The 57,671-nt window shown below is 44.8% G+C and carries 51 protein-coding genes and 2 pseudogenes (1 of these 53 only partly in view); 15 read left to right on the forward strand and 38 right to left on the reverse strand.

Annotation, left to right across the window (positions count from 1 at the left end; genetic code table 11):
* Nucleotides 1–30: 30 nt before the first annotated feature.
* The 5 genes from serS to lrp form a co-directional block, all read right to left on the reverse strand.
* Complete coding sequence (gene serS / locus AB6D93_RS11190) at nt 31–1,338, reverse strand: serine--tRNA ligase (protein ID WP_017060250.1); 1,308 nt, start codon at nt 1,336–1,338, stop codon at nt 31–33.
* A 142-nt stretch (nt 1,339–1,480) separates the two neighbouring features.
* Nucleotides 1,481–2,836, reverse strand: a complete 1,356-nt coding sequence (locus AB6D93_RS11195) for a replication-associated recombination protein A (RefSeq protein WP_017060249.1) — start codon at nt 2,834–2,836, stop codon at nt 1,481–1,483.
* 64 nt (nt 2,837–2,900) lie between these two features.
* Nucleotides 2,901–3,497, reverse strand: coding sequence for an outer membrane lipoprotein chaperone LolA (gene lolA / locus AB6D93_RS11200; RefSeq protein ID WP_017060248.1), 597 nt, complete (start codon nt 3,495–3,497; stop codon nt 2,901–2,903).
* Between the two features lie 75 nt (nt 3,498–3,572).
* Nucleotides 3,573–6,749 carry a DNA translocase FtsK gene (locus tag AB6D93_RS11205; RefSeq protein ID WP_102332951.1) on the reverse strand — a complete coding sequence of 1,059 codons (3,177 nt, stop codon included), beginning with the start codon at nt 6,747–6,749 and terminating at the stop codon, nt 3,573–3,575.
* Between the two features lie 163 nt (nt 6,750–6,912).
* The gene (lrp, locus tag AB6D93_RS11210; protein WP_004734558.1) at nt 6,913–7,407 is read right to left on the reverse strand and encodes a leucine-responsive transcriptional regulator Lrp; all 495 of its coding nucleotides are present in this window, start codon (nt 7,405–7,407) and stop codon (nt 6,913–6,915) included.
* 156 nt (nt 7,408–7,563) lie between these two features.
* On the opposite strand from lrp, the gene ald reads away from it, so the two are divergent.
* Nucleotides 7,564–8,688 carry an alanine dehydrogenase gene (gene ald / locus AB6D93_RS11215; RefSeq protein WP_102332952.1) on the forward strand — a complete coding sequence of 375 codons (1,125 nt, stop codon included), beginning with the start codon at nt 7,564–7,566 and terminating at the stop codon, nt 8,686–8,688.
* A gap of 155 nt (nt 8,689–8,843) precedes the next feature.
* On the opposite strand, the gene AB6D93_RS11220 is transcribed toward ald, so the two are convergent.
* Together AB6D93_RS11220 and cysB are read right to left on the reverse strand one after the other, a co-directional pair.
* Complete coding sequence (locus AB6D93_RS11220; protein ID WP_102332953.1) at nt 8,844–10,046, reverse strand: methyltransferase; 1,203 nt, start codon at nt 10,044–10,046, stop codon at nt 8,844–8,846.
* A gap of 140 nt (nt 10,047–10,186) precedes the next feature.
* Complete coding sequence (gene cysB, locus AB6D93_RS11225; RefSeq protein ID WP_017060244.1) at nt 10,187–11,161, reverse strand: HTH-type transcriptional regulator CysB; 975 nt, start codon at nt 11,159–11,161, stop codon at nt 10,187–10,189.
* A gap of 322 nt (nt 11,162–11,483) precedes the next feature.
* On the opposite strand from cysB, the gene AB6D93_RS11230 reads away from it, so the two are divergent.
* Both AB6D93_RS11230 and miaE read left to right on the forward strand, forming a co-directional pair.
* Entirely contained in the window at nt 11,484–12,248 is a 765-nt protein-coding gene (locus AB6D93_RS11230) for a DNA repair protein (protein ID WP_102332954.1), read from the forward strand.
* Between the two features lie 143 nt (nt 12,249–12,391).
* Nucleotides 12,392–13,147 (forward strand): tRNA isopentenyl-2-thiomethyl-A-37 hydroxylase MiaE, encoded by a 756-nt coding sequence (miaE, locus tag AB6D93_RS11235; protein WP_017060242.1) that lies wholly within the window; start codon nt 12,392–12,394, stop codon nt 13,145–13,147.
* A gap of 104 nt (nt 13,148–13,251) precedes the next feature.
* Here the strand turns inward: miaE and pyrF are convergent, their stop codons facing one another.
* The 11 genes from pyrF to AB6D93_RS11290 form a co-directional block, all read right to left on the reverse strand.
* Nucleotides 13,252–13,947 carry an orotidine-5'-phosphate decarboxylase gene (gene pyrF, locus AB6D93_RS11240; protein ID WP_017060241.1) on the reverse strand — a complete coding sequence of 232 codons (696 nt, stop codon included), beginning with the start codon at nt 13,945–13,947 and terminating at the stop codon, nt 13,252–13,254.
* A 124-nt stretch (nt 13,948–14,071) separates the two neighbouring features.
* The gene (gene lapB, locus AB6D93_RS11245; protein WP_017060240.1) at nt 14,072–15,247 is read right to left on the reverse strand and encodes a lipopolysaccharide assembly protein LapB; all 1,176 of its coding nucleotides are present in this window, start codon (nt 15,245–15,247) and stop codon (nt 14,072–14,074) included.
* A gap of 12 nt (nt 15,248–15,259) precedes the next feature.
* Nucleotides 15,260–15,532, reverse strand: a complete 273-nt coding sequence (locus AB6D93_RS11250) for a LapA family protein (protein ID WP_017060239.1) — start codon at nt 15,530–15,532, stop codon at nt 15,260–15,262.
* Between the two features lie 129 nt (nt 15,533–15,661).
* A complete protein-coding gene (gene ihfB, locus AB6D93_RS11255) occupies nt 15,662–15,946 on the reverse strand; it encodes an integration host factor subunit beta (protein WP_017060238.1) in 285 nt (94 codons plus the stop codon).
* A 121-nt stretch (nt 15,947–16,067) separates the two neighbouring features.
* Nucleotides 16,068–17,738 carry a 30S ribosomal protein S1 gene (gene rpsA / locus AB6D93_RS11260; protein ID WP_010439921.1) on the reverse strand — a complete coding sequence of 557 codons (1,671 nt, stop codon included), beginning with the start codon at nt 17,736–17,738 and terminating at the stop codon, nt 16,068–16,070.
* Nucleotides 17,739–17,844: 106 nt separating this feature from the next.
* The gene (cmk, locus tag AB6D93_RS11265; RefSeq protein ID WP_017060237.1) at nt 17,845–18,525 is read right to left on the reverse strand and encodes a (d)CMP kinase; all 681 of its coding nucleotides are present in this window, start codon (nt 18,523–18,525) and stop codon (nt 17,845–17,847) included.
* A gap of 279 nt (nt 18,526–18,804) precedes the next feature.
* The gene (gene kdsB / locus AB6D93_RS11270; protein ID WP_102332955.1) at nt 18,805–19,551 is read right to left on the reverse strand and encodes a 3-deoxy-manno-octulosonate cytidylyltransferase; all 747 of its coding nucleotides are present in this window, start codon (nt 19,549–19,551) and stop codon (nt 18,805–18,807) included.
* A complete protein-coding gene (locus AB6D93_RS11275) occupies nt 19,551–19,730 on the reverse strand; it encodes a Trm112 family protein (RefSeq protein WP_004736429.1) in 180 nt (59 codons plus the stop codon). The genes kdsB and AB6D93_RS11275 overlap by 1 nt, the downstream gene beginning before the upstream one ends.
* On the reverse strand, nt 19,711–20,718 hold the full coding sequence (gene lpxK, locus AB6D93_RS11280) for a tetraacyldisaccharide 4'-kinase (RefSeq protein WP_029235494.1): 1,008 nt from the start codon (nt 20,716–20,718) through the stop codon (nt 19,711–19,713). The genes AB6D93_RS11275 and lpxK overlap by 20 nt, the downstream gene beginning before the upstream one ends.
* A gap of 13 nt (nt 20,719–20,731) precedes the next feature.
* The gene (msbA, locus tag AB6D93_RS11285; RefSeq protein WP_017060234.1) at nt 20,732–22,480 is read right to left on the reverse strand and encodes a lipid A ABC transporter ATP-binding protein/permease MsbA; all 1,749 of its coding nucleotides are present in this window, start codon (nt 22,478–22,480) and stop codon (nt 20,732–20,734) included.
* Nucleotides 22,481–22,511: 31 nt separating this feature from the next.
* On the reverse strand, nt 22,512–24,842 hold the full coding sequence (locus tag AB6D93_RS11290) for a DNA internalization-related competence protein ComEC/Rec2 (RefSeq protein ID WP_102332956.1): 2,331 nt from the start codon (nt 24,840–24,842) through the stop codon (nt 22,512–22,514).
* A 17-nt stretch (nt 24,843–24,859) separates the two neighbouring features.
* On the opposite strand from AB6D93_RS11290, the gene AB6D93_RS11295 reads away from it, so the two are divergent.
* Nucleotides 24,860–25,372 carry a DUF2062 domain-containing protein gene (locus AB6D93_RS11295; RefSeq protein ID WP_102332957.1) on the forward strand — a complete coding sequence of 171 codons (513 nt, stop codon included), beginning with the start codon at nt 24,860–24,862 and terminating at the stop codon, nt 25,370–25,372.
* Nucleotides 25,373–25,586: 214 nt separating this feature from the next.
* Here the strand turns inward: AB6D93_RS11295 and lolE are convergent, their stop codons facing one another.
* Genes lolE through lolC form a run of 3 tightly spaced genes read right to left on the reverse strand, consistent with a single transcriptional unit; the run spans nt 25,587 to nt 28,725 of the window.
* Nucleotides 25,587–26,831, reverse strand: coding sequence for a lipoprotein-releasing ABC transporter permease subunit LolE (lolE, locus tag AB6D93_RS11300; RefSeq protein WP_102332958.1), 1,245 nt, complete (start codon nt 26,829–26,831; stop codon nt 25,587–25,589).
* Nucleotides 26,832–27,524, reverse strand: a complete 693-nt coding sequence (gene lolD / locus AB6D93_RS11305) for a lipoprotein-releasing ABC transporter ATP-binding protein LolD (protein WP_017083246.1) — start codon at nt 27,522–27,524, stop codon at nt 26,832–26,834.
* The gene (gene lolC, locus AB6D93_RS11310) at nt 27,517–28,725 is read right to left on the reverse strand and encodes a lipoprotein-releasing ABC transporter permease subunit LolC (protein WP_102332959.1); all 1,209 of its coding nucleotides are present in this window, start codon (nt 28,723–28,725) and stop codon (nt 27,517–27,519) included. The genes lolD and lolC overlap by 8 nt, the downstream gene beginning before the upstream one ends.
* Nucleotides 28,726–28,952: 227 nt before the next feature.
* On the opposite strand from lolC, the gene AB6D93_RS11315 reads away from it, so the two are divergent.
* The 4 genes from AB6D93_RS11315 (at nt 28,953) to AB6D93_RS11330 (ending at nt 34,504) form a co-directional block, all read left to right on the forward strand.
* A complete protein-coding gene (locus AB6D93_RS11315; RefSeq protein WP_004736257.1) occupies nt 28,953–29,522 on the forward strand; it encodes a hypothetical protein in 570 nt (189 codons plus the stop codon).
* A gap of 6 nt (nt 29,523–29,528) precedes the next feature.
* Complete coding sequence (gene mfd / locus AB6D93_RS11320; protein WP_102332960.1) at nt 29,529–32,990, forward strand: transcription-repair coupling factor; 3,462 nt, start codon at nt 29,529–29,531, stop codon at nt 32,988–32,990.
* Between the two features lie 63 nt (nt 32,991–33,053).
* Nucleotides 33,054–33,821, forward strand: coding sequence for a peptidoglycan binding protein CsiV (locus AB6D93_RS11325; RefSeq protein ID WP_017065298.1), 768 nt, complete (start codon nt 33,054–33,056; stop codon nt 33,819–33,821).
* Nucleotides 33,822–33,958: 137 nt separating this feature from the next.
* Complete coding sequence (locus AB6D93_RS11330) at nt 33,959–34,504, forward strand: GNAT family N-acetyltransferase (RefSeq protein ID WP_017060225.1); 546 nt, start codon at nt 33,959–33,961, stop codon at nt 34,502–34,504.
* Between the two features lie 111 nt (nt 34,505–34,615).
* Here the strand turns inward: AB6D93_RS11330 and AB6D93_RS11335 are convergent, their stop codons facing one another.
* The 7 genes from AB6D93_RS11335 to hinT form a co-directional block, all read right to left on the reverse strand.
* On the reverse strand, nt 34,616–35,905 hold the full coding sequence (locus tag AB6D93_RS11335) for an NAD(P)/FAD-dependent oxidoreductase (RefSeq protein ID WP_009847154.1): 1,290 nt from the start codon (nt 35,903–35,905) through the stop codon (nt 34,616–34,618).
* A gap of 512 nt (nt 35,906–36,417) precedes the next feature.
* Nucleotides 36,418–36,957, reverse strand: a complete 540-nt coding sequence (gene ycfP, locus AB6D93_RS11340) for an alpha/beta hydrolase YcfP (protein WP_009847155.1) — start codon at nt 36,955–36,957, stop codon at nt 36,418–36,420.
* 108 nt (nt 36,958–37,065) lie between these two features.
* Nucleotides 37,066–37,920 carry a phosphotransferase gene (locus AB6D93_RS11345; RefSeq protein WP_017060224.1) on the reverse strand — a complete coding sequence of 285 codons (855 nt, stop codon included), beginning with the start codon at nt 37,918–37,920 and terminating at the stop codon, nt 37,066–37,068.
* A gap of 205 nt (nt 37,921–38,125) precedes the next feature.
* Entirely contained in the window at nt 38,126–38,716 is a 591-nt protein-coding gene (gene lpoB / locus AB6D93_RS11350) for a penicillin-binding protein activator LpoB (protein WP_102332961.1), read from the reverse strand.
* A gap of 86 nt (nt 38,717–38,802) precedes the next feature.
* Nucleotides 38,803–39,186 (reverse strand): YcfL family protein, encoded by a 384-nt coding sequence (locus AB6D93_RS11355; RefSeq protein WP_017060222.1) that lies wholly within the window; start codon nt 39,184–39,186, stop codon nt 38,803–38,805.
* Entirely contained in the window at nt 39,186–40,577 is a 1,392-nt protein-coding gene (locus tag AB6D93_RS11360) for a COG3014 family protein (protein WP_017065296.1), read from the reverse strand. Before AB6D93_RS11360 ends, AB6D93_RS11355 begins: the two co-directional genes overlap by 1 nt.
* 277 nt (nt 40,578–40,854) lie before the next feature.
* Complete coding sequence (gene hinT / locus AB6D93_RS11365) at nt 40,855–41,205, reverse strand: purine nucleoside phosphoramidase (RefSeq protein ID WP_017065295.1); 351 nt, start codon at nt 41,203–41,205, stop codon at nt 40,855–40,857.
* A 277-nt stretch (nt 41,206–41,482) separates the two neighbouring features.
* On the opposite strand from hinT, the gene AB6D93_RS11370 reads away from it, so the two are divergent.
* Nucleotides 41,483–43,474, forward strand: coding sequence for a methyl-accepting chemotaxis protein (locus AB6D93_RS11370; RefSeq protein ID WP_017060219.1), 1,992 nt, complete (start codon nt 41,483–41,485; stop codon nt 43,472–43,474).
* A gap of 197 nt (nt 43,475–43,671) precedes the next feature.
* On the forward strand, nt 43,672–44,838 hold the full coding sequence (locus AB6D93_RS11375) for a DUF1887 family protein (protein WP_017065293.1): 1,167 nt from the start codon (nt 43,672–43,674) through the stop codon (nt 44,836–44,838).
* A gap of 213 nt (nt 44,839–45,051) precedes the next feature.
* Here the strand turns inward: AB6D93_RS11375 and udp are convergent, their stop codons facing one another.
* From udp to AB6D93_RS11395, 4 genes are all read right to left on the reverse strand, one after another.
* Nucleotides 45,052–45,810: a uridine phosphorylase gene (udp, locus tag AB6D93_RS11380; RefSeq protein ID WP_017065292.1), complete on the reverse strand. Its 759-nt coding sequence runs from the start codon at nt 45,808–45,810 to the stop codon at nt 45,052–45,054.
* A 282-nt stretch (nt 45,811–46,092) separates the two neighbouring features.
* Complete coding sequence (locus tag AB6D93_RS11385) at nt 46,093–48,450, reverse strand: zinc/cadmium/mercury/lead-transporting ATPase (RefSeq protein WP_102332962.1); 2,358 nt, start codon at nt 48,448–48,450, stop codon at nt 46,093–46,095.
* Nucleotides 48,451–48,603: 153 nt separating this feature from the next.
* Complete coding sequence (locus tag AB6D93_RS11390) at nt 48,604–50,067, reverse strand: MATE family efflux transporter (RefSeq protein WP_017065289.1); 1,464 nt, start codon at nt 50,065–50,067, stop codon at nt 48,604–48,606.
* 187 nt (nt 50,068–50,254) lie between these two features.
* Nucleotides 50,255–50,671 carry a CBS domain-containing protein gene (locus tag AB6D93_RS11395; RefSeq protein WP_017060213.1) on the reverse strand — a complete coding sequence of 139 codons (417 nt, stop codon included), beginning with the start codon at nt 50,669–50,671 and terminating at the stop codon, nt 50,255–50,257.
* Between the two features lie 302 nt (nt 50,672–50,973).
* Between AB6D93_RS11395 and AB6D93_RS11400 the strand changes: the two genes are divergently transcribed.
* Both AB6D93_RS11400 and AB6D93_RS11405 read left to right on the forward strand, forming a co-directional pair.
* On the forward strand, nt 50,974–51,207 hold the full coding sequence (locus AB6D93_RS11400) for a hypothetical protein (RefSeq protein WP_017060212.1): 234 nt from the start codon (nt 50,974–50,976) through the stop codon (nt 51,205–51,207).
* Between the two features lie 167 nt (nt 51,208–51,374).
* A complete protein-coding gene (locus tag AB6D93_RS11405) occupies nt 51,375–51,671 on the forward strand; it encodes a hypothetical protein (protein WP_102333011.1) in 297 nt (98 codons plus the stop codon).
* Nucleotides 51,672–51,767: 96 nt separating this feature from the next.
* Here AB6D93_RS11405 and AB6D93_RS11410 read toward each other — a convergent pair whose 3' ends face one another.
* The gene (locus tag AB6D93_RS11410; protein ID WP_102332963.1) at nt 51,768–52,754 is read right to left on the reverse strand and encodes a glycosyl transferase family protein; all 987 of its coding nucleotides are present in this window, start codon (nt 52,752–52,754) and stop codon (nt 51,768–51,770) included.
* A gap of 167 nt (nt 52,755–52,921) precedes the next feature.
* Between AB6D93_RS11410 and AB6D93_RS11415 the strand changes: the two genes are divergently transcribed.
* On the forward strand, nt 52,922–53,530 hold the full coding sequence (locus AB6D93_RS11415) for a TetR/AcrR family transcriptional regulator (RefSeq protein WP_017065287.1): 609 nt from the start codon (nt 52,922–52,924) through the stop codon (nt 53,528–53,530).
* 123 nt (nt 53,531–53,653) lie between these two features.
* Nucleotides 53,654–54,148 carry a peptidylprolyl isomerase gene (locus AB6D93_RS11420; protein WP_017060208.1) on the forward strand — a complete coding sequence of 165 codons (495 nt, stop codon included), beginning with the start codon at nt 53,654–53,656 and terminating at the stop codon, nt 54,146–54,148.
* 130 nt (nt 54,149–54,278) lie between these two features.
* Here AB6D93_RS11420 and AB6D93_RS11425 read toward each other — a convergent pair.
* Nucleotides 54,279–54,395: pseudogene (locus AB6D93_RS11425) on the reverse strand (cytochrome c); the annotation flags it as partial.
* Between AB6D93_RS11425 and AB6D93_RS11430 the strand changes: the two are divergent.
* A pseudogene (locus tag AB6D93_RS11430) lies at nt 54,393–54,518 on the forward strand (MarR family transcriptional regulator); the annotation flags it as partial. The pseudogenes AB6D93_RS11425 and AB6D93_RS11430 sit on opposite strands and share 3 nt — an antisense overlap.
* Nucleotides 54,519–54,618: 100 nt before the next feature.
* Here AB6D93_RS11430 and AB6D93_RS11435 read toward each other — a convergent pair.
* The 4 genes from AB6D93_RS11435 to AB6D93_RS11450 form a co-directional block, all read right to left on the reverse strand.
* Nucleotides 54,619–55,485 carry a DMT family transporter gene (locus AB6D93_RS11435; RefSeq protein WP_017060207.1) on the reverse strand — a complete coding sequence of 289 codons (867 nt, stop codon included), beginning with the start codon at nt 55,483–55,485 and terminating at the stop codon, nt 54,619–54,621.
* Between the two features lie 110 nt (nt 55,486–55,595).
* Entirely contained in the window at nt 55,596–56,693 is a 1,098-nt protein-coding gene (locus AB6D93_RS11440) for an alkene reductase (protein WP_017065285.1), read from the reverse strand.
* Between the two features lie 14 nt (nt 56,694–56,707).
* A complete protein-coding gene (gloA, locus tag AB6D93_RS11445; RefSeq protein ID WP_017066787.1) occupies nt 56,708–57,085 on the reverse strand; it encodes a lactoylglutathione lyase in 378 nt (125 codons plus the stop codon).
* 203 nt (nt 57,086–57,288) lie between these two features.
* On the reverse strand, nt 57,289–57,671 hold the final stretch of the coding sequence (locus AB6D93_RS11450; RefSeq protein WP_017068098.1) for a LysR family transcriptional regulator. 553 nt of this gene lie beyond the right edge of the window; 383 of the gene's 936 nt are visible here — the last part of the coding sequence; its start codon lies beyond the right edge, outside the window; it ends in the stop codon at nt 57,289–57,291.

Here is a 57,671-nt window from a genome sequence, read left to right on the forward strand (position 1 = left end):
TATAAGTAACCTAATGCTTAATCAATCTAATTAACCGATGTGCGTTACGCCGCCCATGTATGGTTGAAGTACTTCTGGGATAGCAATACGGCCATCTGCTTCTTGGTTGTTCTCAAGGATAGCAACCATAGTACGACCAACAGCAAGACCAGAACCGTTTAGTGTGTGTACAAGTTCAGGTTTTTTCTCGCCTTTACGACGGAAACGAGCTTGCATACGACGCGCTTGGAAATCCCACATGTTTGAACAAGAAGAAATCTCACGGTAAGTCTCTTGTGCTGGAACCCATACTTCTAAGTCGTAAGTTTTCGCAGAACCGAAGCCCATGTCACCTGTACATAGAATCACTTTACGGTAAGGAAGCTCTAGAAGTTGAAGTACTTTCTCAGCGTGGCCAGTTAGCTCTTCAAGCGCTGCCATTGAGTCTTCTGGCTTAGTGATTTGTACTAATTCAACTTTGTCGAATTGGTGCATACGGATAAGACCACGAGTGTCACGACCGTAAGAACCCGCTTCAGAACGGAAACACGGCGTGTGAGCTGTCATCTTAAGTGGCAGTTCAGCTTCATCAGTGATCGTGTCACGAACCATGTTCGTTACCGGTACTTCCGCAGTAGGGATAAGCGATAGAGTCTTAAGAGGTACGTCACTTACTTGCTCAGTTAGCGGGCTTGTGTGGAACAAGTCTTCGCCGAACTTAGGAAGTTGACCAGTACCGTAAAGGCTATCGTGGTTCACTAGATACGGTACGTACATTTCTGTGTAGCCGTGCTCATCAGTGTGAAGGTCCAGCATGAACTGAGCAATAGCACGGTGTAGACGTGCAAATTTGCCTTTCATCACGATGAAACGAGAACCCGAGATTTTAACTGCGCTAGCAAAATCAAGACCGCCAGACATTTCGCCAAGATCGACGTGATCTTTCACTTCAAAGTCGTAAGTCTTAGGTTGACCCCAACGAGAAACTTCTACGTTATCGTCTTCATCTTTACCATCTGGCACTTCTGCATCAGGTAGGTTAGGAATAGACATTGTGATCGTTTCTAGCTCAGATTGAAGATCAGCCAATGCTACTTTAGCTTGGTCTAGTTCTGCGCCTAAGTTGCCTACTTCTGCAAGGATACGCTCAGCTTCTTCATGGTCGCCTTTTGCTTTCGCTTGACCAATGGACTTCGATCGAGAGTTACGTAACGCTTGTAGCTCTTCAGTTTTCATCTGAAGGGACTTACGTTTTTCTTCAAGTTCACGAATTGTCTCTACATCAAGGGTGAAGCCTCGACGTGCTAATTTTGCCGCTGTTTCATCCAGCTCAGCTCGAAGTAATTTAGAATCCAGCATTGCTAATCCTATGCTTTAGTTATTTGAATATTCAGTAGCTTGCTACTGAATCACTGCTAAACCCCTAAAACTGGTGTTATTTCGACCAATTTATAACGATTTAATTGAAATTTTATGACTAGGTAACGATATCCAAAAAAGACTACTTTTCATAGCGTTTTTGTGGGCTTTTTGCGTCCAAATCCGCCAGATAATCTAGCTTCTCGCCAATTTTGGTCTCTAAGCCTCGTTTTGTTGGGAAATAGTATTGCTTCTCTCCCATTTCAGGAGGCAGATACTTTTCACCAGCGGCGTAGGCTCCTGGTTCGTCATGAGCATAACGGTATTCTTGCCCGTAGCCCATGTCCTTCATCAAAGTTGTCGGTGCATTTCGCAAATGATGCGGCACTTCATATTCAGGAAGATTGTGAGCATCTGTTAACGCTTGCTTCCACGCGGTGTAAACGGCGTTACTCTTTGGTGCACATGCGAGATAAACAACCGCCTGCGCAATCGCACGCTCCCCTTCAGCAGGGCCAATGCGCGTGAAGCAATCCCAAGCCGACATCGCTACCTGCATGGCGCGAGGATCAGCGTTACCGATATCTTCAGAAGCAATCGCCAGCAAGCGTCTAACGATATACAGAGGATCACACCCCGCAGCAATCATTCGTGCTGACCAGTACAAGGCCGCATCAGGGTTTGAGCCACGAATTGACTTATGAACCGCGGAGATTAGGTCGTACCAAATATCACCCTTGTTATCGAAACGAGCGACTTTCTCACCAGCCACTTCAGCCAACAACTGCAAGGTTATCGCTTTCTCGCCTTTATCGTTGTCTTCTGCCATGTCATACAGCAGTTCAAGGTAGTTAAGCGACATACGCGCGTCGCCGTTAACCAGTTCTGCAAGGCGATCTAAAACATTATCAGCAAAATCAACAGGCACATCACCTAACCCACGTTGCTTATCTTCAATCGCTTGGCGAATGACAAGAGAAATATCATCTGTGTTCAGGGACGTCAGTTTGTAGACACGCGCACGTGACAACAAAGCGTTGTTCAGTTCAAAAGATGGGTTTTCTGTCGTCGCACCAATAAAGGTCACGGTGCCATCTTCGATATGAGGCAGAAAAGCATCTTGCTGACTTTTGTTAAAGCGATGGACTTCGTCCACAAACAGGATGGTTCTGCGCCCTGCTTGCTTGTTCTCGCGCGCTTTTTCAATTGCAATACGAATGTCTTTTACGCCCGAGGTTACCGCCGATACGCGTTCCACTTCAGCATTCGCATAGTTTGCTGCAACTTCGGCTAACGTCGTTTTACCGGTGCCCGGAGGCCCCCACAAAATCATCGAGTGGATATGGCCCGCTTCCAACGCTCTGCGAAGTGGTTTACCTGGGCCTAATATATGCTGCTGACCGATGTACTGTTCGACAGTTTCCGGTCTCATACGAGCAGCAAGGGGACGAAAATCTTCGTCCCCCGCAAAATCTAAGCTGTAATTACTCAATTGCAATCTCTTGATTCGTTGATGGCATTAATGCCTATCGACGTACTACCAAACGATCTGCTTGTTTAGATCAGTTTCTTTGGTCGTCGACCTCGACACCTTCCGGTGCCACAAAAGTAAAGCGGTCTGCTGCAGGTTTACCCAAATCAACATTGCTAAAGGTAAACTCACCTTTTTGACCGTCTTGTTCAATCACATTAAAGCCCTGAACAATGCCCTTTTCGGTGATATTAATCTGGAAGTCACCCTGATTAGAATCGACAGCAGTTGGCGTTAGCGTGAATTGGTTACCCGTTTGCGCCACATTATAATTATCCCAATCACTTTCTTGGTTACGTGTAAGCAGGACAAAAGGTGTCTGTGATGTCGCTTGCTCTTGCCAATAAATGCTCACTTGCTCAATGAACGGGCTGTAGTACCACAAGCTTTGGCCATCAGATACCAACAAGTTTTCATCAGGGAACGTGGTCTCCCAGCGGAACAGGCTTGGGCGTGCAATCTCTACCGTGCCCTCACCTTCCATAACAACATCACCATCAGGGCTGGTCACGACTTGTTTAAAGTCAGCGCTGAAGCCTGCGTTTAATGCCAAGCGGCTACTCAACTCTTCTTTCGGAGAAGCAAACACTGAGAAGCTCATAAATAAAAGTGCGAATACTTTTTTCATCAATAATCCTGTTAGAACATAAGTCGGTCATATTTTCGATTTGACCGACTGAATAGTTATGAGTTCCTACCGGAACTAATCTTTTGGTGGCGCTGGTGCTAAGACTTCTCGGTTACCGTTATGACCTGGAGCACTTACGATACCTTGAGCTTCAAGTTGCTCGACAATACGTGCAGCACGGTTGTAGCCAATCTTGAATCGACGCTGTACGCCTGAAACTGAGCCACGACGTGAATGAACAACGTGTTCTACCACTTGATCAAACAGAGGATCGACCTCTTCATCACCTTCCATCTTCTCACCCGGAAGCAAGGTTTCTGGGGTTTGTTCGCCGTTGGTGATTTCATCAATATAGTTTGGCTTACCACGCGCTTTCCAGTTATTCACGACTGCGTGTACATCGTCATCAGATGCAAAGGCACCGTGAACACGAGTTGTATGGCTAGAACCAGGAGGCAAGTAAAGCATATCACCCATGCCCAATAGTGATTCCGCACCACCTTGGTCAAGGATAGTTCGTGAATCCGTTTTAGTTGATACCGTAAAGGCCACACGGGTTGGAATGTTCGCTTTAATAAGACCAGTAATAACATCCACTGATGGACGTTGCGTCGCTAGAATCAAGTGAACACCCGCCGCACGTGCTTTTTGTGCCAAACGTGCAATCAGTTCTTCAACCTTCTTACCAACCACCATGATTAGGTCGGCAAATTCATCAACGATAACCACAATGTAAGGCAGTTTCTCAAGCAATGGCGCTTCTGGGTCCATGCTGTCGCCCGGCTTCCACAGTGGATCGTGAATTGGGTGACCCGCTTCCGCTGCCATCTTAAGCTTATCGTTGTAACCTTTAATGTTACGAACGCCTAATGCTGACATCAGCTTATAACGTCGTTCCATCTCGCCAACACACCAACGAAGGGCGTTCGACGCATCTTTCATGTCGGTTACCACTTCAGACAATAGATGAGGAATACCCTCATAAACCGATAGCTCAAGCATTTTCGGGTCGATCATGATGAAGCGAACATCTTCCGGTGATGCTTTGTAAAGCATACTCAGAATCATTACGTTCACACCTACCGACTTACCAGAACCGGTTGTACCTGCAACCAGAACGTGAGGCATTTTCGATAGATCAGCAATAACGGCTTCACCAGCGATGTCTTGTCCTAGAACCACTGTCGTTGGCGATTTCGCTTCTTGGAACTGAGGGCTAGCAACCACGTCTGAGAAGAATACCGTTTGGCGACTCATATTCGGCAGTTCTAAGCCAACATAAGGTTTACCCGGAATCACTTCTACGACACGTACTGCCAATGCAGAGAGCGAACGCGCTAAGTCCATAGAAAGGCCAGAAATACGGCTTACTTTCACGCCCGGAGCCAGATCGAGTTCAAATCGAGTGATTACTGGGCCAGGGAAAATATCAACCACATCGGCTTTGATCTTGTAGTCCGCTAGCTTAGATTCAACAAGACGAGCAATTGCCTCTAGCGCATCACGGTCAATAAAGGTTTCACGCTTTTCAGGGTGGAATAACAATTCAAGCGTGGGTAATGGCTCAGCAGGCTTAGGTAAATTAACGTCTTGTTGAACCAAGAACGGGTTCTGCGCCGCTGCCATATTCGCTTGTGCTTCAGAAACAATGCTTTGGAATGCGGCGACATCTTGATCTTGATCTTGATGCGCAGGTTCTTCTTCCGTTACTTCTTCCCAAGGAAGATCAACAGTTGGCTCTAGGTTTTGTGCTGTTGGCTGTTCAGGTTCTGAATGTTCTTCTTGATAAGGGAAAGGTTCAAACTGTTCTTCGATTAATGCTGCGTCAGCTAATTCAGCTTCAGCCTGTTCTGATTCAAGCTCTGAGCCCTGTTGGTAGCTTTGCTCTTCCGTAACATCAAACGGTGAAGGTTGTGCAGAGAAATCGTCTTCCACGGTTGCTTCTGGCTCGCCCATAGGTGAAGCGTATAAAGATTCAGGTTGAACATCTTCAGAACCAAATTCGCCATTTACTTGTGGTGAGCTATCTAATTCTGGTTCAGCACTTCTAAGGTCAGCATGAGCAGGGCCAACTTCTGGTTGTTCGTTCTGCATGTATTGTTGGTAAGCAACCTGAGAATCATGCGCGTCAACCTGATCTTGTTCTGCTAGGTCATCTTCATACATGGCCGCATTTTCTAGCTGCTCTATCGTTGCATTCAACTGTTTAGAGCGCTCAATACCTTCTTCTAGCGGTTCTTCTGGCGCTTGGTAAACAGCTGCTGCAGGGATCGTTTGCTCTGACTCAATTACCGCTTGAGGCTGAACCTGAGGTTCTTCATGAACAGGAGCTTCTTGTTTCGCAGGAGCATCGACAGGCATATGAATATTGTAATGACGCTTCGGCGATGCAGCATTGTCTCGCGCATTTGTCGCCACGTCTGCCGACTCATTGGTCGCAGAAAAACTCATCGCAGGATCTAGCGGATCATGCTCTGTTGATTCTTTGTTGCCTTCTATAGCAGGAACATCGCGGTAAGTTGGCGCTTGATGCTGCTGATGACGTTCTTCGATTAAATCGCGGTCTGCTGATTCTCTTAATTGAGGCTCAAGCAGCTCTTGGTCTTGGCCACGAGCCTTATTAACAGTAGACGTGAAGAATTTGATGGCACATTCACCCAACCATTCCACAATGCTTAGCCAAGAGATACCGGTTAATAGAGTGAAACCAGCACCCCATAAGAAAAGAAGAACCAGCGTACTACCAAGAACATTCAACGTTGGAAGTGCAAGGCTTGTTAAAACGTCACCTACCACGCCACCGGATGAAAAGTACCAGATGTCGTCAAAGTTGATATCCGCTAAACCACAACTCGTAAGAATTAGGATAGTCAGGCCAAGTAAGCGAGTGCCCCACAGCATGAAGTCGATCTGCTCGTCTTCATTACGTTTGCGGAATAAAACCCACGCAGCAACCGTCACTAAGATAGGCAGAGGGTAAGCCAAAGAGCCAAATACGAAGAAAAGCGTATCCGCCAACCAAGCACCTAGGTAGCCACCCGCATTTTGAATGTCACCACCCCACGCCGTTTGCGACCATGATGGGTCTGCAGGACTAAAAGTTAATAACGCAACGGCAAGTAGAATAGAGAAGAGAACACCGAGAATCAGACTGCACTCTTTGAGACGTTGAGAACCACTCAAACGAGGAGACTGAGGCTCTTCACTCGTTTTAATGATTGTTTCTACTTTATTACTGCTCTGCTTGAACATAAACCAACTTAATAATTAAACGGGATAAAAACATCTCGAGCGGCCAAAGCCGCTCGTTTCAATGAAACTACTGTTGATTTAACCATATCAAACAGAAAAACCCAATTCCAGAAAGCAAGAAAGCGGAACAAATGTCCGCTTTCTTTCATTTCACCAATTGTGACTAACGAGTTTTAATCACAAGTTGATTGGTTTGTTTCACTTCTTCCATTACTACGTAAGTTCGAGTGTCGTTTACGCCCGGTAGACGAAGTAACGTATCACCCAGTAGCTTACGGTAAGCACCCATATCAGATACACGTGTTTTTAGAAGATAGTCAAAATCACCCGACACTAAATGACACTCTTGGATGTCATCCAGTTTCTGCACAGCGGTGTTGAATTGTTCGAACACATCTGGCGCACCACGGTTCAATGTAATTTCAACAAACACTAAAAGTGAAGCATCAAGGTACTGTGGGTTCAGCAACGCTGTGTACCCAGTAATGTAACCTTGACGTTCTAAACGACGAACACGTTCAAGACATGGAGTTGGAGAAAGTCCTACTCGTTTTGAGAGTTCAACGTTTGAGATACGACCGTCTTTTTGCAACTCATTAAGAATGTTGCGGTCAATACGATCTAGTTCCTTGGACGGCTTCTTATAATTGTCTGCCATTTTTTATTCCACCTTATTACTTCCTTGCAAAAAAATATACTACAACTTTTTAATATTCAGTATCAAATTTTATCTAAACCTATCTATACTAGATATTAATTCGACAGAATTACCCTACACATAGATAAAACAACCAAAATAAAATGAGGAGTCAGGATGATCATTGGCGTACCTAAGGAAATCAAGAACCACGAATACCGCGTTGGTATGACCCCAGCTAGCGTGAGAGAACTAATCTCACACGGCCACCAAGTTTTTGTAGAAACCAATGCCGGTACTGGTATCGGTTTTTCAGACGATGATTACATCGCTGTAGGCGCATCCATTCTTCCTACTGCTGCTGACGTTTTCGCGAAAGCAGAGATGATTGTAAAGGTTAAAGAACCTCAAGCTGTCGAGCGAGCTATGCTTCGCGAAGGGCAAATATTATTTACCTATTTACACCTTGCACCAGATTTTCCACAAACTGAAGAGCTTATCAAGAGCAAAGCTGTCTGCGTAGCCTATGAGACTGTAACAGATAATATGGGTCGCTTGCCACTATTAGCACCAATGTCTGAAGTAGCTGGTCGTATGTCTATTCAAGCAGGTGCACAAACATTAGAGAAATCTAACGGTGGTTGTGGTCTTCTTCTTGGTGGCGTTCCAGGTGTTGAACCAGCAAAAGTTGTTGTTGTTGGTGGCGGTGTTGTAGGTGCTAACGCAGCACGTATGGCTGTAGGCCTTCGCGCTGATGTTACAATTCTTGACCGTAACGTAGATACACTGCGTCGACTTGATGAAGAATTCCAAGGTCGCGCAAAAGTGGTTTATTCTACTGAAGACGCCATTGAGAAGCATGTTCTAGAAGCAGACCTAGTAATTGGTGCAGTACTAATTCCTGGCGCAGCAGCTCCAAAATTGGTTACAAAAGAGCACATCGCTAAGATGAAGTCAGGTTCAGCAGTTGTTGATGTTGCAATCGACCAAGGCGGTTGTTTCGAGACTTCTCACGCAACCACTCACGCAGACCCAACTTACATTGTTGATGACGTAGTTCACTACTGTGTTGCAAACATGCCTGGCGCTGTTGCTCGTACTTCAACTTACGCACTAAACAATGCAACACTTCCTTACATTGTTAAGCTAGCGAACAAAGGCTACCGCGAAGCACTTCTATCTGATGAAGGCTTCCTAGAAGGTCTAAACGTTATTCACGGTAAAGTAACTTGTAAAGAAGTTGCAGAAAGCTTTGACCTTGAATACGTAGACCCAGCAGAAGCAATCGCAATGTTTAACTAATGATGTAATGACTAACTGAACGCAATAATCTTCTCGTTGAAGCGTTCAGTTAACTCATACACATTAAACAAAAAGCCAGTACGACATTATGTCGCGCTGGCTTTTTTGCATTAATGGATTTAGTTCGTAAAAACACGTAACAGTACGGTTTACCACTAGCGCTCGATTTTAACCCCATGAATCAATAGATTTCTTGGCGTAATACTGCGTTCACAGAACTCTTCAATCGTAGCTTCATAACCTTGCTCTTTCAGATAGATAGCGCGATCTAAAGCCAGCCATATCTCTAATGGTCGTCTAAAGACTTGTTGAACCAAACTCAGCTTTTCCATTTCCCAGAAAAGCGCTTCGCCTTGAATCAAATAAGAGTCAAAATCAATATCTGAGCCCAGCGATAGCTCTTTCACTTCAGATGCCCAACGGCAGAAAGATTCAAAACCCTCAGCTAACTCTGATTTTTTGATGCTCGGTACAGGAATGTATTCGTCAATGTTAAGTTCAGCCTTAAGCAACTGGCTGAAGCCTAGACGATAGCTCATCTCTAGTTGACGATGTCTTTTTACTCTTTCACCACCAGTAACGGTTTCTTGAAGCGGGATTCTCAAGTCGCTCTTACTTAACGTTAATGCTGAGCTTTTCGCGATAGAAGACATCGCTTGATAGTTTTCGTCTCGAATAAGATGATAACAACAAGGAGAAATAGTGACCGCTGGTAGCCCATGTGACACTGACTTTTTAACTAGCTCAACATGAAGATCACCACAAGCATGAAGGGCCACGGCATGTTGGTACGAATTAAACACGTCATCGGCCTTGTCTGAAAACGCATCTCCTTGAACAAAATCCATCGCTAACTTCTGGTCATCCGCAATCTTTTGTCCGCTTTCGCATAACGATTGCTGCCATTCAAAGCTAGTGACTTTTTGATCCGATTGCTGAGATAGGATTCGACCAAGAAAGCCTTTACCAGAACACCACTCGAGCCACTCTTTGCCATGGTGATGGCATAATGCAGCCTCGCCCATTGCGACAATTTGATGTAGCTTTCGGCCAGGAATACCATCAGCAGTACCACGTGGGAGGTCTAAACCAACCAAAGCAGTGTTATCGAACTGGATGTTTTGGGTAGCAGTTTCTAATTCAGGTAGGAAACGAGTCAGTTCCTCAATCAAAAGCTGAGGCTGCTCTTTTAAGGTTTGAATGCTTTCATTATCTAAGCTTTCTAACCAATCAACGAGTGGACGATTGACCTCTTTCCACGGCTGCTGTTGAGTTTGGCATAGGTGAAAAGGCTCTGAACGCCAGTAAATCTGGTGCTCTAGCAAAAATGAATCGAGTATTTTAAATCGTGAATGCATGCTTCCCCCTATGATGCGTGGATTGTAGGGGTAAGAGGTCGAAATGGAAAGGCTCGATAAAGAAAACGAAAACTAAAAGCCCAAAAGAAAAACGGCCTGCAAATACAGGCCGAATAAGAATCTAGATTTACACGACGAGATTAACGAACTGGCAGCTCGATATCTTTAAACATCTCTTCGATCTCTTCATTCGATTTCAAAGAAATAGCTTGCTCAACCACAGGGCGAGTTAAGTGCGGTGCAAAACGCTCCATGAAATCAAACATGTAAGAACGCAAGAAGGTGCCTTTTCTAAAACCAATGCTGGTTGTACTCGCACCAAATAGATGGCTCGCATCAATCGCAACCAAATCAGTATCTTGCTCGTGGTCAATAGCCATACTTGCAATTACACCAACACCAATGCCCATACGAACGTAGGTTTTGATTACGTCTGCATCGGTCGCAGTAAACACAACACGCGGTGTTAAACCTACTTTGTTAAACGCGGTATCAAGCTCAGAACGGCCAGTGAAACCAAATACATAAGTCACGAGAGAGTAAGCCGCAAGATCTTCGATCGTGATATTACGCTTCTGTGCCAGGGGATGATCTTTGGTCACGACGATCGAACGGTTCCAGTGGTAACAAGGCAGCATAATCGCATCTTGGTAAAGGTGTAGCGCTTCCGTTGCAATCGCAAAATTCGCTGTACCTTTAGCGACGGCTTCTGACATTTGGCTTGGCGTACCTTGGTGCATGTGAAGCGATACTTTTGGATAGCGCGCCGTGAAACCTTTAATCACATCAGGCAGTGCATAACGAGCTTGAGTATGAGTCGTTGAAATATTCAATGTACCCATCTCTGGATGTGTGTGTTCACCCGCTACCGCTTTAATGCTTTCAACGCGCGCCAAAATCTCTTGAGAGATACGAATGATATCCTCACCCGCTTGGGTAACCTGCGTTAGATGCTTGCCGCTACGCTCAAAAATCTGAATGCCTAGTTCGTCTTCAAGTAATCTAACTTGCTTACTAATGCCAGGCTGAGATGTGTACAAACTCTCTGCTGTAGCTGAAACATTTAGGTTATGGTTTACAACCTCAACAATGTACTTCAGTTGCTGTAACTTCATATCTAACCTCGTAATCCTTTACTCATTTCTGTGCTAACTTATTTGCAAAGAGAGCGTTATAGTCGCGTGTAATATAATTAATAGTTATAACGCTTCGAACACAAAAATGACAGGAAAATTGAGTTTTTCTAGCTTAACAAACAAAAACATCACTAACGCTTTGCAACCCAACCCTCATTCTCATACATTAGTTGGTAAGTTTTGATTGCCGATTTCGCTCAACAAGAGATAATCAGAAATTGCAATTTACGAGTGCCGATACACAATGGAATCGTGTATCCTCTCCAGTTAGCTATAGAAAATAATAAGCAGACTCAAATATATGAATATTGGTTTAATAATCGTCTTAGTAGCCGTTCTTTTGGTGTTAGTTTTAGGCTACAACATCATGCTTCAATATAAAGTTAAGGTAGAAACAGCGAAGAAACAGGAAGCTTCTCGTTATCTAACCATTATTGACGGTACAGAAGAACTGATTGGCAACGCTCATCACATGCCGTTTAGCCAAGATCTTCTTGTATGCTTAAACAATCGAATTCTTGATGCATTAGAAAACATGTATCAACTCGATCCAAAAAATAAGCAGCTTGACCAACGCATTGAAAGCGTAAAACAACAAATCACTCAGCTAAAAGAGAACTACAAAGGTGGCGAGAGTACCGCTTTCCGCGTACCAAGTAGTGACAAGCAAGCGATCATGATGCTTAAGTTAGTTAAACGCCTGCGTGATACGGTGCGCAACGAGCACAATAAAGGCCGTTTCGAGACTCAAGCTTATGTGGTTGAAAATGCTCGCCTAGAAACAATTCAAATCCGTATTAACATTGAAAATGTTATCAAACGTGCAAACGATTCGATTTCTCGCGGACAACCGGGAACAGCGATTCAGCTATTACGCAAAGGTATTGATGCTTTGGCGACTAAGAACGACTCGTACTCTAATCAAGCCAAAGAAAAGCTTCAACAGATGCTTAACGAGCTTGACCAGAAACGCCAAGACAAAAACGCTCAAGATTTGCAGCAGATGGAATCTAAAGAACGAGAAGACGATATGGATGCCCTCTTCGGTCAGAAGAAGAAATGGTAACAGTCTAACTCAACACTTAAAGGCCGCCTTATTTACATTAAATAGGCGGCCTTTTTTGTAGCTGTTGAATTTCCTTTCTCTGTATAGGGAGATCTCTTGAGCTGTGATAAAATCCCCGCATTATCAACAAACTTTCCCTGACCATGTATCAAGAATTACTCGCTCCAATCCACTCTTTTCTTAAAGCCGAAACGCCAGATTCATGGATAGATGAAGCCAAAAAGCCAGAAAATCTTCACATCATTCTACGCGATCACATGCTGTGTGAACTTAAGGCGGCACAGAGTGCTTTATTCCTTATTCGCAAGTACGCCGTCGATAAAGAAAGCGCGAAGCAACTGAATGAATGGATTTTGCCATACGAGCAATTTGCTTACCGTCGTATCGGAGACTTAGAGTCTCTGCGTGGTAAAAGCAACGTATCCAAGCAAATAACAGCGAAAGAAGGCTGTAATTACGGTGCTGACCTAATCGATAAGATGGTTTTACTGATCAAAGAAGAGCTGCATCACTTCTACCAAGTCATGGAGTTGATGGAGAAGAAAGGCGTGACTTACCAGCCAATCGAGGCGGGTCGTTACGCTAAGGGCTTGATCAAACAAGTTAAGACTTACGAGCCTGATGCTCTGGTTGATAAGCTTATCATCGGTGCGTTTATTGAAGCTCGCTCTTGTGAGCGCTTCGCTAAATTGGCTCCTTTCTTGGAAGAAGACATGGAGAAGTTTTACGTGTCTCTACTTCGTTCAGAAGCTCGCCACTACCAAGATTACCTTGAGCTAGCAGAACAGATCGCAGGGAAAGATATTTCAGAGCGTATTTCGCATTTTGCTCAAGTAGAAGCTGATCTTATCACTTCAGAAGACAGCGACTTCAAATTCCATAGTGGTGCTCCGGTTTAGGCTCCACACAGAACATTCAGTCCAGTTTAGACTAATCCAGACTAAAAAATTAAGGCCAGCAATTTGCTGGCCTTCTTTATTTATATCTCAATCCAAATATAGACTTAAGCAAGCGTACCGTTGATCTCTGCAAGTACAGCAGCAGGGTCTATCGCTTGCGTAATCGGACGACCAATAACAAGGTAGTCTGAACCTGATTCAATCGCTTTAGAAGGCGTCATGATGCGCTTCTGGTCACCAACATCTGCGCCGACAGGACGAATACCTGGAGTAACTAGCTTGAACTCTTGACCAAGTGCACCTTTAAGCAAAGAAGCCTCTTGTGCAGAACATACAACACCGTCTAAGCCAGAGTTTTTCGTTAGAGAAGCCAAGCGCATCACGTGTTGTTGTGGTTCAAGATCCAGACCGATACCCGCTAAGTCAGATTGCTCCATACTGGTGAGTACCGTTACACCGATTAACAGTGGACGATCTTTGCCATAAGGTTCTAAGATTTCGCGAGAAGCCGTCATCATACGCTCACCGCCACTTGCGTGTACGTTCACCATCCAAACACCCAGTTCAGCGGCAGCACGGACTGCTTTTGAACATGTGTTCGGGATGTCGTGGAATTTAAGGTCTAAAAATACTGAGAAACCACGCTTATGTAATTCACGAACAAATTCAGGGCCAAACAGGGTAAACATCTCTTTGCCCACTTTTAGGCGGCAAGATGCTGGGTCAATTCGATCGACAAAGGCTAACGCATCCGCTTGATTATCATAATCCAAGGCTACAATGATTTTTTGGTCGTTCATTTCATCTCCTAACGCAGTTAACTTTCTAAAAATTTCTAATCACCTAAGCAGGTGATAAATAACAGTCATAAAAATGCAGCCCGAAAGCTGCAATTAATAATTTGGTCTTAAAGTGACCACAAATCTATTCACCATCAAGCCCACGAATAGGCTTGATCGTCCCCCACCCTTTACATGAAGGGCAGTGCCAATACAAAGAGTGTGTCGAGAAACCACACTGACGACAACGGTAATGAGGCTTAACCTTAAGCTGTTCACCAACCATAGATTGAAGTGTGGTTAAGCTGTCTTTTGCTCGGCCTTCTTCTGCTTCCGCTAGGTGGTAATCGATTAATCGATAAAAACCTTTCATGGTTGGATTTTTAACAAGCTGCTTTGTCAGTAACTCTTGAGCAGAGCCTACATCTTCATGGTGAGCAACCAATTGCGCCAGCATCAGTTCGGCAGATACACCGGCTTTCTTCTGAATACACGCTTTGAGGAACTCGACCAATTGAGCTTCTTGTCCAAGCTTGTGGTAACACTCAGCAAGGGTTGGCAACACCTCACTGATAAAATCGATATCTTGTTCAAGTACCGATTCAAGACAATCAATTGTCTTTTGGTAATCTTCGTTCGCTAAGTGGAACTTCCCTAGTGCGATACTTGCGCGAACACATTTAGGGTCTTCAGAAAGCGCCTTCTTAAAATGCTGAAGCGCTTTAGAACGATTACCATCGGCTTGTTCTTGCATTGCAAGCTCACACCAGAAATGCGCGACTGTGGCACGCATCTTCATTTTTTTCTTGCCGAGCTTAACTAAGATATTTCCGTAATGGATAGCCTTGTTCCACTCACGGGTCTGCTGATAAATAGCCACCAACTGCTGTAAAGCGCCCTCTTTATGGTCAGGTTCTTCTACAAGTTGTTCAAAGATTTTTTCAGCGCGATCAAGGAAGCCAGAGACCATGTAGTCTTTAGCTAATTGTTGCAGTGCGAGATTTTTCTGATCGAGGGTAAGCCCCGAACGAGAGATGAGATTTTGGTGAATACGAATAGCGCGGTCGACTTCGCCTCTTGAGCGGAACAAGTTGCCCAAAGCCAAGTGAGTATCGATGGTTTCATTGTCTACTTGAAGCAGTTCAATAAAGTGATCAACCGCTTTGTCAGATTGATCTGACAGTAATAGGTTCAAACCCGTCACGTATTGACGGGAGATCTGGTGTGATTGCTTTTGTTTTTCTTGCTGAGCGTTACGATTACCCATATACCAGCCATAAGCGGCTGCGATGGGCAAAAGTAAGAACAGTAACTCTAACATCAAATATAGCCTTTAAGCTTTAGTATCAGCAGGGACCTGCTTTGATTGCTTATTGAGTTGCTTCTTCAAGCGATGAATTTTTAGCTGAGACCGCATGTGCATATTACCAAAGACTAACCAAGCAAGGGCGAAGCCTGAAACGAATACAACACCTAATAAACTTGATAGGTGGAAGTCACCTTGCGCTAGCAGATAGTTGAAATTCACAGTTGTTTGGTTTTGAGAGCCTAAAGCCAGTGCAATTAGGAAAAGTGCGATAACGGCGACTATTTTTATAATTTTCATAGTTCATCACTCATTGGTTGGTTAGCTGTACGATTATGCAGGAAAATTACTAATCAGACCACCATATTATGGTCATAAAAAAGCGGCATACATTATAGTATGCCGCTTTTCTTAATTCCGATAAGTAGGCTACATTCCTGAGTTTACTCGTTCACGCAGCTCTTTACCTGGTTTGAAGTGAGGAACGTATTTACCTTCTAACTCAACCTTGTCACCAGTCTTTGGGTTACGTCCAACACGAGGCTCACGATAATGCAGAGAAAAGCTGCCAAAACCGCGAATTTCGATTCGATCACCACTTTCTAGTGTTGAAGCCATATGCTCTAAAATGTCTTTTACAGCGTCTTCAATTTCTTTTGCAGAAAGATGCGTTTGCTCAGCGCACAGTCTCTCAATCAATTCAGACTTAGTCATAGTTACCCTCGTTGGTTTTCTTTTTAGAAATTATAGACCTATCGGAAAAATAAGCAAAAAAAAAGGAGCCTTACGGCTCCTTTCTTGGCTAGATAGCTATAATTCTCTTAATGAGAAGCTATTATTCGCCTTTAGCAGCTTTGAATGCGTCTGCCATTGCGTTACCGAACGCGCCTTCTTCAGACTTGTTCAGTGAAGCCATTGCTTCTTGCTCATCAGCTTCATCTTTAGCTTTGATAGATAGGTTGATTACGCGGTTCTTACGGTCTACACCAGTGAACTTCGCTTCAACGCTGTCGCCAACGCTTAGGATTAGAGATGCATCTTCGATACGGTCGCGAGAAACTTCAGAAGCGCGGATGTAACCTTCAACGCCTTCGATTAGCTCGATAGTAGCGCCTTTCGCGTCAACTGCAGTAACAGTACCGTTTACAAGAACACCTTTCTTGTTGTCAGCAACGTATGCGTTGAACGGGTCGTTTTCCATTTGCTTAACGCCAAGAGAAATACGCTCACGCTCTGCATCTACTGCTAGAACAACAGCAGAGATTTCGTCGCCTTTCTTGTATTCACGTACAGCTTCTTCGCCGGCAGCGTTCCAAGAAATGTCAGATAGGTGTACAAGACCGTCGATACCGCCTTCTAGACCGATGAAGATACCAAAGTCAGTGATAGACTTGATCTTACCAGTAACTTTGTCGCCCTTAGCTTGCATTTCTGCAAATGACTGCCATGGGTTAGCTTTACACTGTTTCAGACCTAGAGAGATACGACGACGTTCTTCGTCGATATCAAGAACCATAACCTCAACTTCGTCGCCAACATTAACAACTTTAGAAGGGTGGATGTTCTTGTTAGTCCAATCCATTTCAGAAACGTGTACTAGACCTTCAACGCCTTCTTCGATTTCAACGAAGCAGCCGTAGTCAGTTAGGTTTGTAACACGACCAGAAAGCTTGTGACCTTCTGGGTAACGCTTAGCGATTGCTACCCATGGATCTTCGCCTAGTTGCTTAAGACCTAGTGAAACACGAGTGCGCTCACGATCGAACTTAAGAACTTTAACTAGGATTTCGTCACCAACGTTAACGATCTCTGATGGGTGCTTAACGCGCTTCCAAGCCATATCTGTGATATGTAGAAGACCGTCAACACCGCCAAGGTCAACGAATGCACCGTAGTCAGTAAGGTTCTTAACGATACCTTTAACTTCAGTACCTTCTTGTAGAGTTTCAAGAAGTTCGTCACGCTCAACACTGTTTTCAGATTCGATAACAGCACGACGAGAAACAACAACGTTGTTACGCTTCTGGTCTAGCTTGATTACTTTGAACTCTAGCTCTTTGTTTTCTAGGTGAGCAGTGTCACGGATAGGACGTACGTCTACTAGAGAACCAGGAAGGAAAGCACGGATACCGTTAAGTTCAACAGTGAAACCGCCTTTAACTTTACCGTTGATGATACCAACAACAGTTTCAGCTTCTTCGCAAGCTTTCTCAAGTACGATCCAAGCTTCGTGACGCTTAGCTTTCTCACGAGAAAGTTGAGTTTCACCGAAACCATCTTCAACAGCGTCTAGAGCTACGTCTACTTCAGCACCAACTTCAACTTCAAGTTCGCCAGCAGCGTTCTTGAATTGTTCAGCAGGGATAGCAGATTCAGACTTAAGACCAGCGTCTACAAGAACGAAACCGTTCTCGATAGCTACTACAGTACCTTTAACGATGCTGCCTTGTTGGAATTCAGTTTCAGATAGAAACTCTTCAAAGAGTTGAGCAAAAGATTCAGTCATTATTTAATCTTCAATAATTAAACGTCCATGGGTATCCTACCGCATGGGGTTGATAAATTCGCCGGTCATCATCCTTGCGACCAACGTTCGTACTAGCTCGGCGAAATTACCCAGCCAGTTTCGATTCAATATAGTGTAGTGCTTTTTCTACTACCTGCTCAATATTCATTGAGGTGGAATCAAGCACTAGAGCATCCTCTGCAGGGCGAAGTGGCGCCACTGGGCGATTACGATCTCGGTCGTCTCGCTCTTGGATCTCGCTCAAAAGGTCGTCAAATTTAACATCTAACCCCTTCTGTTGCAACTGTTTAAGGCGGCGACTCGCACGCTCTTCAGCACTTGCATCTAAAAATATTTTCGCTTCAGCTTCAGGAAACACAACCGTTCCCATGTCACGACCATCTGCAACCAAACCAGGCGCAGCGCTGAATGCACGTTGACGACGAAGCAGTGCTTCGCGAACGCGAGGTAAAGCAGCAACTTTTGAAGCCGCCATGCCTGTCTCTTCTTTACGAAGTTCACCAGACACATCTTCACCTTCTAGGATAACCTTAACTAAGTCGCCTTCAGCAATAAACTGCACGTCTAAGTGTGTAGCAAGCGGTACTAAAGCATCCTCTGATTCAGTATCCACACCATGGTGAATTGCCGCTAAAGCCAATACGCGATAGATCGCGCCTGAGTCTAGAAGATGAAAGCCTAGCTTATCTGCTAGCAACATACACAGGGTACCTTTACCTGCACCACTTGGTCCATCAACCGTAATCACTGGGCTTTGAGAAGGCATCTTTTACTCCACGTTTTGTCGTAAGTTTTATTCTGTACTAGCGATTCGCCACTACTTTATAGGCGGCATATTATAGAGAAAAATTGGAACTCGAGCGAGGTAAATCTCAGATAATTCCGTGTTGATGATGCATAAACCAATGCAACTATCCCAATATCCGTTTGCTTAGGTCAATGCGCGAGCTTAGATCCATAAGACACGTTCGCAATTTTCTATAGACATAAAAAAGCCTCGCAATAAGCAAGGCTCAGCGGTGTTCTGTAAACAGCTCAAAGAAGCTTAGCCAATAATAGCTCGAACCGCTTCTAGATCTTCAAGCGTATCGACACCAGCAGCTGGCGCTTCAACCGCAACGTCTACATGGATTTTTTCACCATACCAAAGCACTCGTAATTGCTCTAGGCACTCAATACGCTCAAGAGTACTAGGTTCCCAATTAATATAGGTATTGATAAAACCCGCACGGTAAGCGTAGATGCCAATATGACGAAGCAGTGGAGATTCCGCTGCTGTACCGTTGTTCGCGTAAGCATCGCGATCCCAAGGGATGGTTGCTCGGCTAAAATACAAGGCATAACCGTCTTTATCGGTTACAACTTTAACGGCATTAGGGTTAAACACTTCATCAGCATGAGTGATTTCCACACCTAACGTTGCCATCGGAGCTGTACTGTTAGCAAGATTGTTGGCAACCTGATTAATGATCGAAGGTGGGATAAGTGGCTCATCACCTTGAACATTCACGATAATATGATCATCAGGAATATTCATAACTTCAATCACCTCAGCTAGGCGTTCAGTGCCCGATTCGTGATTCGGTGATGTCATACAAACGGTCGCGCCAAATGCTTTAGCCGCTTTTTCAACTCGAGCGTCGTCGGTAGCGATAATAACGTTATCGGCACCCGCTTTCATTGACTGTTCGTATACCCATTGAATCATCGGCTTTCCACCAATGTCAGCAAGTGGCTTCCCTGGTAAACGGCTCGATTGGTATCTTGCAGGTATAACAACCGTATAAGACATTACTTACCCTCATCCATAGAAACGGTGCGAGCTTCAGGTTCTAAAAGAACAGGAATACCCTCTTTAATTGGGTAAGCAAGGCGATCAATTTTACAAACAAGCTCTTGCTTATCCTTGTCAAAAGTTAGTTTACCTTTACATACAGGGCAAGCAACGATCTCAAGTAGACGGTGATCCATAGTATTCCATAACCTCTTTTATTCTTTTTAAAATTTGCTGTTGCGAATCTTCATCGAACTGCGCAGAAACTGGAAGATACCACCAGTTATCTTGAGCATATTCTTCGCATTTTACAGCGTCTTTTTCTGTCATAATCAGATTCATACCTTTCTTAGCTAAGGCATGAAGTTCATCTTTATCAAAATCTTGATGATCGGCGAAACCCTGTGTGAATACCACATCACCATCAAGATCTTCCAATGTTTTAAAAAAGCGCGGTGGGTGGCCAATACCGGCAAAAGCAACCAGCTTCTGTAATTCAGCCACAGACCTTTTCTGACCAGTCTTTAGGTTAACCGCTTGGCTTGGAAGCAAAGACATCGAGAACTCTCGCCCATGCGCTTTACCGCCATTGTTAACCAAAAAGTCGACTTCATCTAAACGAGATACAGGCTCTCTTAACGGGCCTAAAGGAATTAGGCATTCGCTACCAAAGCGTCTTGCGCCGTCGATAACTGCAAATTCAATGTCGCGTTCAAGCGCGTAATGCTGAAGGCCATCGTCAGTGATAATCACATCAACACCTTTGCTCAGCAATGCTTTCACTGCGTTAGCTCGCACAGGGTCGACTGCGACTGGCGCACCAGTTCGCTTACGAATCAAGCGAGGTTCATCACCCGAATGCTCAGCTGGCGTATTTTCATTCAACACTAACGGATAGCTTGGTGCTTTTGCACCGTAACCACGAGACACAACTCCAGGTTTAAAGCCGTGAGCCTGAAGCATTTCTACTAACCAAATCACAACCGGGGTTTTACCATTTCCACCAGCGGTAATATTGCCCACAACAATAACAGGTAAAGGCGGGCGGTAGGTCTCTTTCTTCCCAGAGAGGTAAGCATCACGACGTTGACCACTAATCAATTTGAACAGCAGACTCAGTGGCCACAATAGCGGCCAGAGAAGATATTTCAACGGGTGATTGTTAAACCAAATCTTTTCGATCACAACAAAACCTAATTTATCCGCTGAACTGAATTCGGTGTAATTGTGCATAAGCACCATCATGCGCGATTAGCTCAGCATGTGCGCCCCTTTCTACAATATGACCATCATCAACCACTAGAATCTCATCAGCTTGCTCGATGGTAGAGAGTCTGTGTGCGATAACTAATACTGTTTTGTCTTTCTGCAGTTCTTCTAGTGCAGATTGAATCGCTCTCTCTGACTCAGTATCCAGTGCAGACGTCGCCTCATCAAGAATCAGCACAGGCGCATCTCTTAATAAAGCACGTGCAATCGCAATACGTTGTCTTTGACCACCAGAAAGGCTTGCGCCATTTTCACCAACAACGGTATCGATGCCATTTTCCATGCCTTCGATAAACTCACTTGCATGAGCAAGCTTAGCCGCGTATTCGATCTGTTCACGTGAATACTGTTCTTCTGCTGCGTAAGCGATGTTGTTAGCCACCGTATCGTTAAACAGATGTACATTTTGAGAAACGAGCGCAAAGTGCTCACGCAGATTTCTCAATTCGTAATCACGAATGTCGTGGCCATCAAGCTCAATTGAACCAGAGTCTACGTCATAAAAACGAGTGAATAGGTTAGCAATGGTACTCTTACCCGAGCCAGATCGCCCAACAAGCGCAACCGTTTTACCTTTCGGTATATTGAAGCTGATCTTATCAAGTGCTGGTTTCTCTGCACCGTCATAAGTAAACGTGACATCTTTAACAGCCACTTCACCCATTACAGTTTCAGGTTTCAACGTCCCTTTGTTTTGCTCGGTATCTAGATCCATCAAGCCAAATAGAGTCGTACTCGCAGCCATACCACGTTGGAATTCAGACGTTACGTTAGTTAACGCCTTTAGCGGACGTAATAGACCAAACATTGCAGAGAACACAACGGTAAACGTACCAGCAGTAAGCTCGGCTTTAATAGAATCGACACTAGCAAGGAATAGAACAACAACAATCGCAACTGATGCGATCATTTGAATAATCGGGTTAGCGGCCGCTTGAGCAGTGATTAACTTCATACTTTGTTGGCGCATTTGGTTACTAACTTTATCAAAGCGGTGTTTTTCTAGATCTTGACCACCGTAAGTTAGAACCACTTTATGCCCTTTCAGCATTTGTTCAGCTGAAGAAGCAACGTGACCCATGCTAGTTTGCATGTTCTTAGAGATCTTTCTGAATCGCTTCGATACGATACTGATCGCCCACGCAACCAAAGGCGCTACAGCAAATAACACCAAAGATAACTGCCAACTATTCCAGAACATCAGCGTCAACAAGCCTATAATACTTGCACCTTCACGGACAATACTGACTAACGCTTTACTGGTTGCTGCAGACACTTGCTCTGAATCGTAAGTAATTCGAGATAGCAATGCGCCTGTCTGTTCTTTATCGAAGAAAGAAACAGGCATGTGCATGAAATGGCTGAAAATCTTACGACGAATTTCCATCACCACATTGCCAGAGACCCAACTCAAGCAATAGGTTGAAACAAAGCCACTGACGCCACGAACGAACATCATGGCAAAGATAATAAGTGGAAGTGTACGTAAAAAGTCAGATTCAGCATTACCAAAGCCTTCATCAAGTAACGGCTTTAGTAAGGAAATCATATAGGTATCAGAAACGGCATTTATAATAAGCGCAATTACCGCAACACCTAGGCCGGCCTTATATAATCGAATATAAGTCCAAAGTCTTTTAAATGTGACCCAGGTAGTTTCATCTGTTTGTGTTGACATAGAATCGCTTAATTTTCTCACAATAATCTATCTATTCTACTCCCTTACGAAGCATCTGCCTATACCACTGCCTGCCTTGTTGTTCTCTAATCGCATGATATTGCCAACCTTCTTTGCTAAGAGTGATGGTTATTTGTCCGCTTTCTCCAGTATCTAGCCAAGTACTCCCCGCTTCCTGATAACGTTCAATAACAAACTCACTCGGTATTCCCCACTGGTTGCCTTTGGCAAGAGAAGCTATCGCCAGCTGAGGAGACACCGCCTCAATAAACGACTTAATCGATGACGAATCGCTGCCATGATGCGGAACCAACATAACATCACTCCTTAGCTGTTCTCCTTCACGAGCAAGTAACCACTCACTTACCAGTTCAATATCACCAGTGAGCAACATTGAGAAATCAGCACTATGATCTGAGATCTTGACCACACACGAATGTGGGTTATACGCCCTCTTTACTTGCTTAGGCGGCCACAACACCTCAAAAACAACATCTTGCCAGTTCCAAACCTCTCCAATAGTACATGTTTGAATATTAGACGGGGCTTGAGTGATAGATTGGCGTTCTTGAATAATGTTCTGACTGGTTCTTATCCACTTTGGCGTATAGTTCTCAAGTAATGCCGGATAACCACCAGCATGGTCAGAATCGAAATGACTCACAATCACGCCTTCTAATTCATAAATCCCCCGCTGATTCAAAGTAGGAATCAACAAAGACTCAACAACCGAGCCTCCTGGCCACGCATTGCCAAGATCATAAACAACAATCTGATTGTTCTTTTCCAAGACCAAAGACAACCCATGCCCAACATCCAAGATATCAATAGTTAGTTTGTCTTGCTGGGGTTTGCTGAACTCCCACCACAGCACAAACACTGCAGTTACCAATATCGATAATGTTCGCTTGAAATACCGACTAACAAAGCTCAAAAACAAGATAAGGAATACTGATAATGCAATCGTCTGATTATCGACTTGGATCCAAAATCGCTCAGAGAAAGGAAGACTAAATACGAGAGGCTCAAGCGATAAGTCGACTAACTTCCACAGCTGACTGACCAAATCATTGTCTAGCGCTGTTATACCAACCACGCCAGACACTGACTCCGATATTAAGCTTAGAAACATTGCCAGAAACAACAGCGGGATCGTCACCATCGATACCCAAGGCAAAAGGAACAAGTTGTAGAAAACAGAGACTAAACTGACTCCTTTGAAAAACAACATCGAGGAAGGCGCGATAAGGAATGTCAGCATCAGTTGAAGCTTAATAAGTTGGAGTGCGTGGTCGATAAATGTAAAGCTTGAAGCTGAGCGCTGAGTATTACAGGCGATATAGAAAACAGCGCCCAATGCACCAAAGGACAACCAAAAACTGCTCGACAAAGCTGAAAACGGCCAAATCAGCAGAACCACGCACACACTTAAAGTAACATACCGAAGCAAACTGATATTTTGCCCACGCCACAAGAAATAACTCGCGATAACGCACATCACCAAAGCTCTCAAAGTTGGCAGCGTGAATCCAGCAAACCAACTATAGAAATACGCCAAGCCGAGCCCGAATATTGTAGGTAACCAAAGAAATGAAGGGGAAAGTAACCTTAATATCTTGCCAATCTGATAGCCGATACCAAAGGCAATCCCAATATGCAGCCCCGAAATAGCCATCAAGTGAATCAGGCCACTGCTTTTAAGCATATCCCACCGCTGAGGCGGAATAAGGTCTCGATATCCAAAACTCAAAGCGATAATGAGATCTTGATTTGCCAGCAGACTTAACCTTTCAAGGCTGGCTTCAAACCATTGGGCGCGTAAGTTGGTGCTAGAATGAATTCGGTACTTGGTATCTGCTCTGTAAGTTGCATTGGCAACCACGCCAGCACTAAACAAGTACTTTTCTCGGTCAAAGCCGGCTTCGTTGAGTTTGCCCCATATCGGCTTTATTGAGGCCGATAAATAGACATCATCTCCAAGCGTTAGCTTGAAAGGAGTAAACAAACGCAATTTTATCAATTGAGGAAAGATTAATTTTTCGCCGCCAATTGATCTGACTACTATTACGCTTTCAAAACCGTGGCTATTTTCACTAAAAAGGCTAACAACCGACGCATTTATGGTAGTATTCTGCCCTGATTGGAATAAGCGACTCGTTTGTATTTCAATCGCATTCCCTAGGCAGATAACTAGTATCAATGCTGTTACTGGACCTCTTGCACTCCGGAAAACGCTATACTTTGTTGATGCTAGCAGTAACAACAGCATCAATGGTGCCCAAACCCAATGTGGCATCACAGGCCAGAAGCTGGCAGACACAACTGTCGCAGCAAATGAAATCAAGAACCAAGTGTTAAACAAGAGAGTAGCTTCCTCCTATGCCAAGAAAGTTTATCAAACGATTTATGCCTGACCATGATCTAATCAAGCGTCAGAAAGCATTGAAAGTTTTTGGCAATGTTTTGTACAACCCCAACTTATGGTGCCTTAATCGTCGCTCTGCGGCTGGTGCGTTCGCTGTTGGGTTATTCATGGCGTTTGTCCCTTTACCAAGTCAAATGATTATGTCTGCAGGGCTTGCGGTCGCATGTGGTGTTAACCTACCACTGTCTGTCGCATTGGTTTGGATCAGTAATCCTGTGACTATGCCGGTGCTGTTCTACTTTGCTTATAAAGTAGGCGCGTTTGTGATGCATGTGCCGCCTCAAGCCTTTCATTTCGAACTGTCTTGGGATTTCATCTTGGCGCAAATGAGCACCATAGGACCTCCGTTCCTGCTGGGTTGTCTGATTTGTGGTGTGGTTTCTGCAATGGTTGGCTACTTTGGTATTCGCGGGTTATGGCGCTATTCAGTCGTAAGAAGCTGGAAGAAGCGACAAGCAAGGTACTAAACGACCGTTCCTTGTTACTCAATCTATCCTTGTATGCGCTTCACTTAAAACGCACATAAGTTAAAGTCAGATGAACCACTGAACTCTACAAGATTGACATGTAACGAAAGTCGTAAAGAACACGAATTGAATTCAATAAAAAAGGATCCCATCAGGGATCCTTTTTTTGTTTATGCCGTTAGTCTATCGCGCAACGTGACGTTTACTTAGCGTATTACTTCGAGCTAAGCACCGAGGCCGGGTTTAGCTTAGCCGCTCGTGAGGCTGGGTACCATGTCGCCAGTAAGCTCAACACAATTGCGGTACCGGAAACCACAACAACATCCGTCATATCAAGTTGTGATGGCAAGAAGTCGACAAAGTAGATATCACCGGACAAGAATTGATGATCGACCAACTTTTCGAGCCCTTTGATAAGCGTAGTGAGATTAAGCGCCACCAAGACACCTATCGCACTCCCGACTAAGCTGCCTAACACACCCGAGAATACGCCCTGCCAAACAAAGATACGTTTTACAAGGCCGTCTGATGCGCCCATGGTTCTTAAAATCGCGATCTCCGATGCTCTGTCTTTGACTGCCATCATTAAGGTCGAGACAATATTGAAACAAGCAACACCAATAACCAGTACCATCACCAGATACATAATGGTGCGAACCAACTGAATATCTCGATACAAGAAGCCAAACTTTTGTTGCCAGCTTCGTAGATACACATACACATCAAGCTGGTTACCCACTTCACGCACAATAGAGTTCGCGTTCAGCACATCGGTCACTTTTAAAGAAACTCCGGTTACTGCCTCGCCTAGGTTTGCATAAGCTTGAGCATCGCCAATCGGGATTAGTGCCAAGCTGTGGTCTATTTGGCCATTAAGCGTCAGCAAGCCAACCACTTTCACTCGAACTCGTTTTGGCGCCTGAACTTTCACAGAACCGTTAACCGTTGGAATCATCAAGGTCAGATAGTCACCCACTTTCGCCCCCAACACGTTAGCCACACCAGAACCTAAGATGATTTGTTGTTGCCCTGCTTTAAACTCACTCCAAGCTTGTTTATCAATAAATTTCGATAGGCTTGATACCTGTTGTTCAAGTTGTGGATCAACACCGCGAACTTCAATTGCTTTGAGTTCTTTGCCCTTTTCAGCAAGCGCGGTAATTTTTACATAGGGTGCTGCAGCTACAACTTTATCATTTTTCACCGACCGCTCAATCACGTGCTCCCAGCGAGTCACTGGTTCATTTACACCCTCGAATTCACCATGTGGAATAACGGAAAGTACACGCGACTCAAGCTCTCGCTCAAAGCCATTCATTGCAGACAAACCGATAATGATCACCGCCACACCAACGGCAATACCAATCGTCGAAGACAAAGAGATGAACGACACCATTTTGTCTCGTTGTTTCGCTCGGCTAAATCGGCCACCTATCAATAGAGATAAAGAAGAAAACACTTAGCTCTCCTCTTTTTCTACGTTGACCAATAAACCATCTTGCATGTGAAGCTGGCGATCCATCTTACCTGCAAGTTCACCATCATGAGTTACTACCAAAAAGGCCGTGTCGTACTCGCGGTTTAGTTCACGCATTAAGTCGTAAATAGAAAGTGCGGTGTTGTGATCAAGGTTGCCGGTAGGCTCATCCGCCAACACCAAAGCAGGTTTATTGACTAAAGCTCGAGCAATCGCCACACGTTGCCTCTCACCACCAGAAAGCTCTGAAGGTCGGTGGTCAACACGATGACTCAATCCAACTTTATCCAACAGACGTTGCGCCTCTTCTTTTGCTTTAGCTGGCTTTTCACCACCAATCAGCAGCGGCATTGCCACGTTTTCTAACGCTGAAAAGTCCGAAAGAAGATGATGGAATTGATAAACAAAGCCAAGATGCTGGTTACGAAGCTTCGCCTGCTTATTTGAGCTCAAAGATGCTAAGTCTTGTCCGAGAAAGCTCACGCTGCCGTCAGACGCATCATCCAATGCCCCTAAAATATGCAATAACGTACTTTTACCGGAACCAGAGGTACCAATGATAGCGACTAGCTCACCCTTTTCGATTTCAAAGCTGACTCCCTTGAGAACCTCAGTATCTAACGAGCCTTCACGGTACGTTTTACGGATATCATTACATTGAAGAAAATTACTCATAACGAAGGGCCTCAGCAGGTTTCACAGACGATGCACGATAAGATGGGAATACAGTGGCAATCAAGCTAAGTGCAATAGCCAGAACCACAACAACGGCGATTTGAATTGGGTTAATTAAAATTGGCAACTGTCCACCAAATGAAAACAGAGCAACACCCATCGCCTCTAAAATAGTATTGAGGTTCATCGCTAGGGCAACGCCTAACACGCCACCAGAGAGCGCACCAATCACGCCACTACTTGCGCCTTGAACCATGAATATCCCCATAACTTGACCATCGGTCATGCCTTGGGTTTTAAGAATAGCCACTTCAGACTGCTTCTCCATCACCACCATGATAAGTGCCGAAATAATATTGAAAGCAGCAACACCGATGATCAGCCCAAGCATTAAGCCCATCATATTTTTTTCCATTCGAACGGCCTGGAAAAGCTCGCCACGTTGGTCACGCCAATCACTCCACACCCAACCTTCCGGTAGCGGGGTATTCGATAAATTTGCGACTTCAAATGGGTCATCAAAAAACAGTCGCCAGCCTGAAATCGTATCAGACTTATAACGCATCAATCGCCCTGCGTCTTTGATGTCGGTAACCATCAATTGAGCATCGATATCCGAGCCCGTGTTAAAAATGCCAGCTACGGTAAAATTTCGTTGACTAGGTATGCGCCCTAGTGGTGTGTATTGACTGGCACTGGTCACCATCAGGCGAACTTTGTCACCCATAGATACCTTCAAATTTCTCGCCAAGGTATGGCCAAGAAATAGCTGATACTGACCCGCTTTAAGTGAAGACAATCTACCCGCAATCAAGTGGTTCTGAAGAGGGTCATCTGAATTAGGTTCAATGCCGATCAACAGACCTGCAGATAACTGAGCAGGACTTTGAATTACCGCTTCGCTACGAACAATAGGTTCAACGTGACCATTGAGCGACATTTGCTCTGCAAAATTAGGCGCTTGAGCAGACAGTGACGTTGTGCCTCCTTGCTCGTAAACGACGGCTTGAGGAAGGACACCGAGAATTCGGTCTTTTAACTGCGCTTCGAATCCATTCATTACCGATAAAACAGTAACCAAAGACAGCACACCAATGGTGATTCCGGCCGTCGACATATAAGAAACAAAACGGCTAAAGCGATCACCTGAACGACCTTTCAAATAGCGCAGGCCAACAAACAACGAAATAGGATGAAACATACTTTGAACCATCTAAAGGGGATGCGGGTTAATGTAACGGGTATTGCTGTTACTGTGTAGGGGTTAATTGAAAATATAGAGTGAATTAACTCAATTAGTTAGGCTTGAAAAACAGAACCTTGTCAAATAGCCAACTTTCAAACAACTATTTGAGACTTTCAATTAACTGACCTTGATTACTGCGGCCACATAGCGATAATCAATAGATCACTTCAAGGAACTAACGCATGACAGAACAAGAGTTTTTCACCGTTCACCACAGCCTCACCGCGAATATTGAACCAATGGACAGCGGCTTCACTTTACCTTCTCAAATTCAATTCGAATCTGAGATCCCTGCCCCGTTTGTAGTGGCAAGTGAATTTAGCCAATTGGATCTATTAGCTGACAGTGCTCGCAACGAACTGAAAAACAGCGACTTGAAGAATGTCATCAGTTTATTGGATGCACAGAACTCTAAATTAAACCTCTTGTTGAGCTTTATGTTATCGCAACAAGATGATGAACAATTTCGTACCCACACGTATTCATTTGGCGCGAGTCAGTTCTCTTGTTTTTCCAAAACAGATATCGAAGCGGGTCGCTTAGTTAAAGCTAAGCTATTTATCGAGCACCCTGCCGCCGCTATTTATTGCTACGCGGAAGTCTTCGCCAGTGAACCTAAAGATTCAGGTTTCGAAATCAAATTCAAATATGCTCATCTTCGTGATACTGACCAAGACTTGCTGATCAAAGCTGCGCTTCATCAACAACAAAAGCTCTTACGTCAACGCTCTCTAGAACGAGATAACAAGTAAATAGACATGACAAAACAATCCATTTTTACACTACCTAAGCTCAAAGGTGCCGGTGATAAAAAACACATCGGTAACCTAGTTGGTTCATCTCTCGCGCTTGCTATCGCTAGACTTGCGGAGCAGCATAACAGCCATACTTTACTTGCAGTGCCCGATCCTCAAATCGCACTCAAGCTTCAATCAGAAATTGAACAGTTTACGTCACATGAAGTGGCACTATTCCCTGATTGGGAGACTCTGCCATACGACAGCTTCTCACCGCACCAAGAGATCATTTCTGACCGTATCGCTCGCCTTTATGCACTGCCAACGTTAAAAGATGGCATCACGATCGTACCGATCAGCACGCTACTACAACGTCAGTCGCCACGTGACTTCTTGTTGCAGCACACCTTAATGGTGAAAACAGGTGATCTGTACTCGTTAGAGAAGCTGCGTCTTCAACTTGAAAAGTCTGGCTATCGTTATGTAGACCAAGTGTTTGGCCCGGGTGAGTATGCGAGTCGAGGTTCAATTCTCGACTTGTTCCCAATGGGCAGCAAAGACCCGTATCGTATCGACTTCTTCGATGACGAGATCGACACCATCCGTACTTTCGATCCTGAAAATCAGCGCTCTATTGAAGACATCTCTGAGATCCGTTTGCTGCCAGCTCACGAGTTCCCAACCTCTGAAAGTGCTATTGAAGATTTCCGCATTCGCTGGCGCCAACAATTTGATGCGCGCCGTGAACCAGAATCGGTTTATATGCAGGTTTCAAAAGGCACTTGGCCCGCAGGTATTGAATACTGGCAGCCGCTGTTCTTCGACCATACTGAAACCTTATTTGATTATGTTGCCGATGAAGCGCAAATCCTCGTTCTAGGTGATGTCGAGACCGCGGTAGATTCATTCCTAACAGACGTTTCTCATCGATACGAACAACGCGGTGTTGACCCGTTACGACCACTGCTGAAACCAGAACAACTTTGGCTACAAAAAGACGAACTGTTCGCACATTTCAAACAAAAGCCACAGGTCAATCTGAGCTTAGATTCAATTGAAGAAAAAGCCGGACGTACCAACCTTCCGGTTGTGTCTCTGCCTGATCTCAGCGTTCAACATCAGAATAAAGAACCTTTGTCTAACCTAAGAAAGTTCACTGAAGCCTTCGACGGAAAAGTAGTCTTTTCGGTTGAATCTGAAGGTCGTCGTGAAGCGCTGAGTGAACTGCTTCGTGGTATTAAAGTACGACCAAGCGAAGTTGAAAACCTCGATGCCTCAATTAAAGGCAAAGACAAGTTCAGCCTCATCCTTGGCTCTGCTGAACACGGTTTTATCCATGAAGAGCAAAACATCGCCCTTATCTGTGAAAGCGACCTGTTGGGTGATCGCGTTGTTCAGCGCCGTAAGAAAGACAAAAAAAGTGTTAACAGCGACACTGTCATTCGTCACTTAGCCGAACTTAAACCAGGTCAACCTGTAGTGCACATTGACCACGGTATTGGTCGCTACATCGGCTTGCAGACACTCGAAGCCGGTGGCATGAAAACCGAATACGTGACACTTGAGTACCAAAACGATGCCAAGCTGTACGTGCCCGTTGCGTCTTTGAACCTTATTGGACGTTACTCTGGTGGCGCCGAAGAGTCTGCACCGCTACACAAACTAGGTGGTGAGGCGTGGCAAAAAGCGCGTAAGCGTGCCGCTGAAAAAGTACGTGACGTTGCTGCAGAGCTGCTGGATGTTTACGCCAAGCGTGAGCTTAAACCTGGCTATAAATTTGTTTTAGATCGCGGGCAATACGCAACCTTCAAATCTGGCTTCCCATTTGAAGAAACCGATGACCAAGCGATGGCAATCAATGCGGTGATGTCTGACATGTGCCAAGCAAAAGCCATGGACCGCTTAGTGTGTGGTGATGTTGGTTTTGGTAAAACAGAAGTCGCAATGCGCGCAGCATTCGTTTGTACGGATAACAGTAAACAAGTGGCGGTGTTAGTTCCTACTACCCTACTTGCTCAGCAACACTTCGAGAACTTCCGTGACCGTTTCGCCAACTTGCCGATTCGTGTTGAGGTTCTATCCCGATTCAAATCAGCTAAAGAGCAGAAGTTGATCATGCAAGATGTCGCCGACGGTAAGGTCGATATCTTAGTGGGTACTCACAAGCTACTTTCGAGTGATATTAAGTTTAAAGACCTTGGCTTGCTGGTTGTCGATGAAGAACACCGATTTGGTGTGCGTCAGAAAGAGAAAGTGAAAGCGATGCGTGCGGATGTCGATATTCTAACGCTTACTGCGACACCGATCCCGCGAACGCTGAACATGGCAATGAGTGGCATGCGTGACCTTTCGATCATCGCTACACCACCCGCACGACGCTTGGCAATTAAAACCTTCGTTCGCGAGAGTGATGATGCCATCGTCAGAGAAGCGGTGCTGCGTGAAATCATGCGTGGTGGCCAGGTTTACTTCCTACACAACCAAGTCGACACTATTGAGAAAACAGCAGAGTCATTGCAAAAGCTGATTCCAGAGGCGCGCGTGACTGTAGCTCATGGCCAGATGCGAGAGCGCGAACTGGAACGCATCATGAATGACTTCTACCACCAGCGCTTCAACTTACTGGTGTGTACAACCATCATTGAAACCGGTATCGACGTACCAACGGCAAATACCATCTTGATGGACAGAGCCGATAACCTTGGTTTAGCACAGCTGCACCAATTACGTGGTCGTGTAGGTCGTTCGCACCACCAAGCTTATGCTTACTTGTTAACGCCACACCCTAAAGCAATGACCAAAGATGCGATCAAGCGATTGGATGCGATTGCTTCGCTCGAAGACTTGGGCGCAGGCTTTACCTTAGCAACTCACGATTTAGAGATTCGTGGTGCGGGTGAGCTGTTAGGTGATGAACAGAGTGGTCAAATCCAGTCAGTTGGTTTCACCTTGTACATGGAGATGCTTGAACAAGCGGTTGAAGCATTGAAGGAAGGTCGAGAGCCATCGCTTGATGACCTACTGCGTGAACAAACTGAAATTGAGATGCGTTTGCCAGCACTATTACCAGATGACTACATCCCAGACATCAATACACGTTTGTCTACCTATAAGCGTATTGCGAGTGTGAGTGACTCCGACGAATTGGCAGAGTTGAAAGTCGAGCTGATTGATCGCTTCGGCCTTCTGCCTGATGCAACCAAGAACTTGTTATCAGTTTCTGAGCTAAAATTAGCCGCAGCGTCTATCAAAGCGAAGAAAATTGAAGCCCACGATAAGGGTGGATTCTTAGAATTCTACCCGGATGCTGACATAAACCCGACCTACCTTGTTAAACTGTTGCAATCTCAACCGCAAAAGTTTTCAATGGAAGGACCAACAAAGTTCAAGTTTACGATACCATTGGTCGACAGACGGAAACGAATTCAATTTGTTAGTGATTTATTGGGCGAATTCAGACAAAACTTGCTGCCTTCAGCATAAGACCCAATCCACTTGCACATATAAATTATCCAGCCGGTAGTTCGGCTGGAAGACGGAGTAAAAATGAAAAGACTGATCCCACTGCTACTATTGTTCGTCTCACTGCCAAGTTTGGCGCAGAGACAATTTGATATAGAAGTGATCATTTTTAAGCGCGCTGTTGATGCAGAGAAGGTGAACGAATCTTGGCCAAATACACAGCCTAAGATTTCACTTGAGCGTGTTGGTTCATTTCAAGATACCCAATACCGAGCAAAGAAAGGCGTTCAAATGCTTCCTTACTCGGAATATAAGTTAACGCCTCAAAAAGACAAGCTACGTAAACACGCTGGCTTTGAAGTTCTGATGCATACCGCTTGGCGTCAAGGCGACCAAGGTAAGAGCTCTGCACCTGTTTTCCACATTCAAGCAGGTAAAGATTTCTCTAAACAATTTAATGCTGATGGCTCTGAAAAAGGCGCAATCACTGCAGGCAGCGCTGATGGGTTCCAAGAAGAGACCATTGATAAGCCACTCTACGAATTAGACGGCAAGCTGCAAATCTACGTTCAGCACTACCTATACGCTGAAACGACATTAGATTTAAAAGCGCCAAGCGTTCGTGAAGTGACTCTACAAGAGCAACAAATTGAGCTAGATTCACCAGTAAGTGGCGCAGAAAGCAACGTCCAGGTGGGCAATCTAACTGAAATTTCTCCGACGGTTGAAGTCCAAGAGTTCCTTAAGAGCTACCGCATGGACCAAAAACGTCGTATGCGCAGTACAGAAACTCATTACCTTGACCACCCACTTCTTGGAATGGTGATTCAAGTTAGACGTGTAGCGCAGTAAATTACTTGCCGATTCGGCTATAATTATATAAATAATTAAATCCGCCCTCCTAGTGAGGGCGTTTTATTAAGTGCTATCTATCTTTATTCTGTACTGACTCTCTTTGCTCAGTACTTACACGTTACTTGGTACGCTCTATGAGCCCTGAATTTCAGATCAACACACAAAATCTTAGCCTTAAAATCATTGAGGCCTCAGATGCTCAAGAATTTTCTCAGCTGGTTAAGTCCTCCCCTAGCTTGCTGCCATGGGTCGACTGGTGTCATAAAGAGTTTTCTATCGTCGAGGCCGAGAAATTTATTCTGGCAACTCGCCTGAACTGGGTGAAAGCCGATGCGTTTGGCTTTGGCATCTTTGAACGAAAAAGCGATAAGTTAGTCGGTATGGTTGCCATTAATGAGCTTTACCACACCTTTAATATGGCGAGTTTAGGTTATTGGGTCGGTGATGACTTTCAAAGGAGAGGGATCGCCAAAGAAGCGATGTTCGCCCTATTTGAATTTTGTTTCGCGCAACTCAAGTTAACGCGTTTGGAGATTGTCTGCGATACCGAGAACCTACCCAGCCAAAAGTTGATCGAGAAGTGTGGCGCTGAGCGAGAAACCATTGCCCAGAATCGATTTCTGTTTAACGGTAAGCCGAAAGATGGCGTGGTTTATTCTGTGCTACCTCCAACGTCTTAACAGCAGAAATGAGTTCAACATCTGCGATAATCCATAATCGACACGATCAAAAAAGAGCTCCGAAGAGCTCTTTTTTATTATCAGCGTAATGCTCTGAGAAGGCTTACCTGATTAGTGAAGCTTTAGGTTTGGACGAAGTACACGGTTAATACGACCAACCAGCATCATCAGTGATGTTTTGATTAAGCCGTGAAGCGCCATCTGGTGCATGCGGTACAAAGAGATGTAAACCACACGAGCAATACGACCTTCGACCATCATCGAGCCTTTCGTCAGGTTACCCATCAAGCTACCTACCGTAGAGAAACGGCTAAGTGAAACTAGCGAGCCTTTGTCTTTGTAGATGTAGTCTTTCAGGTCACGACCGTTCAACTTAGCAATGATGTTGCTGAATGCACAGCTTGCCATTTGGTGAGCCGCTTGTGCACGTGGCGGAACGAATGAACCGTCTGCTTGTGTACATTGCGCCAAGTCACCGATTGCAAAGATGTTGTCATCCAGTGTTGTTTGCAGCGTGTTCTTCACAACCAACTGGTTGATACGGTTGGTTTCAAGACCACCGATATCTTTCATGAAATCTGGTGCTTTGATACCTGCTGCCCATACCATGATTTGAGCTGGGATCTTGTCACCATCTTTGGTTGTTAGGCCGTCAGAATCCGCCTGAGTCACCATCGTATTCGTACGAACGTTCACACCAAGCTTGGTTAGCTCAGAGTGTGCTGCACTTGAAATACGAGGAGGTAGAGCTGGAAGAATACGCTCACCCGCTTCAACTAGGTTTACGTTCAGCTTGCTTGAATCTAGGTCGCCGAAGCCGTAAGTACGAAGTTCTTTAACGGCGTTGTGTAGCTCTGCAGAAAGCTCTACACCAGTTGCACCAGCACCAACAATCGCGATGTCTACCGTGCCTTGACCGTTCTTAGCGTGAAGCTTTAAGAACTGATTGTTCATTTCTGTACGGAAACGGTGTGCTTGCTCTGGGCTATCAAGGAAAATACAGTTGTCACGAACGCCTGGAGTGTTGAAGTCGTTTGACGTTGAGCCTAGCGCCATCACTAGAATATCGTATTCAAGTTCACGGCTTGGCATCAGCAGTTCACCGTGCTCGTCTGTAAGCTCGCTTAGTGCAATCACTTTACGCTCACGATCGATGTCGTTCAGGCTGCCCATTTGGAAATCGAAGTAATGGTTTTTTGCGTGCGCACGGTAGCTTAATGCATCAACACCTTCATCCAGTGAGCCCGTTGCTACTTCATGAAGTAATGGTTTCCATAGGTGGCTTGCTTTACGGTCTACCAGAGTAATCTGGGCACGTTTCTTACGACCTAAAGTGCGGCCTAGCTTAGTTGCTAGTTCTAAACCACCAGCACCGCCGCCTACTACGATAATTTTTGTCACAATGACAATCCTCTACAAAATGAATAAATGGGGTTCGGCTCGATTACTCCAACCGATAAATTCTATGTATCTACTCGGCCTTGAATGCGAAGGCTGTTACAAATTGGGTTACCGCGAAAAAGAATAACGACAGCTCACCGAGTAGTTAGAGGGGTTACAAACAACAAATAATGGTTTGTTGCTTTGCTCACGTGGATATAAAAGGTGACTACCTGAGAGGCAGAACACAAATTATGGGCAAGTTTTTTCACTCGCTCTCAATTTTTTTTGATATTTGTCAAAATATTTTGCTTGGGAACATTATATATAGCAAAAAGATGACCGCAACAAAAAAATCCTTACCCTCAATGAGGATTCGCGACTAATTAGTTAACGTTTGCGCAAACTGATCTATAAATGCACAAACCGACCGATAAAACATATACAACTACTTTATCAATACCAGTCTCTAAGATTCAGATGTGAAAAAGCAGCACTCATTGAGCACTGCTTTTATAAAACATCTGGATTGATTAAGCGTTTTTGAACGCTTTCATTGCTTGAAGATGTTGAGAGATCTTTTTGAATTTATGACTCTCTTTCTCATCCCAGATTACATCATAGTAATCTTCTAGCGCGGCAGCTGTTTTGGTATTGTCGTGAATTTCATCTTCACGAGAAAGCACCACTAAACAGCGTCCTTTGTTTTTCATACGGTACTGAGCAACACATTTAGTTGCGATGTCTTCGTACTCTTCTGGACGGTCAATTCGACCTACCATGTTGTTCTCAGGGTGCAGATTAGGGTTGAACACCACCTGCTTAATCCCACATAAGAAACCAATACGCTCAGACCAAAAACCACCTAAACCTACACCACAAATAATGGGATGCGGATCATCGGATTGCTCTATCACCTTATGCACTTCTTTTAGCAGATGCTGCATATCGTGTTTTGGATGCAAAGTACTGTAGTTGATGAAACGAACGTCATCATCAATGAATTGCAACTGCAGTATTTTTTCGTGATTGCCCGGGCTTGTTGAGTCGAAGCCATGTAGATAGATAATCATTGTACCTCCCCCGTTGAATATTGGTACGTTTTGATCAATCTAACACGAAAAACAAGGTTTTAAAGGTAACAGCTGAGAAATTATATTTTTCACTTCCTAAACGTGATCCTAGCTACATAAAGTGTGACTCAGAGCCTCCGCTTCACGCAGATAACTTTCATCGCCCCAAAGCTGATGAGCAAGTAAATACCATAGCATCGCCATCATCTGGCTTCTTGGTAACCATGCTTCTACACCATCAAGCCAAGGCTGAACATCATGGATTCCTCGCAGCTGACAGTACTTCTCAACCGCTTCTGTGACTGGCGCGCCAGCAACCGCAATGGTTAATGTCAAATCGAGCCTAGGGTCTGCGAGCGCAGCGTATTCCCAATCAATAATCTTAATGCAGTCACTGTTTCTCACTAGGTTATAACCACCTAAGTCAAAATGGCACAAAGACAGGTCAACATTGGTAATACTCGGAGCCACGCGCCACTCTTGATAAATCTTAGTGCAGGCTTCGGTCTTATGAATCGCATCAAGCTGCAGCCAGTAATGGTCGACTCGCGCCGTGAAACTGAATGGTTGCAGTGGTAATCGCGCAGTATTAACCAGATGAACAGAGATCAGCGTTTTCAACAGGTCATCGAGTTCTAGATCTTCGTAAAGTGTCTCACCCGCAATCCACTCAACCAGTAACCCCTGCTCATTCACTACCATTGGGCTTGGCCCGATACCGAGTCGCTCAATGGCAGACAGCACTTGGTACTCTTCATGGCGAGAAATGAAGAACGCTTTGGTGATAGGTGTGGTTGGCCGCCAAACATACGCAGTACCATCGGCATCGACCAACTTCCAACATCGATTGGTCAAACCGCCTGTTAATGTCTGTGCTCTAACTGGAGGCTCAGAAAAGTAACCGTCAAGCGAACTCAAACTGGTATCAAGAAGCTTAGCCTCAGACCAAGAAAAAATTGCCATATTTACTCCCTATAAACGTCTTAACTGCCCTATAAACGTCTTCATTCCCTACAAAAAAGACACTGACCAAAAGCCAGTGTCTCTTCATAAACAGCACATCATGCACTGCATTGGCGTGTGACCAAGCTATACGCTGTCAAGATTAAGCGCTGCCAATACTAGACATTGTCAAATCCGGCTGCGCATAGTTGGCAAGTAAGCGAAATTAAAGGCCTAGTAGGCTCTTAGATTGTTGCTTACGGATTTCAGTCTCGTCAGCCCATTCAATCAAGCCAGACTCAAGATCCATTAGACGCATCGTCATTTTGTAGTATACGTCTTCATCGCTACCCGCTTTCTTAACGATGCTTGATAGGTTGCCGTACAGCATGTACTGAGCACCAACCATTTTACCGAATTGAATCGCTGAACTTTGGTTTACAAGCTCATCGTTGTTTTGGAAGTTCAATTGGTCACGAACAGACTCTACACGGTCCATATCAACGAAACGGAACTTACCAGAGTTCAGCATCTTAGTACTGATAGTGTCAGTGATTGACTCAGTATCGATGTGCTCACTTGTTTTGTTCTTGATTCGCTCTACAAACACGATTGGACGCTGTTCACGAGTAATGTAAGACACAGAACCAGACGCCATCATGCTATCGACCATTTCACCCGCAATCGTTTGAAGGTCAGTTGAACCGAAATCGATTGTCGTGGTTTCTACTGCTTGTGCATCACCGTAGCTTACCTTGTTTGAACAACCGCCTAAAATAACCGCTAAACCTAGTAGTGCAACGACACTCTTTTTCATTTTGTTTCCTCAACTTATCACTGAGCGGGGTTACCCACACTCTTAAATTCTTGTATTTACGAATCATGAGACCCGTTTAATCTAACTTACTGCTCTCGGAACTGGACTCTGAACTGAGTCGCTTTCGGGTTTACCGACACTTCCGACAACGAAATACTTTCAAAACCACGAACAATCGCTTGCTTCCAAGGACCTTGTTTAAGGTTGACCTCAAGCCCGGCATCGTCGTACCAGTAAAAACGATAAAGAATATGTTGATCGCCTTTATAGTTACTGTTTAAACGAACGATTCCTCGCGTATGACCGTCGACCAGATCGGTGCGAATATCTTCAACCTGTAAACGGCTGCCCAATACCTTGTCACCAAAGAAAACGTTCTGAGTCAGACTATCGACCCTTACGCCAGCTGTATTATCAGCACAACCAGCCAGAGCCATAACCGCTGCTAAGCTCACTAACCACTTTTTCATTACAGCCTCCCTAGCTGTTTATGCCACATTGTTGCATTGTTTCCTTGTCGAGAAATCCACACCAAGGTGGTCTGCCCTTCTCGAATATCAAAGTCGTACGTTTTAGCGCCCGCTTCCAACGTATATTGACCGCTATTTGCTACAAACGTACTGCTCTTAATCTCTGCAGGTAATGATTGCCAACTGCGAGTGTCTGGTTGCTCTGTCAGTGTGTTCCACACGTTGAACAGAATATTACCGACATCATCGCCTTTGGTTGCTTCTTTTCGAATGCGATCTTTCGCGACTACACGTAGCGCTTGGCGAATAACAATGCTTGTCATACGTTCCGATAGATCGTTCTGCGCCATCGCGTTTACATCAGTGATCAAATGTTCTTGTAGCGGCTGTCCGCTGATTCGCAAGGCAGAAAAACGCTCTACGTTTTGACTTGGGTAATATGGCAGCGCAAGAGAGTATATTGCCCCCTGATCGCGACTGTCATAAACAGGCAAATCCAGTCGCCAACTGTCCATAGCTTGCACAGCGCTCTGCTCTTGAAGAACAATCACTCGCCCTTCACCTGCACTAAGTTTAGAAGATTGCTTATAGCGTTTTTCTAATGTTGCTAAATCTTGTCGCATCCCTAAACGAGCGGCTGTTGCCATGGTTCTATCGATGATTTCTTGGTTATCTGGCATCACAGCCAAAGCACGACGATAGTCAACGTAGGCGCTGTTTAAATCATTTGACGCTTCATAAAGCAGACCAGACAAGAACATCAGATACGCATTCTGTACTGACTGCAGTTTCTTACCCGCATCAGGGTAATTGGCAAGGATGCTACCCACATTGGCAGACAAGCCTTGCTTCTTCGCATCGCTGGCTGCTTTGTCTAACTCAGCCTCGCGTTGCTTCTTCGCTTGTTCTTGAACTTGGTTGGCGCGACGCATTTCAATCACCGCACCTTCTAAATCGTTTTTCTTGAGGTAATTTAAACCGAGATACAGATGAAGAAAGCCCAACTCATAATCGGCTGGCACATACTCGGTAATATTGTCATTCACAGCCAACGCACCCACACTGGTTGCACTGTCTGAGATTGAGATCACGGCTTTGCGTTGCTGCTCAGTAACCGCCTGATCAGCCACTTCAAACGAAGCCTTACTCTCAGGGTATTTTTGATCCAGCAGATTAATTCTGCCTCTTTCAAAGTTATCAAGGATGTCGCCTGCCGCGTAATCTGGTAGCTCTTGCTGAGCCTCTGAATAATCTCCAGATTTAACGGCTTGGTAGATCGCTTTGTTCTGTGCGCTGTAATGGCTGAACAGGCTTCCTGCAGACATACTCGCACAACCTACGGTCAACGCCGATAACAGGGCAATGGAAGCGAATCTAAACTGTTGCTTCACTTATCGTCTCCGTGCATGTTTAAAATGCCTACTTTATTAGGGTCTGCTGACCTTTAATGGTCTCATTATCAAAACGAAACGTGTTGTAAAAAGGATCTCAAGCCAGTTGAAATCCTACTGATATAGCCTCTGCCTAAGCGATGCCGACATTCAGACAACAGATAGAACTTAAAGTTGGCATACAAACTACAAATTTTCCAACTAACTACTTGTGTTAACCCACTAATGAGCGCGTTTAAACTAGCTCATTAGCTTTCATTAACTCGTTAGCTTTTCATTAGCTCATTAATAGGGGGCCAAGTGGACGGCCACCAACCAAGTGCATGTGAATATGATAAACCTCTTGGCCACCGTGAGAGTTACAGTTCACGATAAGACGATAGCCATCTTCTGCGATGCCTTCTTCTTTTGCTAACTTACGAGCAACAGTAAACATGCGCCCCATCATCGCTTCATCTTCGACTTCAACATCGTTGGTTGTCGGAATCAGCTTGTTTGGGATGATTAGGATATGGCTTGGCGCACGAGGGTTAATATCGCGGAATGCGGTTACTAAATCGTCTTGGTATAGTAGATCTGCTGGGATTTCTTTGTTGATGATCTTAGTAAAAATGGTTTCTTCAGCCATGTTTCTCTCCGATAAAACATTTATTTTTTAATGCTTTGAGTATGCGCTATGCCGCATCAAACCACAATAAATCTGCTTTAAAGCATAATAAAAAACACCGTTCAAATCAAAGAAAACGAGCCTTAGCTCTCAAGAATGGCATGTTGGTTATAACTGAGCGTTATTTTTGACGTATGCGTCATAAAACGCGTAAGCCGAGCTCAATAGAATGCTGACAATTTTGTTAGTTTTACTTTGACCTGACATTAGGTCTGCATTTTTATTTAGGGAGAAAGCCATGAAGGGATCTGTGATCAAGCGTATGTACGCTGGTTTCGCACTGATCATCATCATGTTCGCAGTCACGATAACCATCATGATGAACAGCATGAATCAGATACACAGCAATTTTGAGAGTGTCTCAGAAACCTCATTGCCACTTGTTGCGCTTTCAAATCAAACGAGTGTTCAATTGCTTTCTGCTGATAAGTCATTCAAAGATTTCTTAACCACACAAAACGCTGAACGCATGTCTGCAATGCGTACAGAATTTGCTGCATCACAAAACTCGTTTTCAGAAGTTCTCGGTAGTTTAGAAGCGGCAAGCCAAAACAATGCTTCACTTGTTGAACGTATCGCGCAATTAAGAGCAATGGAAGAACGCTACTTCGCCGAAGCTGACGAAGCGATGAACAACTACGTCGCGATGTTCGAAGCACAAGAACAAGTACAAAAAGCGTCTCGTGACTTCCAACGCTTACATTCAGAATTAACCGTTGGTATGAAAGAGTACGTTGCCGACCAAAAAAGCATCTCTGTAAAAGTGATGGCAAAGAGCTACTTCATCAAACTGCAAGACGCAGAAGTTATTACCTCTGATGCACTTGCTAGCTCTGATGTTGCCTTCGTCCAAAAAGCCGTTAACCAAAACAAAAAGGCCGTTACTCATCTTAACTACGCTTATCGAGGTCTATCAACACAACTACCAGCACTTAAAAATGTCTTCGATGAGTCGGTTCAGAAGTTCACCAAAGACGTTGGTCAGAAAGGTGGCGTACTAGACAAACACAACAACTACCTACAAGCCAAACAAGCGTTGTACGTGAACATCGCTAACCTAGCTCTAGAAGTTGACCAAGCGATGGCTGTTTTGGACTCATTCAACGTGACCGCTGAAGAGCAACTTAACTCATCACTCGCTGACGCAAGCAGCATCTACGACAAAGGCCTATTCAACGCGATTGCCATTGGCATTGTTGTGACTGTGTTCGCTGCTGCGATTGGTTACCACATTGCACACAGCGTACGAGAGCCATTAACTCGCATCCTCGGTACATTAGAAGGTCTAACTGAAGGTGATATGACTCAGCGTATCGATATTCGCTACGACAACGAATTCAGCCGCGTGAGCCGTCACATCAACACCTTGGCTGACAACCTGCACAATATCCTTGTGAAGTTGAATGATGCTTCAGATGACTTAACTAAGACTGCAAGCGTCAACCAGAAGACGTCATCTGAAACGCAGGCTCAATTGAACAGCCAACGTGAGCAAACCGCGACTGTTGCGACCGCAATGACAGAGATGTCTCATTCTGTACAAGAAGTGGCGAACAGCGCGCAAAGCTCACTCACCATGGTTCAACAAGTAGAATCGGCTTCTGAGTCTGGTCGTCAGATCATGAACACCAACATCAGCACCATTAATCAGCTTGAAGTTCGCCTTACTGAATCAGTGGGCGCTGTAGGCGAGCTACAACAGATGAGTAGCCAGATTGGTTCAATCCTTGACGTTATTCGTGGTATTGCTGAACAGACCAACCTACTTGCACTTAATGCGGCAATCGAAGCAGCGCGTGCAGGTGAACAAGGTCGTGGTTTTGCAGTCGTTGCCGATGAAGTACGAGTGCTAGCACAGAAGACCACTCAATCAACCTCTGAAATCGAGACTATGATCAGCAATTTGCAATCAAGCTCGAAAACTGCAAGTAACGTAATTGAAAGCTGTATGAGCGATATGGACATGTCGGTTCAACAAGCTTCAAGTGCAAACAGTGCGATGGAAGAGATCCAAGCCTTGATTCTAGAGATCAGCCACATGAGTACACACATCTCTCAAGCAGCCGCTGAGCAGAGTGAAACGTCTGGTGATATTGCACGCAACATCGAAGACATCAACCACATCGCAGATAAGAGTTACCAAGCGATGTCTTCAATTGCGGAGGCAAGCCAAAACCTAACAATTTTGGCGAATCAGCAAGGTGATTTAGTACATCAATTCAAACTATAGATAAATGAAGAATCGATAGATATTTAGTGAGATTGTTGAGACTTCTTACCCAATAGTGGTGACTAATTGAGCTAGGGCAACTTTTATCAAGGGTTGCCCTTGTTTTTTATGAGCTTTGTCATTATATGATTATTAAGGCTTGCTGCTTCCCGTTTTTTCTTTCACCTTTATGAGCGAGCCGCTATTAAGGAATTTATATGGCTGTTCATGTTGGCATTATCGATCAAGACCCCATTCGCTTGCTCACCCCATTACTTGATAACCGAACGGTCAGCACTCACATCGTGTTTATCGGTGACAAAAATCAAGTCAGTATGTACAAACGTTTAGACAGCGTTTTGCACAAGCGCGACATTACGAGTGAGTTTTTCGAAATTCCGACCATCGTAAATACATCTGTCATTAAAGAATCTATCCAAACCCTTGCCGAAGATCTCAAAGCACGCGGTCAAGAAGTGAAGCTCAACGCAAGTTGTGGCCTCCGTCACCGCCTACTTTCTGTGTACGAAGTATTCCGTACTTACCACTGGCCAATCTTCGTGGTTGAACCAAATAGCGACAAGCTTTGCTGGTTGTACCCTAATGGTAAAGAAGACGCACAAGTTCAAGACCGCATCACTATCGACGACTACCTAACTGTGTTCGGTGCTCGCGGTGAATTCAGCGATGTTCAGCTGTCTCCGCAACTGGATCAGAAACTTTATGAACTGGGTGAACGTTGGGCAAGTAACGCACTCGAACTAGGCCCTGGCCTTGCAACATTGAACTACCTAGCAACGACCTGCCGTAAAGAACAAAAACTTGATGTAGGCCTATCTGAGAAGCAACAAGGCTATCGCGAGCTCAACATGCTGTTGAGCGATTTGGTTGAAGCTAAAATTGCGACTTACGACAATGGTATTTTGACCTTTGCCAACGAAGACGCACGACGCTTCTCAAACGGTGAATGGCTTGAAACCTTGGTTCACAGCACAGTTAAACAAATCCAAGATGACATGCCGACCATTCAAGACCGTTCTTTGAATGTTCAGGTATACCGTCAACTGGGTGAGCGTGAGGTTCGAAACGAGCTTGACGTAGCATCAGTAGTGAACAATAAGCTACACATCATCGAATGTAAGACCAAAGGCATGCGTGATGATGGTGATGACACCTTGTATAAACTGGAATCGCTTAGAGACCTATTAGGTGGCCTACAAGCACGTGCAATGTTAGTGAGCTTCCGCCCTCTTCGCCATAACGACATCACACGAGCTGAAGATCTTGGCCTTGCATTGATTGGCCCTGACGAATTGAAAGATCTTAAAACACACCTAACGGCATGGTTTACGGCTGCGGGTGGCAGTGAAGATCTAGAGTACTAAAAACCAATAAACTCATGAGAGCTCAATGCTCTTAAGCAGATTGTTAAAAAGGCGAATGACGATTAAGTCACTCGCCTTTTTTGTTGTCTGTTTTCTCTATTGATTACTTTGAGACGGCACAAAAAAATGGCCGCATCATTCGATGCGGCCATTTTCAAAATTTAATGTCACTTGAAGACTTAATGCTCTCTAAAACTCAGAGCACTTTAAGACTTAAAGCATTTTACGAGCGGCTTCTACAACCACTTTGATTGAACGTGCTTCTGTTACTTTTAGAGTGTCGTGATCAGGCGTCTCTTTTTGAGTACGGTTGATGATTACACCAGCAACACAACCTGCTTTCAGACCAGAACTTGCACACATAGTTAGCAGTGTTGCAGATTCCATCTCGAAGTTTAGAACGCCCATGTCTTGCCATTCTTGCATAGAGCCTTGGAAGCGCTTAACAACGCGACCAGAGAACGTGTCGTAACGCTCTTGACCTGGGTAGAACGTATCGCTTGATGCCGTTACGCCCATGTGAACTGTTGCACCTGATTCATCAACTGCCGCTTTCATTGCTGTTGCAACTTCAAAGTCAGCCACTGCTGGGAACTCCATAGGAGCAAAGTGTAGGCTAGCGCCGTCTAGACGAACAGAACCTGTAGAAACAATCATGTCACCCACGTTTACGTGAGGTTGGATAGCACCAGTCGTACCAACACGTAGGAAAGTGCGAACACCAAGTTGAGCAAGCTCTTCAACTGCGATAGAAGTCGATGGACCACCAATACCTGTTGAACATACAACAACTGGTTTGCCGTCTAGCTCTGCGCGGTAAAGCGTGTATTCACGGTGACTAGCAAGGAATACTGGGTTCTCCATCTCTTCCGCAATTTTTTGCACACGAGCAGGATCACCAGGGATGATCGCAAGAGTAGCACCGTTAAGATCTGCTTCAGTAACACCTAAGTGGAAAACAGCTTGAGACATAGTTCGCTCCTTTTGGCTTATTGGGCTTTTTACCCTTATTTAAGCTCATAGTAAATTCGTGGGGTACGAACACACTCTAACCAAGCTCACTACAAAATGAAGTGACACATGTCACATGAATGATCGCAACAATAATTCAAGTTTCACAAAAAACCGATTGGCATCACAAAAATAAGCAATCCGCACGCCTATGTTGCATACTAATGAGACAAAAAGCGCCTTTAACGTATTACCGCTAAAGGCGCTTTTATATTAAGAATGCTCTATGTCGGTGAGCTCGATTTAGTCCGCTTTAGATTTAAATCGAAGCAGACGCAATGCGTTCAATGTCACCAATGCAGTTGCACCACTATCCGCTAAAACTGCCACCCACAAACCGGTAATACCTAACAAGCTTGTCACCAAGAATACGACCTTCAAACCAAGCGCAAGGGCTACGTTTTGACGGATGTTGTTCATGGTCGCTTGCGACAGTTCAATCATCGCTGGCAGCTCAGTTAAACGGTTATGAGTCAGTGCTGAATCCGCCGTTTCCAAAGCGACATCCGTACCACCACCCATTGCGATGCCGACATTCGCCGTTTTCATTGCTGGTGCATCATTAATGCCATCACCGACCATCGCCACGTGCGACTGTTGAGATAACTCCTCAACGTAAGATACCTTGTCGCTTGGCAATAGGCTTGCCTTGTACTGCATACCAATCTTGCTACTGATCGCTGCTGCACTGCGCGGATTATCGCCGGTCAACATGATAGATTGAATACCTAATTCATTAAGTCGTTCAATCGCAAGCTTAGCGTCACTGCGTAACGTATCTTGCCAAGCAATCAGACCAATCACCGTCGTAGCTTGCTCTGTTGATTCTTCTTGATCTTTAACCTCAAGAGCAACCACAACCGTCTTGCCCTCACCTTCTAATGCTTCTACCTGAGAAACCACATCGGCACCAAGTTCGAACGTGACTTTAGACGGTGACAGAACCTGATACTTAACACCATCAACATCCCCTTCAACACCACTACCAATCAACGCTTTCTTGTTGTGTGATTCAGGAATCTCTATATTCAGGTCTTTTACTTTAGCGACAAGTGACTGCGCCAACGGGTGAGTAGAGCCAACTTCAATCGCCCCAACCACACGCAGCATCGCGTCTTGTTGCCACCCCGATAGAGGTTGAATATCCGTAACCTGAGGCTTACCTTCGGTCAGTGTGCCTGTCTTATCGAAGGCGATGGTTTGGATTTTACCAAGCTGCTCTAGCGCTGCGCCGCCTTTAATGAGCGCGCCACGTTTCGCTGCTGCTGCTAAGCCAGAGGTAATCGCTGCAGGAGTCGAGATAACCAAGGCACACGGACAAGCAATCAACAATAGCGCTAGGCCACGGTAAACCCATGTTTCCCATGGCTGCGCAAACAACAATGGTGGTGTGATGATGACCAACAGAGCCACTACCATCATTAACGGTGTGTACCAACGGCTGAACTTATCGAGGAATCGCTCTAGTGGTGCTTTACGAGACTCTGCTTCTTCAATCAGATGAAGAATGCGATCGATCGCGTTCTCACCCTGTTTTGAAGTGATGGTGATACGAACCACTTTATCGACCACCACAGCGCCAGCCATGATGCTATTGCCTTCGATGTGTTCAACAGGAACAGATTCACCGGTTAACGCACTTTCATCAAAGCTTGCCGCGTCTGTAATCAATTGGCCGTCAGCAGGTAAACGAGAGCCCGCGGCCACTTCAATCACATCACCTGGAACCAGTTCACTGACTGCTACTTCTACACGCTCGCCGTTGATGATCTTAGTCGCGTTTTCTGGTACCAATGCCATTAGCGCTTGAACGCCACTTCTTGCTCTTGATGAAGCAAACGCTTCTAAGCGCTCACCAATCAAGAACAACAATAGAACCATCGCTGCTTCCGCAGTTTCGCCAAGGTACAAAGCACCCAGCGCGGCAACACTCATTAAGGTTTCAATAGCAAACGGTGTACCTGAACGCGCCAGCTGAACCGCTTTCTTCGCCACCGGATATAAACCAAGCAGACAAGTTACCGTAAACAAGCCTTCACTTAATTGAGGTGAGGTGATTTTTACAAGCGCCGCAAACAGCATTGCCGCTGCAATCGCGATAATCTGTAAATTAGGTTGGATATAAGCTTGCCAAAAAGTCTCAGGTTGTTGTTTTTCTTTCTTTGAACCGACTTCCGTAAGAGGGAAACCCGTTTTGATAGAGACCTGTTCAATGGTGTCAGCAAGGCTTTCATTATCGAATTTCACAACCAGCTTTTCGGTAGCAAAGAGAACCTTCGCTTGAATAACACCGTCAATATTGCTGATCGCGTTTTCTATTTTTCTTGCACAAGCTGGGCAGTCCATTCCGGCAACCAGCCAACTTTTCGAAAATTTGGCATCGAGAGATAAAGTTGAGGACTGACTGTCTTCTTCTCCACTATCCGACGAACTACAACAATCATCTCCAGACGATGACGAAGCAGCAGAAGAGCTACAACAACCAGATGAAGTACCTGCTGCTGTGATGCTTGAAATTTTAGGGCTAGAGCAACTTGCTCCTGCCGCTTGAGGTTGAACGTCCACTTTTGCTGAGCGGCACGCTGCATGTTTTGCGCACATAATGTATCTCCTTAATACTCAAAAGCCTTGAGGTTGTTGCTAACTTACGAGCAACAGAACCTTAAGTTCATCAAAAGTATAAACCTTGGAGGCTACTCCAAGGTCAAGAAGAAGTTTTCAAGAAAACAAAAATATTATGCCAGCGCCGATGGCTTACTGAGATTTAAGCTCCGCACACTCTTCACGGTTAGCGGATACATCATCAATAAGAACCGCATCGTGTGAACAGAATGGCTGAGTGTTCAAGCTGACAATCGACACATCATCTTCCACTGGATCAACTTGAGATCCTTGCATCAGTTCAGCGATATGATGTCGAAGCACCAAGATACCTAAAATTCCGAACAAAACATTACCCAAAGCTTGACCATAGAGAACACCCAAAGCGCCATACCATTGCGAACCTAGATATACGAACGGCAGAGTACCTAACGTCGCTTTACCCAAATTCAATGCTGTCGAGTAAAGCGGTTTACCTAGGTTGTTGAAAGACGTGTTGGCAACAAATAGTGCACCGTTAAAGGTGAAGGTTAACGCCACATAGGTACAGAAAGCCGCCACAATGATTGCTGCATCACCTTGTAAGCTAAAGCCTTGAATGACATAACCTTGAACGAAGTACAACAGAATACAAACAGCGATGGTGTATGCCGTAGTAACCAGCAATGAGTTATTGAGTGTTTCTTTTACTCGGTCCATGCGTTCAGCACCAAAGTTCTGACCAATGATTGGCCCCACAGCGCCAGACAAGGCAAAGATAACCGCAAAACAAACTGGCGTCAGACGACCTATCACGGCAAAGCCCGCGACAAAATCCTCACCATATTGTGCGATACCCGTTGTTACAATCGCATTACCGATAGGCGTTGCGGTATTGGTGATAATCGCAGGCAGCGCAATCGCCAATATTGGTCGAATATTAATGCGCCATTGCACAAAAGAAGGCGGAGCTACCAGCTGATGGCTGCGAATAAGAGGATAAAGCGAAAAGAATAGCACCGAGAAACGAGCGACAACCGAAGCGATAGCCGCCCCTTCGATGTTCCAACCAAAACCAAAAATAAACAGAGGATCGAGAATCGCGTTAACAATGCCGCCAGACAAAGTTGCCCACATCGAACGCTTAGCATCACCTGCCGCTCTTAAGCCCGCACCCGCTGCCATCGCTAACGCCAAAAATGGACCACTAGGTAGCAAAATCTGTAGGTAAGCTTGAGCGCGTTCGGCTGCAATGCCTTTGGCGCCTATCGCGGCTAGCAGCTCTGGAATATAAGCGAACATGATTGCAGTTATGGTTGAACTGATAACAAACGCAGTCAGCATGATACTGGTGCTTAGGTTTCGAGCGTGCTCTTGATTCTTGGAGCCGATGGCTTTGGACACTAATGCGCCCATGGCAATGGAAGTACCGATAGAAACGGAGGTAGAAAAGAAAGTCAGCGTACCTGCAAATCCTACCGCAGCAGCCAATTCAACCTGTCCGAGCATACTGATAAACAGCATGTCGAGCAGATCGACCACAAATAACGCCATCAAACCGACAGAGCCAGCCCCCGACATCACCAATATGTGGCGCATCGTTGAACCTTCAACAAACTTTGCCGTTTGATTTGACATGAAACCTCCAAAAGTTGGAATACCCAAGAGCTAAAGCCTAATCAGCTGTTCAACTGTTCAACTGTTCAACTGGCTAGGGATCCACAAAGAGAGGATCGACCAAGAAAAGCGCTATACGGAAAAAAGGCGCTAGTGCGCCTTTTTTCAATTGAGAGTATTGAGAAAAATAATCGTTCTTAACACGCTACTATACCTGATGTTTGAAGCATTCTTCCAAGTTCTTGCCAATTGCTCTCAAAACATCAGTTCTGGTGATAATACCCACCAGTTTTCGATTATCGATCACAGGGTATGCTTTAGGTTTTCCAACCTGCATCATGTCCGCCAATTCAATAATGGATAAGTCAGGTGACACCGACAGCACTTCTTGATACATACAGTCACCCACAAGGTGTGTGTCTTGGCAGAAGTAACTGACCTTCACAAGTTTCTCGAGTAAATCCTGCTCTGAAAGGAAGCCAATCACTTGTTCGTTATCATCGATTACGGGCCCACCCATATGGTGGCTACGCATCACTTTGTCTAACGCTAGACTTAACGGCATATCAGGAGTAAATGTCACAACCTGCTGCGTCATGTAATCTTTCACTTTAATAGAATGCATTGCGTTCTCCCTAAATACTTTGCGTCATATATTTTCTATCTTGTTAAGTTAATTGTTGTCTAAAATCTTGATTTTACTAAATGGATTTCAACAATTTTATTGATAGGCAAAACCTAACAAGACAAAAAAGTGAGACAAACAAAGGGTTGAGCACGTTTCCGAACGCCAGAAAAAAGAAAAAAAAGAGCCCTTACAAAGCCTTACTTTCCCTTGCTTAACCTTACTTAGCCGAGCTAGCCTGCGTAAATAAACCCTGTAATCTTCACCTCACTAATAATTAGAAATCCCGTTTTAGGAAGTTTATGCAACACGACAACAACATGTACGCGTATATTTACGCAGGTAACGACGGCACAGAAAACACACTCATCGCCACTATCGATAATCAAGAAAAACCGCTGATATCAAGCTGCGTTGATGAGATAAAACGCATGTCATGCTTAGCCATTGATTTAGCAGCAAAACACGACCTAAAAGTGAAGCTGGTGAAATATCAAAGAGAACAAGAGATCGACTTCGGCCTATTCGTTAAATAGTGAATCCGACACTGATTTGGTTAATCTCTAACTGGCAGCCATAGTAGCATTAGCAAGCGCAATAGCCGTGAATGGCTGCCGAATTCGACCTGACAAGCCTAACGGGTAAAGGCTATAATGATCAGACGGCGCCCTTGCCGATTTTCATTGTCCAAATACGGTTTACTATGTCTTCGCTTCGTTCACCTCAAACCGCTCTATCTCACTTTATCCCTAAGCTAAAAAGCTACTTTAGCGAATTGTTAGATTTCCAATCGCGCGTTTGGGTGGTTCATATCTTTGAAGACTCCATCACCGATCAGTCCTTTGTGATAAATGAAGATGGCTTTAAAGAGCCGTTAGAGTGGATGAAGAAACGAGCCTATCAAACAGCAATGCTTGAACGAGTTGAGAAGATGAAAATTTCACAAGTGATTGAGATTCAATTCGAAGACAAGATGCATCGATTGATGCGAGTGAAGTAGCTCTATTGTTTGGGCATTCACGAAAGGCCCTTGCTAGAAATTAAGCATAAAAAAGGCCAGCGCTCGCTGACCTTCTCTCATTGGTTAAACCATCATCTAACGCGCACAATACTCATGCCACAGACGCACCGCTTTCTGGTATGCCTCAGTTTTATCGTGCGTTTCTGCGAATAAAATCGCAGTCATACTGTCCACAACACTGTTCGCCATCAGCTCCATCTCATCTTCCGGTGTACCCAGTACACATTCAGAAGGCATAGGCAGTTCAACATTCATCGTGCCTTCCCAGTAGAAAGATTCCACCTTCTCAGGAGAACTCATCCAGACCGTTTGACTCACTTTAGGGTTGTATTCTGATTCGCCATTCATGCCTTTAAATGAAATCACCGAGTGGGATTTATTACCAATGACATGCTCAACTTCGGCATGAAGTTGTGGAAAGCCAGGATGGAAACTGCCACGCAGACCTAAACGGCCACCACCAGGATTCAATGCTCGAACTACCGTGTTAATTGGTGTTCTCAAACCGTAGCGGTGTTTCCAACCAATCATGGTTTGTGCTTCGGGCGCAAAGTTAGCTAGCGGTAAATAAGCAATGCCGTCTTGTTCAAGAATCGACTTAGCATGTTCAGGGCTCTCAGCACTTTGCACACCGACATCTTGCAAATGGCTTTCAACGTGCGTCCTACCGCTCGGCTTATCCATATAGCCATGCATTAACACTTTATAGCCATTGTCAGCTAAGATTTTTGCCGCCAACAAGTTCCAAGGCTTGCCACTGGCGTTATCGTTACGCTTACCTGCATAACACGGCCAATCAATATCAGCGCCTAAATCTGGCACTCGAGATTGAAACGCTTTTACAAAGCCAGCGATCTCTTCATTGGTTTCATTCTGCACACGAATCAACATCAGTAGCATAGCCATTTGGTCGTCACCGACTTCTCCGCTTAAATACTCATCCATGATGCGGTAGGCTTGTTCGAACGATAAAGGCTTACGCCCTCTTTCTCCTCGTCCAACTGTACGAATACACTCTAAAATACTACTCATTGATTGTTTATTCTCTTCCGTTGATATCAATAAAATTCGAATACACTTTCGATTCTATGATACCCACCGTGCATTGCAAAGCGATTCAGTTGCTCTCGACCGAATTACCAATACGCGGATTGGTGTTCTAAAAGTAAACTTACTGGTGTAAAATTAGCGTATGTAATGCTAACCGCGACATATTGAGTAGTATCCCGATGACTGTAAAAAAAACGCTGAGCCAAAGAAAACGTGAATCGATCGTTGCCGCTGCTATCGCAGAGTTTACTGAGCATGGCTACAAGGCCACCAGCATGGATAAAATATCGAGTCGCGCAGAAGTATCAAAGCGCACCGTATACAATCACTTTGCCAGCAAAGAACTGCTTTTAGATGAGATTCTAGACAGCATTTGGAGCAAAACTCTGGCCGCAACGCATTTCCCTTATCAAGCAGAACTGCCACTTGAAGAACAGCTTTCGTCGATAGCCAATCAAGAACTTGAGTTACTTGAGTCTGAAGGCTTCATCGACCTGTCACGCGTGTTGTTCTCAGAGTATTTCCATAACGCCGAACTGGCGCATCAAGCGATGGAAAAATATTCCCAAGCAGAAAGTGGACTTACAACCTGGATTAAAGCCGCGTTGGCAGACGGTCGTTTAGTAGAACTAGACCCACAATTCGCCTCCACGCAGTTCATTGGTCTGCTTAAGTCTTTTGCGTTTTGGCCGCAAATCATTGGTCATGTGCCGTCACCGGATGCTGCGCACAAACAAGTGATCATTACTTCAAGTGTCGAGATGTTCCTTAAACAATATCAGGCGTGATTTTGGTGGTTGATGAGAATTCAACCACAATAAAACCATCACTAGTATCTGCTGTTGTTTTCCCTATACTGCAACCCACTTTCGTCATTACGACTCAGTAAAACTTCAACTTTAGGTAACCCTATGATTACTTTCACCACCAACTTTGGCGATATCGAGATTGAACTGAACCTTGAAAAAGCGCCAGTAACGTCGAAAAACTTCCTTAAATACTGCCAAGACGGTTTCTACGAAGGCACGACATTTCACCGTGTTATTGAAGGTTTCATGATTCAAGGTGGTGGTCACACTATCGACATGACAGAAAAACCAACTCGCGCCCCAATCGTCAACGAAGCAAACCGTGGTTTGAAGAATGTGATTGGTTCTGTGGCAATGGCTCGGACTGATGCACCACATTCTGCAACGGCGCAGTTCTTCATCAACCTTGATGACAACGATTTCCTAGATCACACCTCAACAACCAATGCTGGCTGGGGTTACGCGGTATTCGGTAAGGTTTCAGCAGGTATGGATGTGGTAAACAAAATTGCGAAAGCACCAACAACCATTCGCTGGGGACACGAAGATGTGCCTTGCGAAGATATTGTGATTACAAAAGTCACTATTCGCGACTAATTCATTCACGTCCTTTCCCGCCCCTAGTGCATTCGAATTGATGGCATAAAGAAAAGAAGGCTGTGCGATAGGACTATGGTGGTAAGGGTTCGACTTTACCACCTGTATTTAAAGCTCGTTGTTAGAATAGTTACCAGCGAGAACGATAAGTACGGTGACACCCTTTGCACGTCTTATTCGCAGAATTTAACCCTTGCTCTGCACTCGACAAGTCTTGTTCAACACTCGCCTGATAAGGCTCAGAAAAGCACTTGAAGAACAACTCGTTCCTATCCCCGTTCGTTTAAACAAAGAGTTGATGAACGAGTTAGATGCTGAAGAGCAACAACAAATGCTCAAGCTACTTCAGAAAGTAGTCGCGGCAATCTGATCTTACCGCGTTCACTGCTTAGCAAGCTTAGTGCTTAGAAATTATTACACTCTGAACGTGTATTGAAAAACAACCCACACTCGGCCTTGCGCCGAGTGTTTTATTTTCGTCTCGACCATTTGATATAGCAAAATAGTGAAGCAATGATCACCGCCCCACCGAGCAGCTTCTGCATCTCTACACTTTCGCCAAGCACACTCACACTTAACAGCAGCGTCCACACAGGCTCAAGAATCATGATCAATGCCGCCACTTCCATGTTCACGGAGTGCTGACCGACCGTTTGTAGCAAGTAACGAATAGACGTTGCGATCACCGCAGAGACAATAAACCAGAAGACTAAGGTTTTGGTGATTTCGAACTCCGGCTGAGCTGTCATAGAAGCAAAGGCTAAACCACTCACACCCACCACAAACAGTTGCACACAGATTGATGCGATAGGCTTGATATTGGTAATCACACGCTTGTTCATCACAAAGTGAACAGACAACAACATCGATGCTAGTAAGAAATAAATCTGACTCTGCTCAACATGCCAGCCGTTACCCAAAGTCAGCAACAGCATGCCAATAATCGCGATCGGGAAAGACATCCAAAACGCGCGATTAGGCTTAACTCGAAACAAAATCCAAGACACAAACGGTGCAATGATCATGGCTAAGCTCATGATGAATGCCCCTTCCGACAAGCTTTCAGTCACCGAAACTGCAAACACCCATACCTGCAATGAGGCAGACAACAACAAACCCACGCCGCAAAGAGACAGAATCTGCTTAAACGAAAGCTTACGAATATGGTGAATACAAAATGGCAGAAGAATAAGACTCGCGACGAGGAATCGCACACCAATGAACACTGGCCCAGGCATTTCTAATACCACCAGCTTAGATGCAATCCATCCCACCCCAGCTAGCAGGGTGGCAAATAGAAGGTAAAGCTCTCCGCGCATCGCTTTCACGTTCATCATTTTACTTAGTCCAATAACAAAAAAAGCAACCCGACTCTGCAAGGTTGCTTTTTATAAACATTCAACAGGATCGAGATACTATCTCAATACTCTGCTTCAGGCAGCTGTTTTTAGCCTGCGTATTCTGGGTAATCCGTTAAACCTTTTTCAGCACCACCGAACAATGTGTTTGGATCGTGCGCTGCAAGTGGGTAACCATTTTGAATACGAGCTGGTAAATCTGGGTTCGCAACGAATGGACGACCAAAACCAACCATGTCAGTTACGCCTTCAGCAACGGCTTTTTCGCCACGCTCGCTATCGTATTTACCCGCATAAATAAGGACACCCTCGTAGGCTTCACGAACTGCTGCTTTAAATGCTTTTGGCGTTTCAGGTGCATCGTCCCAATCAACTTCTGCAATGTGTAGGTAAACAATTTTGTATAGGTTAAGTAGTGCTGCCGCCGCTGTGTAAGTCTCTACTGGTGTAGCGTCAACCGTACCATTCAACGATGTGAACGGAGCAAGGCGTACACCAACACGGTCAGCACCAATCGCTTCAACCATAGCTTCAACCACTTCGCCTAGGAAACGTAAACGGTTTTCAATTGAACCACCGTATTCGTCAGTGCGGTTGTTTGCTTCAGAATCGATGAATTGGTTGATTAAGTAACCATTCGCTGCGTGAAGTTCGATACCATCAAAGCCTGCTTCAACCGCATTCAAAGCCGCTTGGCGATACTGTTCAACCACCTCTTTGATGTCTTGTTTCGTCATTTCACGAGGTTCAACCACATCAACAAAGCCCGGTTCATCAGTACCGTTATCGATGAATACCTTTACGTTTTGTGCTTTAAGTGCAGAAGACGAGATTGGCTGTTCACCACCAATGTTGTCTGGGTGTGTTACACGGCCTACATGCCAAAGTTGAGCGAAGATAACGCCCTCTTTTTCATGTACGGCATCAGTCACTTTTTTCCAACCAGCGATCTGCTCATCAGAATAGATACCCGGAGTCCAAGCATAGCCTTGACCCATAGGTGAAATTTGTGTGCCTTCAGCAATAATCAAACCTGCAGAAGCACGCTGAGCGTAGTAAGCCGCCATCATATCGTTTGCTGAATTACCAGGTTGCGTTGCGCGAGAACGCGTCATCGGTGGCATAACAATACGGTTTTTAAGCTCGATATTACCAAGTTGAATTGGTTGAAATAGTGCGTTTGTCATTGTTATATCCTCGATTAACCTAGTTGAATCAGTTCGATTTGGTAGCCGTCTGGGTCAGTAATAAAAGCGATATGAGTTGAGCCGCCTTTCACTGGACCCGCTTCGCGAGTGACGTTGCCACCTAGCGATTTGATTTTGTCACATGCTGCGTAAATATCTTCTACACCCAATGCCAGATGACCAAACGCGCTGCCCATCTCGTACTCATTCGTATCCCAGTTGTACGTTAGCTCGATAGTCGTGCCGCCTTGCTCATAGCCAACAAAAACCAATGTGTAGCGGTACTCTTTGTTTTCGTGGCGTTCAAGTTCCTTCATTCCCAATACCTTGGTGTAGAACTCGATAGACTTGTCTAAATCAGTAACTCGGATCATTGTGTGTAGGAATTTCATATTTCGCCCTTTTTAGCCCAGCAACCTGAGCCGATATAATCGTGAGTGGAGGTTACCCACTTCTTTGTTAGGGTTAATATACGAGCTGACAGCAAATAAATGAAATTATCATAAATTCTCATTGTGATAATTTTTTATTATAACTCACTTAATACAAGTGATTTGTTAAGAAGATATTTGGCAAACAAAAGATAGGGCGACGATCAGAAAGCGGAGCGCCAACTGTTTAGTGATTTAGACATGTCATTAGTCGTATTGATGATCTGCTCTCTCAACCACTTATGTGCCGGATCGGTGTTCTGTTTTTTCAACCAAATGAGGTAATGAGAGATAGGCTGATAATCGAAAGGCGGTTTGAACAACTGTAACCCAAGACGTTCCTGATACTGGTTCGCCATAGAAAGCGGCACAACAGTGATGTAATCAGTCTGGCTACACAGCATTAGGTTACTGGCCATAGAGCTGCCGTGAATTACAATTTTACGCGAGGACAAGTCTAACGAAGTGTAGTGAGTCAAACTTCTTACTTGGCGACGTGTTCTGGCTAAAACCGCATGTTGCTCACTGAGATATTGCGCCTCGGTGA

This window comes from Vibrio sp. 10N.247.310.23 (genome assembly GCF_041467155.1).
GTDB lineage: Bacteria > Pseudomonadota > Gammaproteobacteria > Enterobacterales > Vibrionaceae > Vibrio > Vibrio crassostreae_C.

What these genes read in the sequence shown, in the direction of transcription:
- msbA (WP_017060234.1), bottom strand. Translation starts at nt 22,480, where the DNA reads ATGTCAACACAAACAGATGAAACTACCTGGGTCACATTTAAAAGACTT.
- ihfB (WP_017060238.1), bottom strand. Translation starts at nt 15,946, where the DNA reads ATGACTAAGTCTGAATTGATTGAGAGACTGTGCGCTGAGCAAACGCAT.
- AB6D93_RS11395 (WP_017060213.1), bottom strand. Translation starts at nt 50,671, where the DNA reads ATGCATTCTATTAAAGTGAAAGATTACATGACGCAGCAGGTTGTGACA.
- lapB (WP_017060240.1), bottom strand. Translation starts at nt 15,247, where the DNA reads ATGTTAGAGTTACTGTTCTTACTTTTGCCCATCGCAGCCGCTTATGGC.
- lolD (WP_017083246.1), bottom strand. Translation starts at nt 27,524, where the DNA reads ATGAGTAATTTTCTTCAATGTAATGATATCCGTAAAACGTACCGTGAA.
- AB6D93_RS11435 (WP_017060207.1), bottom strand. Translation starts at nt 55,485, where the DNA reads ATGATGAACGTGAAAGCGATGCGCGGAGAGCTTTACCTTCTATTTGCC.
- AB6D93_RS11315 (WP_004736257.1), top strand. Translation starts at nt 28,953, where the DNA reads ATGACAGAACAAGAGTTTTTCACCGTTCACCACAGCCTCACCGCGAAT.
- AB6D93_RS11205 (WP_102332951.1), bottom strand. Translation starts at nt 6,749, where the DNA reads ATGTTCAAGCAGAGCAGTAATAAAGTAGAAACAATCATTAAAACGAGT.
- lpoB (WP_102332961.1), bottom strand. Translation starts at nt 38,716, where the DNA reads ATGAAAAAGAGTGTCGTTGCACTACTAGGTTTAGCGGTTATTTTAGGC.
- AB6D93_RS11330 (WP_017060225.1), top strand. Translation starts at nt 33,959, where the DNA reads ATGAGCCCTGAATTTCAGATCAACACACAAAATCTTAGCCTTAAAATC.
- AB6D93_RS11440 (WP_017065285.1), bottom strand. Translation starts at nt 56,693, where the DNA reads ATGACAAACGCACTATTTCAACCAATTCAACTTGGTAATATCGAGCTT.
- AB6D93_RS11415 (WP_017065287.1), top strand. Translation starts at nt 52,922, where the DNA reads ATGACTGTAAAAAAAACGCTGAGCCAAAGAAAACGTGAATCGATCGTT.
- lolA (WP_017060248.1), bottom strand. Translation starts at nt 3,497, where the DNA reads ATGAAAAAAGTATTCGCACTTTTATTTATGAGCTTCTCAGTGTTTGCT.
- AB6D93_RS11345 (WP_017060224.1), bottom strand. Translation starts at nt 37,920, where the DNA reads ATGGCAATTTTTTCTTGGTCTGAGGCTAAGCTTCTTGATACCAGTTTG.
- cysB (WP_017060244.1), bottom strand. Translation starts at nt 11,161, where the DNA reads ATGAAGTTACAGCAACTGAAGTACATTGTTGAGGTTGTAAACCATAAC.
- ycfP (WP_009847155.1), bottom strand. Translation starts at nt 36,957, where the DNA reads ATGATTATCTATCTACATGGCTTCGACTCAACAAGCCCGGGCAATCAC.
- AB6D93_RS11220 (WP_102332953.1), bottom strand. Translation starts at nt 10,046, where the DNA reads ATGCATTCACGATTTAAAATACTCGATTCATTTTTGCTAGAGCACCAG.
- AB6D93_RS11405 (WP_102333011.1), top strand. Translation starts at nt 51,375, where the DNA reads ATGTCTTCGCTTCGTTCACCTCAAACCGCTCTATCTCACTTTATCCCT.
- lrp (WP_004734558.1), bottom strand. Translation starts at nt 7,407, where the DNA reads ATGGCAGACAATTATAAGAAGCCGTCCAAGGAACTAGATCGTATTGAC.
- AB6D93_RS11390 (WP_017065289.1), bottom strand. Translation starts at nt 50,067, where the DNA reads ATGTCAAATCAAACGGCAAAGTTTGTTGAAGGTTCAACGATGCGCCAC.
- udp (WP_017065292.1), bottom strand. Translation starts at nt 45,810, where the DNA reads ATGTCTCAAGCTGTTTTCCACTTAGGTGTTACTGAAGCAGATCTTAAC.
- rpsA (WP_010439921.1), bottom strand. Translation starts at nt 17,738, where the DNA reads ATGACTGAATCTTTTGCTCAACTCTTTGAAGAGTTTCTATCTGAAACT.
- ald (WP_102332952.1), top strand. Translation starts at nt 7,564, where the DNA reads ATGATCATTGGCGTACCTAAGGAAATCAAGAACCACGAATACCGCGTT.
- AB6D93_RS11250 (WP_017060239.1), bottom strand. Translation starts at nt 15,532, where the DNA reads ATGAAAATTATAAAAATAGTCGCCGTTATCGCACTTTTCCTAATTGCA.
- gloA (WP_017066787.1), bottom strand. Translation starts at nt 57,085, where the DNA reads ATGAAATTCCTACACACAATGATCCGAGTTACTGATTTAGACAAGTCT.
- pyrF (WP_017060241.1), bottom strand. Translation starts at nt 13,947, where the DNA reads ATGAACGACCAAAAAATCATTGTAGCCTTGGATTATGATAATCAAGCG.
- cmk (WP_017060237.1), bottom strand. Translation starts at nt 18,525, where the DNA reads ATGCCTTCTCAAAGCCCAGTGATTACGGTTGATGGACCAAGTGGTGCA.
- AB6D93_RS11400 (WP_017060212.1), top strand. Translation starts at nt 50,974, where the DNA reads ATGCAACACGACAACAACATGTACGCGTATATTTACGCAGGTAACGAC.
- AB6D93_RS11385 (WP_102332962.1), bottom strand. Translation starts at nt 48,450, where the DNA reads ATGTGCGCAAAACATGCAGCGTGCCGCTCAGCAAAAGTGGACGTTCAA.
- hinT (WP_017065295.1), bottom strand. Translation starts at nt 41,205, where the DNA reads ATGGCTGAAGAAACCATTTTTACTAAGATCATCAACAAAGAAATCCCA.
- AB6D93_RS11230 (WP_102332954.1), top strand. Translation starts at nt 11,484, where the DNA reads ATGAATATTGGTTTAATAATCGTCTTAGTAGCCGTTCTTTTGGTGTTA.
- AB6D93_RS11325 (WP_017065298.1), top strand. Translation starts at nt 33,054, where the DNA reads ATGAAAAGACTGATCCCACTGCTACTATTGTTCGTCTCACTGCCAAGT.
- mfd (WP_102332960.1), top strand. Translation starts at nt 29,529, where the DNA reads ATGACAAAACAATCCATTTTTACACTACCTAAGCTCAAAGGTGCCGGT.
- AB6D93_RS11370 (WP_017060219.1), top strand. Translation starts at nt 41,483, where the DNA reads ATGAAGGGATCTGTGATCAAGCGTATGTACGCTGGTTTCGCACTGATC.
- lolC (WP_102332959.1), bottom strand. Translation starts at nt 28,725, where the DNA reads ATGTTTCATCCTATTTCGTTGTTTGTTGGCCTGCGCTATTTGAAAGGT.
- AB6D93_RS11275 (WP_004736429.1), bottom strand. Translation starts at nt 19,730, where the DNA reads ATGGATCACCGTCTACTTGAGATCGTTGCTTGCCCTGTATGTAAAGGT.
- kdsB (WP_102332955.1), bottom strand. Translation starts at nt 19,551, where the DNA reads ATGTCTTATACGGTTGTTATACCTGCAAGATACCAATCGAGCCGTTTA.
- miaE (WP_017060242.1), top strand. Translation starts at nt 12,392, where the DNA reads ATGTATCAAGAATTACTCGCTCCAATCCACTCTTTTCTTAAAGCCGAA.
- serS (WP_017060250.1), bottom strand. Translation starts at nt 1,338, where the DNA reads ATGCTGGATTCTAAATTACTTCGAGCTGAGCTGGATGAAACAGCGGCA.
- AB6D93_RS11355 (WP_017060222.1), bottom strand. Translation starts at nt 39,186, where the DNA reads ATGAAAAAGTGGTTAGTGAGCTTAGCAGCGGTTATGGCTCTGGCTGGT.
- AB6D93_RS11375 (WP_017065293.1), top strand. Translation starts at nt 43,672, where the DNA reads ATGGCTGTTCATGTTGGCATTATCGATCAAGACCCCATTCGCTTGCTC.
- AB6D93_RS11420 (WP_017060208.1), top strand. Translation starts at nt 53,654, where the DNA reads ATGATTACTTTCACCACCAACTTTGGCGATATCGAGATTGAACTGAAC.
- AB6D93_RS11295 (WP_102332957.1), top strand. Translation starts at nt 24,860, where the DNA reads ATGCCAAGAAAGTTTATCAAACGATTTATGCCTGACCATGATCTAATC.